A 56,453-nucleotide genomic window follows, 5' to 3' on the forward strand; every position below is an offset into this window, starting at 1 on the left:
CCTCGCGAAGGCGGGCTTCCGCACGCCCCCGGCCGACCTGTCGTGGAACCCGAAGGACGGCGGCACGTACCTCCACTTCCTCAAGCAGCTGACCCTCGACCACAAGGGGCGCAACGCGCTGGACTCGTCGTTCGACCCGTCCAACATCGACGTCTACGCGACGGCGATGACCAACGAGTTCCAGGCCATGTACGGCTGCTTCTTCGCGATGAACGGCGGAGCGCTGCTGCCGCACGCCTACGCGACGAAGTCGTCGCTCGACACGACCGCCAACCGCGAGGCCATGAACTTCATGACCGACATGCTCCACGCGGCGCACGTCATCGTGCCGAACGGCGAGACCGGGCCGAACGGCGACTCGACGAACTCCGAGACGATCTTCGCCTCCGGCCGCATGGCGATGTGGCAGGCGGGCGACTGGAACACCGTCTCGCTGGCGCAGCTGTCGCAGTTCAAGGTCGGCGTCATGCCGATGCCGGCGGGGCCGAAGGGGCGGATCAGCGTCATCAACGGCCTCATCGACGGCATCGCGAGCAACACTCGCTACCCCGAGCAGGCATGGCGGCTGGTCGAGTGGCTCGGCAGCGCGGACTCTCAGCGGATCCTGGGCAGTGGCGGCTACATCTGGCCCGCGATCGAGAGCCTCGACCCGCTGTTCGAGGCGTACTGGAAGAAGCAGGGGATCGACGTGTCGCCGTTCCTGGCCGAGGCGAAGGGGAAGACGGTCAACTTCCCGGTCGGCACGGGCATGAACGAGGCGCTCACGAACCTCACGACGGCGCTCGGCCCGACCTTCCTCGGCGAGAAGTCGGTGTCGGCGGGGATGTCGTCCGCCCAGAGCATCTTCGACTACCGCATCTCGTACGCCACCTCCTGACGTCGTCCGACCAGCATCCCCTTCCCGACCTACCATCCCAGACCCCACCCGGCGCTGCCGGGCCCACCCCAGAAAGGACCCCCATGGTCTCCATCGGCATGATCGGCGCCGGCCAGTTCGCCGGCTCGTTCGCCAAGCTGTTCAAGATCCACCCCGACGTCTCGCGGGTGCTCGTGACGGATCTGCTGCCCGAGAGGGCCGCCGAGCTGAACGAGCGCGAGCACCTCGACGGGACCGTCGCCGACTTCGACGCCATGCTCGCGTCGGACGTCGACGCGGTCGCGATCTTCACGCAGCGCTGGACTCACGGGCCCCTCGTCGCCGCGGCTCTCAAGGCCGGCAAGCACGTCTACTCGGCGGTGCCCATGGCCATCGCCGTCGACGAGATCGAGACGATCATCGACCTCGTGCGCGAGACGAAGCTCACCTACATGATGGGCGAGACGAGCTACTACAACCCGGCCACGATCTTCGCCCGCGAGAAGGTCAAGGAGGGCGCCTTCGGCCGCATCTTCTACGCCGAGGGCGACTACGTGCACGACATGGACCTCGGCTTCTACGCCGCCTACCAGTACTCGGGCGGCGAGGACTGGAAGAAGACGGCGTCGTACCCGCCCATGCTCTACCCGACGCACGCGATCGGCGGCGTGCTCGGCGCGATCCCGGGCCACGCGGTGTCGGTGTCGTGCATCGGCGTGCAGGACCAGCGCGGCGACGGCGTCTTCGACAAGGAGGTCAGCCAGTTCGGCAACGACTTCTCGAACGCGACGGCGCTCTTCGAGCTCAACGACGGCGGCGTCATGCGCACCAACGAGATGCGCCGCGTCGGCTACCCGTCGCAGATCCGCGAGTCGCGGTTCCGGTTCTTCGGCACCGAGGCGAGCTTCGAGCAGCTGGCGGAGGTGAGCGTGTGGCAGGACAAGCACGAGGTGCACGACATCTCGGACAAGATCACCACGAAGCCGACGCTGGCCCACGACGATCCTGCGCTCGCCAATGTCGACCCCGCACTGCGCGACGCGTTCGTGTCGGGCTACGCCGAGGTGCACGACACGTCGCGCCTGCCGGAGGAGTACCGCGGCGTGCCGTCGGGCCACGAGGGGAGCCACCACTTCCTGGTCGACGACTTCGTGCGCGCCGTGGTCGACGGCACTCTGCCGCCGGTGAACGCCTGGGTCGCGGCGCGGTACACGCTGCCCGGCATCATCGCCCACGAGTCGGCGAAGCAGCACGGCGAGCGGCTGCCGATCCCGGACTTCGGCGACCCGGTGCAGTAGCCCTGCGCCTCCTGCTGCCTCCGGGGCTCCCAAAAACGACTCTGCACACGTGATTTCGCGTGTGCAGAGTCGTTTTCGGGAGGGCTACCGCGACACAACGCGACACCTGCGACGCCTTGCCGCGTCGCAGGTGTCGCGTTGTGTCGCAGGGGCTGGGTGGAACCGGTTCCATTTGTTACCATCGAGGAGTGACGAACGAGCTCCCGGCCAAAGCGGCGACGATCAAAGACGTCGCGCGCGCCGCCGGCGTCAGCGTCTCCGTCGTCAGCCGGGTGCTCAACGACGGCTCGGGCCCCGTCGCCCCCGACACCCGCGAGCGCGTCCTCGCCGTGATGGAGCAGCTCGCCTATCGTCCGCGCTCCGCAGCCCGCGACCTCAACCGCGCCACCGGCTTCTCCGTCGCGCTGGTCGTCCCCGACCTCACCAACCCGCTGTTCGCCCGCCTCGCCGACCGCATCGTGTGGGAGGCCCGGGCTCGCGGCGTGCACGTGGTGCTCATGACGACGCAGGAGGACCCGTATCTCGAGCGCGAGCTCCTGGTCTCGCTTCTCGACCGGTCCGTCGGCGGCGTCATCGCGATCCCCACCGGCGAGAATGCCGATCACTGGCAGGCTCTCCGCACCCACGGCATCCACGTGGTCTTCGTCAGCCGCTCGATCGAGAGCCTGCGGGGTATCGACAGCGTCAGCATCCGGAACACCGAGGCGGCCGCCGCGGCGACCACGTACCTCCTCGACCGAGGCCATCGCCGCATCGGGTTGCTCTCCGGGCCCTCGCAGACCACCACGGGGTCGCGTCGCCTCGGGGGCTATCGCGGCGCACTCGGGGCGGTCGGCATTGCCGACGATCCTGCGCTGCACCGCCATGTGCCCTTTCTCGGCCAGGCCGGCGCCGACGCCGCGGCCGCGATCGTGTCGCTGCCCGATCCGCCGACCGCCCTCATCGTGGCGAACACCGCCCAGGTCCAGGGCATCCTGGTGCGCCTGCGCGCCCTCGGCGTGCGCGTACCCGACGACCTCTCGGTGATCGTCTTCGACGACGCGCCCTGGATGGAGCTCGTCGACCCGCCCCTCACCTCCGTCCGGCAGCCCACCGACCTCATGGCCATGCACGCCATCGAGATCCTCGTGGCGCGGATGCAGGGGAGAGCAGGATCCGAGACCCGCACGGTGGAGGTCTCCGCCGAGCTGATCGAGCGCGGCAGCGTGGCCACGCGTCCCGTCGCCGCCGTCGCGGCCACCCGGAGAGGAGACGGCCCGCAGTGACCGCCACGCACGAGTCCGCCGTCCTGCCCGCGAGGGAGGTCGGCACCGCCACCTTCGACATCTCGCCCCTGATGCGCACGCTCGCGCTCCTCGGGCTCCTGCTGTCGATGCTCATGACCAACATCGACGCGTCGATCGTCAACGTGGCGCTGCCCACGATCGCGCGCGACCTGCACGTGGAGGCCGCCGACACCGTGTGGGTGACGACCGCGTTCCTCCTGGCGGTGTCGGCCTGCCTGCCGGTCGCCATCGGGCTCGCCACGAAGATCGGCCGGAAGCGCCAGTTCCTCATCGGCACGCCGGTGTTCACCCTTGCGTCGCTGCTTTGCGCGCTGTCGCCGACGCTGACCGACCTGGTGGCGTCGCGCATCCTGCAGGGAGCGGCCGGAGCCCTCGTCTTCGCCGTGGTGATCCCGACCTACCGGCAGATCTTCCCGCCGGCGCGGCTCGGCTTCGTGCTCGGGCTCAACGCGATGATCGTCGCGCTGGGGCTCTGCGCCGGGCCGACGCTCGGCGGCGTGATCCTGGCACACGCGTCGTGGCCCTGGCTGTTCCTCATCAACCTGCCGATCGGCGTCATCTCGTCGGTGCTCATCGTGATCGGCCTTCCGATGCGCACCCGTGAGCAGGCCGCGGCGGTCAATGTGCGGGGTTCGCTCGATCTCGTCGGTGCCGTGGTCGCGGGGCTCGCCATCGCGTCGTTCCTGCTCGGCGTGCACCAGCTCGCCGACCCGTCGGTGATCTGGCAGGCGGTCGTGCTGCTGGTCGCGTGCGGAGTGCTCGGCGTCGTGTTCGTGCGCATCGAGCGCCGCGCCGCCGTGCCGGTCCTGCCGCCGGCGATGTTCACCGGGCGGTTCCTGCTGGCGCTGCTGGCCGCGTTCTGGTCGTTCTTCGGGCAGGGCGTCGCGTTCGTGGCGCTGCCGTTCCTGTTCCAGACCGCGTATCACGCGACGCCGCTCGAGTCGGCGCTGCTCTTCACGCCGTGGCCTCTGATCATCGTGATCGTCGCTCCGATCTCGGGGCGGCTCGCCGACTCGCACTCGCCGGCGTTCCTCGCGGCGCTCGGCCTCACCGTCTTCACCGTCGGGCTGCTGTCGCTCGCCCTGCTCGGCTCGGCGCCGCCGGTGTGGCAGGTGCTGGTCTGCACGGGCTTCACGGGGCTCGGCTTCGCGATCTTCCAGTCGCCGAACAACCGCGACATGATGGCGTCGGCGCCGCCGCGGTTGTCCGGGTCGGCCGCGGGCATGCTCAACATCAACCGCACCCTCTCGCAGTCCGCGGGGGCCGGCGCGGTCAGCATGGCCCTCGTGATCACGGGCGCGTCAGCGGCCTCGCTGTCGTCGCAGGCGCACGCGGCGAACGTGGTGATGTACGTCGCGGTCGCAGGAGCAGCGATCGCCGCCGGCGTCTCGTTCGTCCGCCTCGCCGCCCTCCGTCGCGCTGCCCGCGCCGCCTGAGTCGTTCCTGGCTAGGTCTCGCGCCTCAAGCGTGTCGCCCTACGCGGTTCACATTGGGGGCATGCCAGGCTGGCTGAGTGGATACGCGACATTCTGGACTTCACGCGTGGGCTGACGAGAGCATGCGCACGGTGCGCGTCGCCGAACCGGCCTATCTCTTGGGCGCTGCTCTCACCGACACGGGAGCGGCCGAGCTCGCTCGAGACCGATTACGTGCCCTGTCGCCGTCGCGGCCAAAGCTTCATTGGCGTGATCTCGACAGTCGGCATCGTGAGCGGTCGATCGAGGTGATCGCGTCTCTTGGCGTCGACCTCGTCATAGTCTCCGCGGCGCCTCTCGACGGCCGCAAGCAGGAGCGCGCTCGCGCCCTCTGCCTCGAACGCCTGACCTGGGAAGTCGGTCAACGCGGTGTCCGCGACCTCATTCTCGAAGCTCGAACGCTGTCGCTGAATGCGCGCGATCGGCGGACGATCGCAAGCCTGTTCGGTCGAAACGTGATCCCCGCCCACATGAGAGTCGTTCACGGCGATCCGTCGAAGAGCCGATGCTCTGGATCGCCGATCAGGTGCTCGGTGCGTATGGGGAAGCGCTTGCCGGTCAGGGGCGATGGATGCAAGCGATCGCTGCAATGACCGAGGTCGTCGAAATACGTCTGTGAACGCGCGAAAGCCGGGTCCCATCAAAGGACGGGGTCCCGGCTTCAACTTTTCTCGCCCCCGAAGGAACAGAACATGGTCAATATATCATGCCGACCGCGGGGCTACCAGTCGGCGGCGGTCCGCACGGTGTGCACGAGCGGCACTCCGGGGCGGTAGCCGAGGTGCACGTAGGAGGGCGCGTCGAGCTCCACCACGTCGGCGCGGGCGCCGATCCTGAGCCACCCGATGTCGTCGCGCCGTAGGGCGCGCGCGCCCCCGCGCGTCGCCGACCAGAGGGCCTCGGCCGGGGTCATGCCCATCTCGCGAATGGCGAGCGCGATGCAGAATGGCATCGACGATGTGAAGCAGGAGCCCGGATTGCAGTCCGTGGCGATCGCCACCGCCGCCCCCGCGTCGATCAGCCGCCGCCCCGACGGGTACGGCTGCCGGGTCGAGAACTCGACGCCCGGCAGAAGCGTCGCGAAGGTCGACGACCCTGCGAGCAGCGCGACGTCGTCGTCGGTGAGGAACGTGCAGTGGTCGATGCTCGCGGCCCCGAGCGACACCCCGAGCGCGACGCCTTCTCCGGGCTGCAGCTGGGCCGCGTGCAGGCGTGGCAGAAGGCCACGCGAGATTCCGGCCTGCAGGATCCGACGCGTCTGCTCGACATCGAACGCACCCCGCTCGCAGAACACGTCGATCCACTTCGCGTGCTCCGCCACCGCGTCGAGCATGGGCCCGGTCACGAGCGAGACGTACTCGTCGGCGTCGGCGCCCGCAGGCACGACGTGCGCGCCGAGGAAGGTCACCTCGTCGGTGAGCTGTGCGGCCAGCCGGACCAGGCGCGCCTCGTCGTCGACGGTGAGCCCGTAGCCGCTCTTGATCTCGACCGTGGTGGTGCCCTGCGACCGCATCTCGGCGATGAGGCTGCGGGCCCGGCCGAGCAGCTCGTCGTCGGTCGCGGCCCTCGTGGCAGCGACGGTCGAGCGTATGCCGCCGGCGGCATACGTGCCGCCGCTCATGCGCGCCTCGTACTCGGCCGAGCGATCGCCGCCGAAGACGATGTGCGAGTGCGAGTCGACGAAGCCGGGGATCACGGTGCGACCCTCCGCGTCGAGCGCGCGGTCGGCGGCGGGCGCCTCGGCCGCGGGGCCGACCCAGGCGACGAGGCCGTCTTCGACGACCAGGGCGGCCTCGCGGATCTCGCCGAGCCGGGCTCCGGGTGCCGAGCCGGACGGGCCGCCGAACGCCGGGTCGTTCGTCACGAGCAGGCCGATGTTCCGCAGGACGGTGCTGGTCATGACGCAGAGCCTTCCACGAGCGCGGCGATGGAGGAGGCGAGCTCGCGGCCGACGTCGGACGCGGTGCGCGATCCCGCGGCGACCACGCGGTCGCGCACGACGTGCGACCCCGCGACGACGACGTCGGTCACGTCGGCGGAGGTCGCCACGAGGGGGAGCTGGAGGCTCTCGCCTCCTGCGGTCCGCACCGACGAGTCGTCGACGACGACGAAGTCGGCCAGGGAGCCGGCTGCGAGCGTGCCCCCGTCGGACCACCCGAGCGAGGCGTAGCCGGCGGCGCTCGCCGAGTGCAGCAGCTCGGCCGGCGTGAAGCGGCCGCGCTGGCCGGTGACGAGACGCTCGTCGAGCTCGAGGCCTCGGACCTCCTCGAACGGGTCGACGACGGCGTTCTGATCGCTGCCCAGGCAGAGCGAGGCTCCCGCGGCGAGCAGGGCCGAGCCGGGCCCGACGCCGTCGGCGAGGTCGCGCTCAGTGGTGGGGCAGAAGGAGACGTTCGAGCGGGAGGCACCGAGCATGCGAACTTCGCGGTCGGTGAGGTGCGTCGCGTGGACGGCGGTGAAGAGGGGACCCAGGATCTCGAAGTCGTCGAGCAGATCGACCGGCCGTCTGCCCTCCGCCGCCTCGACCTGCCGATTCTCGAGCGGCTGTTCAGAGACGTGCGCGTGCATGACCTCGTGCGGGAACTCGGTGCGCATGGCGTAGGCCGTCAACGCGTCGAGCGCACGCAGCGAGTGGGCGGCCATGCCGAGTCGGATCGAGTCGCCCGCGGTCGAGGCGACGCCGGGCGCGGAGTCGGCGAAGGCGTAATCGTCCGACACCTCGACCATGTCGTCGAGCGCGAGACGCAGTGCTCGGTGGCGCACGACCCACGCCTCGAACGTCCCGTCGCTGAAGCGCTCCTGCTCGGCCGACAGCGGCAGCGGCGCTCCGTCGTCGGACAACCCGCCCCGCAGGTACGCCGTGTCGAGCAGCGTCAGCCGGATCCCGACCTCTCGCGCGGCGGCGATCAGCGCCAGCCCCATCGCGTTCGGGTCGTCGTAGGGCCGCCCGCCCGGCCGGTGGTGCAGGTAGTGGAACTCGCCCACGGTCGTGTACCCGGCGAGTAGCATCTCGCTGAAGAGGGCGCGTGCCAGCTTGAAGTACGACGCGGGCTCGAGCGCCGCCGACACCTCGTACATCCGCTCGCGCCAGGTCCAGAACGTGCCGCCGCCGTCGTGCGTGCGACCGCGGAGGGCGCGGTGGAAGGCGTGGGAGTGGGCCGAGACGAGGCCCGGCAGGGCTGTGCCGCGCAGCACGACGTCGTCGGGGTGGGGAGACTCCGCCCCCGTCGTGACGCTCCCGATCCTGCCGCCTGAGACCTCGATGCGGACGCCGGATGCCGCGCCGCCCGGGAGGACGGCGCGCGGCACCCAGAACGTCGGCATCAGCCCTCGTTCATCGGGATGCGGATCCCGACTCGCGAAGCGGCGGCCTCGGCCTCCTCGTAGCCGGCGTCGACGTGGCGGATGACGCCCATCGCCGGGTCGTTCGTCAGCACCCGCGACAGCTTCTCGGCGGCGAGGGCAGTGCCGTCGGCGACCGTGACCTGGCCGGCGTGGATCGAGCGGCCCATGCCAACGCCGCCTCCGTGGTGGATCGAGACCCAGGTCGCGCCCGACGAGGTGTTGATCAGGGCGTTGAGCAGCGGCCAGTCGGCGATGGCGTCGGAGCCGTCTTTCATCGCCTCTGTCTCGCGATACGGCGAAGCGACGCTGCCCGAGTCGAGGTGGTCGCGGCCGATCACGATCGGCGCCGAGATCTCTCCCGACGCGACAAGCTCGTTGAACTTGAGGCCGGCGAGGTGACGCTCGCCCGCGCCCAGCCAGCAGATGCGGGCCGGCAGACCCTGGAAGGCCACGCGCTCGCCGGCCATCGTGATCCACTTCTTCAGGGACTCGTTCTCGGGGAACAGCTCCAGGATCGCGCGATCCGTCCGCGCGATGTCGGCCGGGTCGCCCGAGAGCGCCGCCCAGCGGAACGGCCCCTTGCCCTCGGCGAAGAGCGGCCGGATGTACGCGGGCACGAACCCGGGGAACGCGAAGGCGTTCTCGAATCCGGCGGTCTTCGCCTCGGTGCGGATGTTGTTGCCGTAGTCGAAGACCTCGGCTCCTGCCTCCTGGAACCCGACCATCGCCTCGACCTGTGCCCGCATCGAGAGCCGCGACTTCTCGATGAACGACGCGGAGTCGCTCTCGCGCGCCGACTGCCAGTCGTCGAACGCGACCTCGATCGGAAGGTAGGCGAGCGGGTCGTGCGCGCTGGTCTGGTCGGTGACGATGTCGATCTCAGCGCCGCGCGCGAGCAGCTCGGGGAACACCGAGGCGGCGTTGCCGAGCAGGCCGATCGAGAGGGCGCGCTTCTCGTCGCGGGCGGCGTAGGCGAGCTCGAGGGCCTCGTCGATCGAGGCCGCCTGCACGTCGAGGTAGCGGTGCTCGATGCGACGCGTGATGCGCGACTCGTCGACGTCGACGCAGATCGCGACGCCGTCGTTCATCGTCACGGCGAGGGGCTGGGCGCCGCCCATGCCGCCGAGGCCGCCGGTGAGGGTGATCGTTCCGGCGAGTGAGCCGCCGAAGCGCTTCTTCGCGACGGCCGAGAACGTCTCGTAGGTGCCCTGCAGGATTCCCTGCGTGCCGATGTAGATCCACGACCCGGCGGTCATCTGGCCGTACATGGTGAGCCCGAGGCGTTCCAGTTCACGGAACGAGTCCCAGTTCGCCCAGTCGCCCACGAGGTTCGAGTTGGCGATGATCACGCGCGGCGCCCACTCGTGGGTCCGCATGACGCCGACAGGCTTGCCCGACTGCACCAGCAGCGTCTCGTCGGCCTTCAGCGTCTCCAGCGTGCGCACGATCGCGTCGAACGCGTCCCAGCTGCGGGCGGCCTTGCCCGTGCCGCCGTAGACGACGAGCTCGTCGGGGTGCTCGGCGACCTCGGGGTCGAGGTTGTTCATGAGCATGCGCAGAGCGGCCTCCTGCGGCCAGCCAAGCGTGGTGAGCGTGGTGCCGCGCGAAGCGCGCACGGGGCGGGGACCGGACATGGGCGGTGTTCCTTTCGATGTGTGACGGCGACTGGCCCGAAATGTACGTGGCGGGCGGCGAGAGCGTGCGTTTCGGGCCACTCGACGACCGGGTGAGGTCAGGCGAGGGGCGCAGGAGCAGCGGCAGACGCCACCCGGGCGACGTCTCCGGCGCTCACGAGCTGCACCGCCGCCTCGATCTCGGGCGCGAGGAAGCGGTCGGGGCCGGGGCCCTCCACACGCGAGCGCAGCGCCGCGAGCACCGCAGCGCCCACGGGCCCGGCCGACAGCGGCGCACGCATGTCGATGGCGCGGCAGGCCGTGAGCACCTCGACGGCGACGACGCGCGTGGCGCCGTCGACCGCACGGCGCAGCTTGCGAGCGGCAGCCCAGCCCATCGAGACGTGGTCCTCCTGCATGGCCGACGACGGGATCGAGTCGACCGACGCGGGCACGGCGAGGCGCTTGAGCTCGGAGACGATGCCCGCCTGCGTGTACTGGGCGATCATGTGGCCCGAGTCGACGCCGGGGTCGTCGGCGAGGAACGGGTTGAGCCCGTGGCTGCGCGCCGGGTCGAGCATGCGGTCGGTGCGGCGCTCGGAGATCGAGGCGAGGTCGGCCGTCGCGATGGCGAGGAAGTCGAGCACGTAGGCGACCGGCGCCCCGTGGAAGTTGCCGTTCGACTCGACCCGGCCGTCGAGCGTGACGACGGGGTTGTCGACGGCGCTGGCGAGCTCGCGCGACGCGACGAGAGCCGCGTGGTCCATCGTGTCGCGGACGGCGCCGTGCACCTGCGGGGCGCAACGCAGCGAATACGCGTCCTGCACCCGCGTGAAGCCGGTGGTCTTCGTCGCGGCGATGAGCGGCGAGCCGGCGAGGGCGGAGAGCATGTTGGCGGCCGAGGCCTTCTGGCCGGGGTGGGGGCGCAGCTCCTGCAGGTCTCGCTGGAACACCGCGTCGTTGCCCATGAGGGCCTCGATGCTGAGCGCCGCAGCGACGTCGGCGGTGGTGACGAGGGTGCGCAGGTCGTCGAGGGCGAGCAGCAGCATGCCGAGCATCCCGTCGGTGCCGTTGACGAGGGCGAGGCCCTCCTTCTCGCGCAGCAGGATCGGCGAGATGCCCGCGGCGGCGAGAGCATCGCCCGCCGGCATCGCCACCCCGTGGCGGTCGCGCACGGTGCCCTCGCCGAGCAGCGCGAGCGCGCAGTGCGACAGCGGCGCGAGGTCGCCGGAGCAGCCGAGGCTGCCGTACTCGCCGATGATCGGGGTGATACCGGCGTTCAGGACGTCGACATAGGTCTGCGCGACGATCGGTCGCACGCCGGTGCGCCCCGTCGCGAGCGTCGAGATGCGCAGCAGCATGAGGGCGCGGACGACCTCGCGCTCGACCTCGGGGCCGTTCGACGCGGCGTGGCTGCGGATCAACGATGCCTGCAGCTGAGCGCGCTGCTCGGGCGGAATGCGCTTGGAGGCGAGGGCCCCGAATCCTGTGCTCACGCCGTAGTGCGGCTGGGGGTCTTCGGCCAGGGCCTCGATAACGGCGCGGCTCTCGGCCATCGCGGCGAGGCTGGCGTCGCTCAGCTCGACGCGGGCGTCGCGCCGGGCGACGGCTGCGACGTCGGCGGGCGACAGGGCTCCGACCGAGACGACGACGGGCGGGGTGAGGGGAGGGGCGCTGGTGGTCACGCGACCATTGGACTCCACCGCGGGCCGTCGCGGGCCGCTCGGCCCGCGTATGCTGTCTCGGATACGAGACGCAGCGCCCGGCTGTGTCGAGCGTGTGACAGGAGCCCCATGCCCTCGGTGCCCGCCGCGCGCCACGTGCTGCGCGTGATCCGGTTCCTCGCCGAGCAGGCCCGCCCGACCCACGCGGCCGTCGTCGCCCGCGAGCTCGACCTGCCGCGATCGACGGTGTACCACCTCCTGCGGGCGCTGCTCGACGAGGGCTTCGTCGTGCACTTCCCCGAGGAGAGCACGTACGCCCTCTCGACCGCCCTCGCTCAGCTCGGCACCTCGGCCGACCGCGCGACGAGGCTACGGCGACTCGGCACCCCGCTGCTCTCGCGCCTGCTCGCCGATGTGGGCCTGCCGGTCGTCGCCCAGCTCGGCATGCTGCACGGCCAGGAGATCGTCTACCTGGCGCAGGAGTCGGCACCCCGCGCGCCCTCGCTGGTGAGCGCGATCGGCGTGCACCTGCCTGCGCACCTCACGGCGACCGGTCGCGTGATCCTGGCCCACCTCGAGCACGCGCAGGTGCGAGCCCTCTTCCCCGACCGCGACAGCCTCGTCGACCGGCGCGGGGCCGGGCCGCAGACGCTGCGGCAGCTCGACGAGCTGCTCCGCGAGACCCGGCGGCGCGGCTGGGGCCTCGAGAACGGCGAGATCACCGACGGCTACGCCTCGGTCGCGGCGGTCGTGCTCGACCACAACGACTATCCGACGGCGGCGATCGGCGTCACGTATCGCACCGTGGCGGTCGACCACACGGTGCTGCCGGAGGTCGTCGCGGCGGTGCGGGGCGCTGCCGGCGCGCTCGGCGCGCGCCTCCGCGGCCGCTAGCCGGGCCAGCGCTCCGCGCTGAGGGCGTGGATGACCGCCAGCAGCTCTGCCCGGAACGCGTCGGGGTCGGCGGATCGCGGGAACACCTCGGTCTCGAGCGTGCGCGCGGCAGCCCAGGCCGTGGTGCCGGCCGGAGTGGAGGCGACGAGGGTTCGGCGGCGGTCCGCGGGATCCTGCGCCCTCGACACCAGACCGTCGCGCTCGAGGCGCTCGAGCGTGCGCGACATCGTCTGCTCCTGCACGCGGGCGCGCGTGGCGAGGTCGCGCTGCGAGGCGGGGCCGGGCTGCAGCAGGTCGAGGGCGATGAGGCCGGCGTGCGTGAGGCCGGCCTCGGCGAGGCGCTCGATCCAGGTGTGCTCGACGAGTCGCGAGGCCATCGAGAGCAGGCGGCCGGTCGGCCAGGTCGTCATGTCGGGCCCGGGGCCAGCGTCTGCCATCGCCCCAGCGTAGCCTCGATCGCTGAACACTCAGCCTGCTGAGCAAATCCACAGCCGACTGAGTATCGTCGGAGACATGACGACAGCACCCGCGCCTGACGACTCGACCACCAAGGGCGCGAGCACGCGCGCCCAGCGCCACCGCTGGGCCGGCCTCGTCTTCATCAGCGTCGCCGTCTCGATCATCATCGTCGACTCGACGATCGTGAACGTCGCCATCCCCTCGATCATCGGCGACCTCCACATCTCGACGAGCCAGGTGCAGTGGGTGCAGGAGTCGTACACGCTCGTCTTCGCCAGCCTCCTGCTCGTCTTCGGGTCGCTGGCCGACCGGCTGGGGCGGCGCCGGATCCTGCTGATCGGGGTGGTCGTCTTCGCGCTGTCGAGCATTCTCGCGGCGAGCACCGACAGTGGCGGGTGGCTGATCGCAGCGCGGCTCGTGCAGGGCGTGGGCGGCGCGATGATCCTGCCGACGACGCTCTCGCTCATCAACGCGACGTTCTCGGGGCGCGAGCGCGGCATCGCCTTCGCGATCTGGGGGTCGACGATCGGCGGCATGACGGCCCTCGGACCGCTGCTCGGCGGCTGGCTCACCACCGACTTCACCTGGCGCTACGCGTTCGGCATCAACGTGCCGATCGGAATCGCCGTCGTGATCGGCGTCGTGCTCTTCGTCGCGGAGTCGCGCGACCCAGGGCACGCCTCGCGCATCGACCCGGGCGGCGCGGTGCTCTCGGTCATCACCTTCGCGAGCCTCGTCTTCGGGCTGATCGAGGGGCGCACCTACGGCTGGTGGCTGCCCGCGACGAGCACCTTCGCCGTCGGCTCCTGGGTCTTCTCGCCCATTCCCGTCGCCTTCGCCGTGGCCCTGGTCGCAGGAGCAGCGTTCGTCACCCGGGGCATCCGCCGCGACCGCCGGGGCCTGCCCTCGATGATCGCCGTCGACCTCTTCCGCATCCCCTCCTTCCGCAACGGCAACGTCGCCGCCCTGATCGTGGCGCTGGGGGAGTTCGGCATCATCCTGTCGCTGCCCCTCTGGATGCAGGAGGTGCTGGGCTACTCGGCCCTCCAGACGGGCTTCGTGCTGCTTGCGCTCGCGGTGGGCTCGTTCGTGGCCTCGGGCTTCGCGGGCGCGACCTCGGGCCGGTTCTCGCCCGTGCGCGTGGTGCGCGTCGGCATCGTGGCCGAGATCGTCGGCGTCGCGGGCACCGGGCTCGTGATCTCGGCGACGACCGAGTGGTGGCAGATCGTGCCGTTCCTGTTCGTCTACGGCTTCGGCGTGGGCCTCGCGACCGCACAGCTCACCGGCGTCGTGCTGGCCGACGTGCCGCAGGAGCAGAGCGGGAGGGCGTCCGGCACGCAGTCGACGTCACGACAGCTCGGCTCGGCGCTCGGCATCGCGGTGCTCGGCACCATCCTGTACTCCGTGGCGGGCACGCCGTCGACGGCGGCGACCTTCTCGGCCGGTGCGCGCGACTCGACCTTCGTCGCCGCCGCGTTCCTCGTGGTCGGCCTGCTCGCGACGCTCCGTCTCGGCCCCGGCGGTCAGGACCGCGCGAGCACGCTCACCTTGAGGTCGGCGCGGGCCTCGAACCCCATCGACTCGTAGAGCCCCCGCGCCGGGTTGCCCTCGGCGACGTGCAGGAAGGCGCGGTCGCCGTCGGCGCGGATGCCGCGGATCACGTCGAGCATCAGCCGTCGGGCGTAGCCCCGCCCGCGCGCCTCGGGGTCGGTGCAGACGGCGCTCACCTCGACCCATCCCTCGGGGGCGAGCCGGCGGCCGGCCATGGCGAGCAGTCGCCCGTCGGCCCCGACGACGCCGCGGTAGCCGCCGAACTCGATCGTGCGTCGCTCGAACGGGCCGGGGGCGGTGAGGGTGGTCAGGCGGAGCATCTCGGGCACGTGCTGCTCTCCGAGATCCTGCGCCTCGTCGAAGGCCTCGTCGGGCGGGGTGACGCCGGTGTCGACCATCTGCGTGAGGCCGATCTCCTGCAGCGTCTCCCAGCCGGGCGCGGGGTGGAAGCCCTTCTCGACGAACATCGCCACGGCGCCCGTGGGGGCGAGGCGGCCGAGGGCCTCCCAGTCGTCAGCGGTCGGCGAGAGGCCGAGGGACGCGAACGGGGCGACGTCGGTCGGGTAGCGGGCGGCGCCGCCGTCGACCAGGGCGAGCGAGGAGTGACGCGTGCGCAGGGCAGCGCCGATGGCGTCGTCGAGCAGGTGCATGCTCAGGGCAACGGCGCGCGCCCCGCCCGTCATTCCCGAGGGCATGACGAGCAGGGCGCAGGAGCCGGCGTCAGCGCGTCGGAACGACGACCGCGCGCCCCTGAACCTTGCCCGCGTGCAGTCGCTCGTACGCGGCCGGCGCTTCGCTCATCGAGTACTCCTCCACGTGGATCGAGATCGCCCCACGCTTCGCCAACTCGACGACCTCCATGAGCTCGATGCGCGAGCCCCAGTTGATCGCGCGACCGGTGACGTCGAGCGGCACCGTGGTCTGGCCGATCGGCACGGCGCCCGAGGCGACGCCGACCACGACGATGTCGCCGGCCGTGCGGATCATCTTCGCAGCGAGGTCGGCGGTGGGCTGGATGCCGACGAAGTCGAACACCGCGTCGGCACCGAGGCCGCGGGTGAGGCCCTTGACGGACTCGATCGCGTCGGGGTTCGAGAGGAACGTGTGGTCGGCACCGACCTCGCGGGCGAACGCCAGCTTGTCGTCCGAGACGTCGAGCACCACGACGGTCGACTGCGTGAGCGCCTTGAGCAGCTGGATCGCGACGTGGCCGAGGCCGCCGGAGCCGATGACGACCGCGGTGGTGCCGGGCGTGAGCTTCGGCAGCGCCGACTTCACGGCGCGGTAGGGCGTGAGGGCGGCGTCGGTGAGCGACACGTTCTTCACGGGGTCGAGGTCGCCGAGCGGCACGAGGTGGCGGGCGTCGTCGACGATCATGTACTCGGCCATACCGCCGTCCGTGAAGATGCCGGGCGCGCGCATGCCCTTCTCGCAGTTGTTCTCCTCGCCCTTGGCGCAGGAGTAGCAGCGCCCGCAGCCCCACGGGCCGTAGACGAGCACCGACTCGCCGATCTCCACGTCGCGCACGCCCTCGCCGATCGCCTCGACGGTGCCGGCCACCTCGTGGCCGAGCGTGAGCGGCAGGGGTTTGAAGGAGTAGTCCTCGGCCGACGCGCCCATGATGAACTCGTCCGAGTGGCACGCTCCGGCGGCGGTCACGCGGAGGAGGATCTCGCCGGGCGCGGGGGTGGGGGTGTCGATCTCGACCAGCTCCGGGCGGGATCCGATGGTGCGGTACTGAAGAGCTCTCATGTCGTGCATCGTACGCCGGAAAAAGCAACGGTTGTCGTCTATTCCTCGCCGTCGAGCGACGCGCGCTACCCTGCTGGCATGGTGCAGTCGACCGCGGTGAAGCTCGGGGTGAAGCAGGGGTCATGGGTGGCCGCGTGGGGCATCGAGCAGGAGCAGCTGCTCACGCTGCTCGGCCCTCTGCCCGACCAGGTCGAAGTCTCGGCCGTCCTCGCCGACGAGGCCCCCGACGAGTCGGCGCAGATCGTCCTCCTCTTCGCCGACACGGTCGACGACGTCCACGCGCGCATCGAGGCCGCGTGGCAGTCGACGGCCGCGCTCGGACGCCTCTGGGTCGCGTACCGGAAGGGCGCGAGGCCGCTGCACCGCGACACCCTGCAGGAGGCGCTGGCCGTGCACGGCCTGAACGGCGTCACGCTCGTCGCCCTCGACGGCGAGTGGTCGGCCATGCGGGTGCGCCCGGCCTGACTCCCTTGTCCCGGTGGAGGCGCCGCCGGTAGGGTGGTTCCGTCGCGACCTGTACATCTTTTGTCTGATCGTCAACAGAAGTCGCCGACCGTCACTCACCCCCACAGGAGTCAACGATGACCAAGCCCCTCTCCGTCCAGCTCTACAGCGTCCGCGACGCCGTGGCGGCCGATCTGCCGGGCGCGGTGGCGCGCCTGGCCGAGATCGGCTTCACCACCGTCGAGCCCTACGGCTTCGCCGAGCGCCCCGACGAGTTCGCCTCGGCGCTCTCGGCGGCGGGCCTCACCGCTCCCTCGGGCCACGCGCCCGCGATCGACTCGGCCGACGCGGCCCAGATCTTCGAGGCGGCCAAGACGGTCGGCATCGAGACCGTGATCGACCCGTTCATCCCGGGCGACCGCTGGCAGACCGCGGCGCAGATCGACGAGACGGCGGCCCGCGTCAACGAGCTGACCGCGCAGGCGGCCGGGTACGGCCTCGCCTTCGGCTACCACAACCACAACTGGGAGCTCGAGACCTCGATCGACGGCGCCACCGCGCTCGAGTACTTCGCGTCGAAGCTCGACCCCGCCGTCGTGCTCGAGGTCGACACCTACTGGGCCACGCTCGGCGGCGCCGACGCCGCGGCCCTCCTCGGCCGCCTCGGCGACCGCGTGAAGCTCATCCACGTGAAGGACGGCTCGATCGCCGGCGGCAAGGAAGACCAGCGTCCCGCCGGCCAGGGCGAGATCCCGATCCCCGCGATCCTCGCCGCGGCGCCCAGCGCCCGCCGGGTCATCGAGTTCGACCAGTACTCCGGCGACCTGTTCGAGGCTCTCGCGGCCTCGTTCGCCTGGCTCACCGAGAACGACACGGCGGCCGCCGAATGAGCGCCGTCGGCATCGGCTTCATCGGGGCCGGCAACATCTCGACCCAGTACCTCGAGAACCTCACGAAGTTCCCCGACGTCGAGGTCCGCTTCATCGCCGACATCGACCTCGGCCGCGCCGAAGAGCAGGCGACGAAGTACGGCATCGCCGGCTTCGGCACCGTCGACGAGCTCCTCGCCCACGACGACACCGAGATCGTGATCAACCTCACCATCCCGGCCGTCCACGCCGAGGTCGGCCGCCAGGTCATCGCCGCCGGCAAGAACGTCTGGAGCGAGAAGCCCCTCGCGCTCGAGGCCGACGACGCCGCGTCGCTCCTCGCGGCGGCTCAGGGCGCAGGATTGCGGGTCGCCTGCGCTCCCGACACCGTCCTGGGCGCCGGCATCCAGACCGCCCTCCGTGCCATCGCGCGCGGCGACATCGGCGAGCCCCTCACGGCGACGACGATGTTCCAGGTGCCCGGCCCCGAGTCGTGGCACCCGCGCCCCGAGTTCCTCTTCGCCAAGGGCGGCGGGCCGCTCTTCGACATGGGCGCGTACTACATCACGACCCTCGTGCACGCCTTCGGCTCGGCCTCGCGCGTGCAGGCGGTCTCGTCGAAGTCGCACGAGACCCGCACCATCGGCTCGGGCCCGGCCGCGGGCACCGTGTTCCCGGTCGAGGTGCCGACGCACCACGCCGCGCTCATCTCGTTCGCGGGCGGCCAGTCGTCGCAGTCGACGTTCTCGTTCCAGCAGGCCCTGCCGCGCATGGGCTTCGTCGAGATCACCGGCACCGAGGGAACCCTCGTGCTGCCCGACCCGAACACCTTCGTCGGCGACTCGACGCTGTGGCGGTTCGGCAGCGACGAGCCCACGACGATCACGGCCGAGGGCTCCGAGTGGGGTCGCGGCACCGGCGTCGTCGACCTCGCCCGCTCGATCCGCGCGGGCGTGCCCGAGAAGGCCTCGGGAGCCCTGGCCTCGCACGTCCTCGACGTGATGCTCGGCATCCGCGACGCCGCCGAGTCCGGCGACGCCGTCACGATCGCCTCGCGGGTCGAGAAGCCGTCGCCGCTCGACGTCTCGTTCGACCCGGCCGCCTCGACGCTGTAGCGGCGTCGCGGGCTCGGGTCGCCGCTCCTGCGCCCCTTGCCCCTCCCAAAAACGACTCTGCGCACCGTACATACGGTGCGCAGAGTCGTTTTTGGGAGGGGGCAATGCCACGAAGGGGGGAGCACCGACGCGTGACATAGGAGTACCGTGTTGAGACACCAGCAGTGTCGAAGGGGATCAGCATGCCCGTGCCCGTGACGTCCGATGCGAAAGAGACCCGCCTGCTCCTGCGCGATCGCGTCCGCGGGCAGATCCAGGAGGCCATCCTCGACGGCACGCTCCTCGCGGGCGAACGCCTCAACGACGACGAGCTGGTGGCGTGGCTGGGGGTGTCGCGCACGCCGATCCGTGAGGCCCTCGTCGACCTCGAGCACATGGGCCTCGTGGTCATCGAGCCGAACCGCTTCACGGCGGTCGCCGACCCCGACCCCGCGATGGTGGTGCCGATCCTGCAGACCCTGGGGGTCCTGTACGGCGGGGTGCTCCGCCTCGCCGTGCCCCTGCTGACCAAAGCCGAGGCGAAGCGTCTCGCAGCTCAGGTCGACAGCTGTGTCGAGGCTCTCGACGAAGGAGACTTCCTCTCCGTCAACGTGCACACCGTGGCGTTGTTCGACGCGTTCGTCGGGCTGTGCGGCAACGCGCCGCTCATCAAGGCGACGCGCGACATCGAGTTCGGCCTCGCCTATCGGCTGCGCGTGCCGAACATCGTCGACCTGCTGCCCTGGGGCGAGATGCGCCAGCAGTACCTCGAGCTCAAGGCGGCGACGCTCGCGGGCGACGGCATCGCGGCCGAGCTGGCGGGCGAGGCCCTGCACCAGCTGCCGGTCACGCCACGGGGGTAGCGACCCGCTTCTCTCGGGGTGCCTCGACCGTCGACGCGGCGGGGCCGGCCGCAGCCAGCGCCTCGCGCTCGGCGAGCAGGTTCGCCACGGCCGGGGTCAGTGCTTTGGCCCAGAGCTTGTGCATCGTCGCCCACGACAGCGAGTCGCGGACGAAGAGCTGGTCCTGCTCGACGGTCGGGAACGGCACCGTGACGGCTCCGCGGGTGTCGGCGACGACCGCGCGGGTGACGGCGTTGAGCTCCTCGATTCCCGTGGTGATCAGCTCGGCGGCGGCGCCCGTGACCTCCTGGAATTTCCACATCGGCGGGATCTCGGCGACCACGACGACGGTCTCGGCCGAGGCCTCGTGCCGGATGCGCGCGATGATCCGCTGCAGCGACCTGCGCCACTCGTCGGGCTCGGTGCCGAGCAGCACGTCGGTGATGCCGATGATCAGCACGGCCGCGTCGGCGTCGTCCGAGACCAGGAAGGGCAGGTCGGCGGCGCCCGAGATGCTCAGCGTCGGCGACGTCGCCTCCGTCCACACGCAGCCGCGCTCGCGAGTCGCGGCGAGCTGCTGAGCGGTGCGGCTCGACGTCTTCATGCCGTGATGCAGCACGCCGTAGCCCGAGACCGCGATGCTGCCGACGAACGAGAGGCGGTCGGGGTTCTCGCCCGGCATGCTGAAGTCGGGCTCATCGGCCGGGAACGGGGCCGCGGTCAGCGCACGCTGGTACAGCCTCAACTGCACCCGCAGAAGGGGTTTGGCGAGGCGGAGGACGAGGGGGTGCGTGCGGTGGTTCATGACGGGGCGAGTCTGTCATGTCCTCCACAGTGCGGACACGACCCCCGAAAGGGTTTTGTCCGCAAAGCGCACCGGTCACATCCGTCACACGGGTCTCGTCAGCCCCAGGGCGCAGGAGCAGCCGCCCCGCCGCCCGTCACACCGCGTCGAGGGCTCGCATCGCCTCCTCGTCGAGAGTCACGCCGCCCGCGGCCACGTTCTCCTCGAGGTGCTCGATGCTCGTGGTGCCGGGGATCAGCATGACGTTCGGCGAGTGCGCGAGGAGCCAGGCGAGGCCCACCTGCGCGGGCGTCGCGCCCAGCCGGGCCGCCTGCTCCTGCACCGCAGGTTGGTCGGTGACCTTGGCCGCACCGGGGAAGCCGGAGCCGAGCGGGAAGAACGGCACCCAGGCGACGCCGTTGTCGCGGCAGACCGCGAGGGCGTCGTCGTCGCGCGTCACGAGATTGAAGAGGTTCTGCACGCAGGCGATGCCCGCCGGCAGCGCCTGCTCGATCTGCTCTGCCGAGACGCTCGACAGGCCGATCCCGTCGATCTTGCCCTCGTCGCGCAGGGCGATCATCTCGGCGAGCTGGTCGTCGAGCGGCACGATCTGGTCGCCCTCGGCGACGATGCCGGGAGGGCCGTCGACGCGGCGGAGGTTCACCACGGCGAGACGCTCGGCGCCGAGGGTGCGGAGGTTCTGCTCGACCTGCGCGCGCAGCTCGGCAGGCTTCTGGGCGGGCACGAGCGGCGGGTTCGCGCCCTCGACGTGCACGGCGCCGACCTTCGAGACGAGCACGACGTCGTCGGAATAGGGCGCGAACGCGGCGCGGAGGCGGCGGTTCGCCTCGCCGCCGCCGTAGAACTCGGCGGTGTCGAAGTGTGTGACGCCGAGCTCGAGGGCGCGGCGGAGGAGGCGCGTGGAGGCGTCGACCGCGAGGGGCTCCCTGACTCTGCTCTCGGCCAACTGCATCGCGCCGTAGCCGATGCGGGGCGTGTCGCGGCCGGCCAGAGGGTAGGTGCCGCCGGGTCGTGGGGTCTCGGGCATGGTGCTCTCTCGTCTCATCGGGGATACTGGAGTGCGAAGCGGAGGAGCCTCCGCCGCGACCGACGATAGCAAAACGGAGGAGCCTCCGCTAGTGGCGACCGACACTCCCGCACCCCGCGTGCGCTCCGACGCGGCCCGAAATCGCGACCGGCTGCGCGCCGCCGCCGCGGCGGCGTTCGAGGCGAGCGCCGGGTCGACCGCGGTCTCGCTCGAGGGCATCGCCCGCGACGCCGGGGTCGGCATCGGCACGCTGTACCGGCACTTCCCGACGCGCGAGGCGCTCGTCGAGGAGGTCTACCGGGCCGAACTGGGCGCGGTGTGCGACACGGCTTCGACCCTGCTCGCGACGCTGCCGCCGGCCGAGGCGCTGCGCGCGTGGATGGACCGCTACGGCGCGTTCGTCGCCGCCAAGCGCGGCATGGCCGAGACCCTGCGGGCACTCCTGAGCGCCGGGGTGGCATCGGCGCCCGGCGAGACTCGGCAGCGGATCCGCGCCGCCGTGGGCGAGATGCTGGCCGCAGGAGCAGCGGAAGGCACCCTCAGGGCCGACGTCGCGGCCGACGATGTCGTCGTCTCGCTGATCGGAGTGTTCCTCGCCACGGCCGAGGCACCCGACCGGGATCAGGCCGGTCGAATGCTCGACCTCCTCGTGGCGGGGCTGCGAGCCCGGGCCTGAGAGGCGACGTCGCACCGCCGCGTCGTCAGGGGAACGCCGCGGCGGTGGGGAAGGGAGCGGACGCGATCACAGCGTCCGCCCCCTGGAGAGCGGGCCAGGGAACCCGCAGCAGGGGTTCGGCACCCCGCCGGAACCGGTTGGTCCCCAGTGCGGGTGCCGCCCGTGAGGGTGACGCGTGCTCATCCGTCAGGCCGATAGCCGATTCGGCCAAACGGCGGTAATTTCTGCTGACAGGGGGTATTCACATGGCGAGAGTGCGCAGGCGGGCGAGCGTCGTGGTCGGCTGTGTCGCGGCCTGTGCTCTCGTGGTGAGCGCTACCGGGTGCACGTCTGTCGAAGTGCGGCCCGCAGACGTCATCGGCACGTGGCATGGTCCGAACGGTGGTGCGATCACGGTCTTCTCGGACGGGCGTGCAATATTCTCCGACTTCCCGCGAGTCGCTGCGGGTGGGGACGGTGCGGGCGTCGTCAGCGGCGCGGCGAAATGGTACATCGACCCGGAGGTACCTCACGAATACATCGAGTTCGTCGGCACGAAGATGACGTCGTCGGCCTTCAATCACAAAGGCTGGACGGGCAACGTGGTTTTCGGCAGGTCTCAGATGTACTTCTGGACGGCCGACCCGTCCGAGAACAAGAAGTACACCGTGACCCGCAGCAGTCGCTGATGGGCCGCGCCCGTTGCCAGTGGACGATGCTTGCTGCGGCTGGGGCGGCCCCGTCAGGTTTCAAGCCGCGACGTGAGCACGTTCGACGCGATACTGAAGCGCGTCTCCCGGCAGAGCGCGGTCTGGCGCAACATGAGGAAGCATCGATGGTCGTTGCGATGTCCAGGTTCCTCTCGCGACTGACTTCCTCCTTCGAATGACTGCGTCGGTTACTCGCCACACCCGCGGGATTTGAGATGATTTGAGATGAAAGTCGAGTTTCATCCCAAATAATCCGAGGAGCGTCATGCAGCCGAGCCCCTACACGCCGGGTGAGGTCGCCCGTACCGTCCCTGGTCGGGCGTCGCAACTCGCGGACATCGACGAGCGCCTGTCTGCGATGGTCGACCTCGGTCGACTGGTCGGGCGCATCCGAGTCGACCACGCACCCCGCGGGTTCGGCAAGACGTCGTTACTGCGCGAGTACCAGCGTCGTGCCGTTGCCCGCGGTGCCATCACGGCGTGGGTGACAGCTGGAGAGAGTCAAGGGCTCATTGCACAGATCGGAGCAGCGATCGCCTCTGCCACGGCCTCCCTGGGCGATGAAGCGAGTACACGTCTCCTCGACCGCATCGAATCTCTGAAGCTGACCATCGGTGCGCCCGGCATAGCGCAGGCGTCCGCGACCTTGAACGGCGAAAAGGTGCAGGAGCCCGTCGGTGTTCGCGGATTCGAGGCCGTCATTCGAGAGGCTGCGTCTTACGGTGCCGGCATCGTGATTCTCATCGACGAAGTCCAGGCCGCCGATGAGGCCGGCATTCGCACACTGGTCTATGCCTGGCAGCACCTGCAGGCGGAAGGCGCCGACATTCCCGCCGCAGTGTTTGCCGCCGGGCTTCCCAACGCGCCGGAGGTGATCGCCTCGGTCGTCACCTTCAGTGAACGCATTGCCTATCGTCGACTCGGACCGCTGGAGCAAGAAGCCGAGGAGATCGCCCTGGTTGGCCCAGCGCGTGCGCTCGGCGTCACGTGGACCCGGGAAGCGGTAGCAAATGCGCTCTCGGTAGCGCAGGGCTACCCGTACACCGTGCAACTGATCGGCGACGCCACCTGGGCCGCGGCGGGGCGCCCAGATCCAGGTCGAACGGTCGGTGTGGATGATGTCGAGCGCGGTCGGATCGCTATGCGCGACGACCTCGAGGCGCTTTTTCGAGCACGCTGGGCGCAGAGTGCGGCACTCGAGAGGCGGATGCTCTCGGCAATGGCCGCACGCGGCGACGATCCTGTGTCACGCGCCGACATCTCCGCCGACTTGCAGATACCCACCAATCACCTCTCGTCCCCGCGCGGACGCCTCATCGACAAGGGGCTCATTCAGTCGGCCGACCGCGGCATGCTGGAGTTCACCATTCCGGGCTTCGCCGAGTTCGTCCGCGATCAAGAAGGCGGTTGACACCATGACGTAGCGGCGAGGAGGCGGGCACCTGCCGTCGGCGGACCTCTGCGGGTGAAGCGCTACGCCGCGGGCCGCGACGGCACGATCCGCACCTCGTCGGCGGGCACCTGGCGGCCGGCCTCGTCGACGAATCCGACCCCGATCGGCCCTCCGGTGCGGCCGCGACGCAGCATCGTGGGGCCGTCCGTGCGCGGCAGGTGCTCGTCGCCCCACTGCTGCAGGGCGGCGAGCACGACGCGGAGGTCGGCACCGGCCGGGGTGGGCTCGTACCTCTCACGTCGGCGTGCGCCCGGCTCCTGGTAGTCGACCCTGGTCAGGATGCCGGCGTCGACGAGCGCGTCGAGCCGCGACGAGAGCACGTTCGACGCGATGCCGAGGCTCTTCTGGATCTCGCCGAAGCGGGTCTGCCCGTAGTGGATCGTGTTGCGGAGCACGAGGAAGCTCCACCGGTCGCTCAGCACGTCGACGCTGCGCTCGATCGAGCAGAGCGGGGTGTTCTCGGTGACGGCGGGGACTCGCGGGGACATGTGAGCAGGGTAGCTGTCTTGCGCAACGGAAGGGAGCCCTGGCCGGGCTCCCTTCGCGCTGCGATCGAGTGGCGTGACCGTCACCGGGTGGCGACGGGCGCCGTGGGGCAGGGCGTGTGGGCGGAGCGCACCGTGGTCCGCCGGGCCCTCGTGTGGACGCCGACCGCGAGCAGCATGCCCACCAGGCCGAGGATCGCGAGGACCGCCGTGAACCCGATCGCGACCGCCTCGACCCCGACGGCCGTGGCGACGAATCCGGCGGCGATCGCCGCGACGCCGAGCGTGACGTAGGCGATCACGAAGATCCCGGCGAAGAGGCCCGCCCGCTCGTGGGCGGCGACCTCGGGCACGAGGCTGCGCGTGCTGGCCGAGAACGTGCCGCCGAGCCCGGCTCCGGCGAACACCGTGCTCCCCCAGACCAGCGCGAGGTCGCCCGAGGCGAAGGCCGCGAGCAGGCCGATCGCTCCGACGACGATGGCCGCATCGCCCAGGATCTTGAGCAGGTGCGCCGGGATCGCGCTGGTCGTCACCGAGGCGGTCGCCGCGACGCCGAACATGACGAACGTGAGCACACCGCCGACGATCGGCGACGTGATGCCGAACACGGCGCCGAGCACGGTCGGCAGCAGCCCGAGGAAGAAGGTGGCGGTGAGGAACGTCGCGACGATGCTCGGCGCGGTGGCGACGAACAGGGGCCGCACCTTCGCCGGGATCGTGAAGCGGGGGGCCAGGGACGCGAGGGCACCGGGTCGCCGGGTCGAGGTCTCCGGAGTGAGGAGTGCGAAGACCGTCCCGGCCGCCATGACGACCGCGAGAGCGGCCCAGACGATGACGGCCGCCGACGCCGGGATCGCGAGGGCGACGAGTCCCGCGAAGAGGGCGCCGACCCCGAGACCGGCGGTGGACGCGAGGCTGGTCATGAGCGCGCCCAGCTTCTTGCGGTTCTCACTGGCGAGCTCGACGGCCGCGGCGCCGAAGCTGCTCGACGCGGCGCCCGTGGCGATGCCCTGCAGGATCCGGGCGACGATCAGCCAGCCGATCGACTGCGCCCCGAAGAACACCAGCACGGCCACCAGTTCGAGCGCGAGCGACCCGATGAGCAGAGGGCGCCGGCCGATGTGGTCGGAGAGCGAGCCGACGACGAGGAGGGCTGCGACCATCGCGATCGCGTAGACGCCGAAGGCGAGCGTGAGCATCGACGGTGCGAAGCCCCAGCTTGCCTCGTAGAGGGGCAGGAGCGGCGTCGGGGCGCCGGCGGCGAGGAAGAACGCGATCAGGGACGCCGAGGTGGCGGCGAATCCGACGCTCCGGGGAATCCGGATCCGGGAGGTGTTTGTGTCAGCCATGCCGCAAGTATGCACATCATTGATTGAACTCGCAAGCATCAATCAATGAATTTAGTGATATTCTCGGAGCATGCCACTCGGAACCGACTACGCGACGCAGCACTGCGCGATCTCCCGCACTCTCGAGGTCGTGGGCGAGCGCTGGACCCTGCTCATCGTGCGCGACCTCTTCTACGGGATCCGCCGCTACAGCGACATGAAGAAGCACATCGGACTCCCGCCGGCGACGCTCACGTCGCGCCTCAACGGCCTGGTGGAGGAGGGGCTGGTCGAGCGCGTGCCCGCGGCGAGCGGTCGCGACGAGTACGCCCTCACCGAGAAGGGCGCGTCACTCTGGCCGATCGTGTCGAGCCTCGCCCAGTGGGGCAGCGAGAACTACGTCGACGCCGACTGCCGGATGAGCTACACGCACCGCGGCTGCGGTCCGATCGGCCGCACGGGCGCGTGCGAGAACTGCGGCATGTTCCCCGCCGCGTCGCGAATCGACGTGCAGCGCGGCGACGGCGTCACGGAGGACGTCTTCGCCCAGGCCCTGCGGCGCGAGCCGCACCCGCTCATGGAGCCGCTGCGGGTGTAGTGAGTGCCCAATACCTCCCAAAAACGACTCTGCACACCCGGATTCGCGTGTGCAGAGTCGTTTTTGGGAGGAAGAACGTCAGGCGCCGATGGGGTCGGTCTCCTGGTTGTGCTCCTCGGCCAGCGCGCGACCCTCGTCGGCCGCACGGTCGGCTGCGAGGCCGTCGTCGTCGGCGATGTGGCTGAACGACGCCATGCCCGAGCTGCGCCCGCCGGAGAAGAAGTCGGCGTACGTGGCGGCCGTGTCGCTGGTCAGTCGCAGCGGCCTCTCGGCCGGAATCGTCCGCAGCCCCGGGGGCAGGTCGGAGAGCTTCCGCTTCGGGTACACCTGGATCCTGACGGGGGAGACACCGGGCTGGCGGTGGTAGTGGCTGTCCTCGACCAACGATCGCCCCCTTCCGGCATCGTGCGGACTCAGTGGAGGCGCGTCGAATCGCGCTCACGGTCCGTCAGGCGATCCAACCATCCCGGGCGCGTTCAGGCAAAGGAGGGGCCGACCCCCTTGACGGGGCATGCTCCGAGCCGCTAGAGGGCGATTCGCGGGCCGCAATGCGCAGGATCAGGGGGACATCCGGCGAGCGTCTGCCCTGAAATCGGACACTCGTCAGGCTATCGGCGTAGCCAGAGAGACATGGAACGCATCCACTACGCCGACGAGTCCGTCCTCACCGGGTCGGAGATCGCCCAAGGCCTGCTGCACTATGCCGCGGCGCTGGCGCGGCGGGGGACGTCGGCCACGGTCGACATCCCGATCCGGAAGCCCGACGGGACCCTCGGCCGGGCGAGCTTCCTGCTGGGCCCGGCGAGCCAAATGGTCTCCGAGAGCGAGGACAGCCCCTACGAGGAGATCGTCGACCCTGGCCTCCTCGAGTCGTTCGCCTCCGAGGAGTCTCGCCTGGCGAACCCGCAGGCGGTCGCGGCCGAGCAGCCCCGCGCCGGTGAACTGCCCGACGTCGAGATCGACCTCTAGACCGACCGCGTCAGGCCGGCTGCGGCGCGACGGCGACCTTCAGCGGCAGTCGCGCCTCGACCTCGCCGTCGATGACGATCACCCACGAGTAGCCGCCCGGCGCGGGGAACGTGAGGTCGTTGACGTTCAGCGAGAACGGGACGATCTGCTCTGACCCCGGCGACAGAGCCGGCGGGCGGCCGACTCGAAACGTCGTGCCCCACTCGGCGGTGACGCGCTGCTCGGGCTCGCGCGGGTCGGGCTGGGTCATCGGGATCACGACGCCGTCCTCCGTCTCGAGGTGCACGCGCAGCTCGTGGTCGACGTCGGTCTCGGTCCACTCGACGTGGATCATCACGCCGAGCGCCACCCGCGGGAAGGCGAACGGGAAGGTCGGCGACACCAGGAGGTCCCAGCCGATGCCCATCGCGTAGATCTTGCCGTTGACGGTCTCGGCCGAGTCGGCGAGGAAGGCGGTGACGTTCATGGGTTCCCCTCGGATCGTGGGGCTGGCACCCCCGGCGGGCCTGCGGCTCACGCCCTAGGCCGAAGCTACTGCGGGCCCCTGGAATTCCCTCGGACACCACCCGAGCCGAAGCGCAGGATCCGATCCGGCAGCGCCAGAAAGGCCCCCTCGTCGTCGCGCCCCACCCTCGGCTCGACGTCCGGCAGAACTCTCGACGGCGCGAGCCCCGGCGCCGGCGCCCCGTCGGCCGCGAGCTCGGCGAGCGTGTAGTACTGCGGCGGAAGCATGTCGACGAGCCCTGCGTCGGCGTCGTCGACCGCTCGTGACACGGGCGTCCACGACGCCGTGACCGACTCGGTCGACACTGCCGCCGCCCGCTGCCCGTCGGGCAGGTGCGCCGCGAAGAACCACACACGGTAGCGCCGCTTGTCGAAACGGGGCGTGGTCCAGCGCGCCCAGGGCGAGAGCAGGTCGGTGCGGAGGGCGAGTGAGTGCTCGGCGAGCACGTCGCTGAACGCCACCTCGTGCGCCTCCAGGGCGCTCCTTGTCTCGCGCCACGTCGGCTCCTGCGTGTCGACGAAGCCGTCGGCGGACGACGCGAGCAGCACGCCGGTCTCCTCGAAGGTCTCGCGGACCGCTGCGCACAGCAGCGCCAGCGCCAGCGGCTCGTCGACGCCGAGGCGCGCGGCCCACTCGGCCGGGGTCGGGCCCGAGACCTGCGGCGCCCCGTCGAAGTCGCGCGGGTCGACCGAGCCGCCGGGGAACACCGCCATGCCCGGGGCGAAGGCGAGGCTCGGCCGGCGGACGAGCAGGAAGGCCTCGAGGCCTCCGCTCGAGACGCCCGCCGAGCGCAGCAGGATCACCGACGCCGCATCCCGGGGCGACACCGCGACGCGGTCGCCCCGCTCGATCATCGCGTCGGCGCGGGCCACGGCGTCGCTCAGCCGCAGTCGCTCCTCGTCAGGCCGCCGCGTCATCGCGACCCCCGACCTGCTCGAGCATCCACCGCCACGTCGGCGCGAAGACGGGTTCGCCGTCGGGCCGCAGCGGCGTGCGGTCGTTCACGCTCCGCCCGTGCGTCTGAAGCGGCGTGCCCAGCACGCGCGTCGACAGCAGCGCATGCGACCCGGTCGGCACGTCGCCCCTCACCTCGTGGCCGAGGTGCAGACGCCGCCAGGAGCCGACGATCCTCGCGTGGTAGACGTCGTGCACGTCGTCGAACGCGTACAACCGCGACCGCGGCGTCGCCCCCGGGTGGTCGAGCCAGCGCGCCGACACCCGACCGTAGGTCTCGACCGGCGACGAGAACATGAGGACTCCCTGCACCTCGTGCAGGTGGCTGATGAAGCCGGCCTCGCCGCCGCCCTGCGAGTGACCGGCGAGCACGATGCGCGACCAGTCGATCGTCGTGCCGTGCACGTACTGCGACCAGTCCCCGGCGGGATCGTGCTGCTCGAGGTACGTCAGGGAGTCGTGCAGACGGTCGAGGATCGAGTTCTCGGGCCCGATCCTGCTGAAGCGCGACGGGTCGGCGCCCGTGAATCGGTTCTGCTGCACCTCGCCGTAGCAGCGGGCGTCGCCGAGACAGGTGCGGGTGACGCTCGGCCCGATGTTCCAGTAGTCGAGCCCGAGCACCGAGAAGCCCTCGGCCGAGGCGGTGCGGAGGAACTCGCGATAGCCGAGCGGACGCTCGCCCGTCGCCGGCAGGAAGACGAGCAGCGACGTGCCGGGCCCCGGCTCCTGCGCCGCCTTCGCCAGGTTCATCTGGTCGGGCTTCAGCAGGGCCCGCCGGGCGTCGGGCAGCCGGAACGACAGCCAGCCGTCACCGAGAGCGGAGGGCGACGCGGTCGGCTTCGCGGGACTCGACCCGTGGTTCGTGACGACCGCGACGATGCAGAAGAGCAGGATCGCCGACACGCACACGGCGACGAGTGTCGCGGTACGAACCCTCGCCCCCGGTCTCGCCATAGGTGCCACAGTACGATGGACCGGTCCGCCGAGCCCGAAAGACCCGATGAGCAGCGCCTCCCCGCAGACCCCTCACGCCCCCGCGACGCCGTCGGCACCCCGATCCCGCGCACCGCGCCTCCACGAGATCGACGTCGTGCGCATCCTCACCTTCGCCTGCGTGATCGGCGTGCACACCACCAGCCACACGGTCGCCTCGACCGACGTGCCGCTCTACGGCCTGCTCGCCCTGCTGCACTTCACCCGCCAGGTGTTCTTCGCGCTCACCGCGTTCGTGCTCGCCTACGGGTACTTCGCGAAGGCGGCCCCCGCGCCGTTCCTGCGGTCGCTGCCCCGTCGGCTCCTGCTGGTCGGCGTGCCGTACGTCACCTGGTCGGTGATCTACTTCGCGGCCTCGAACCTGCGCTCGCCGCACTACACGTTCGGCGAGGCCCTCGCGGCGCTCGGGCTGCACCTCGTGCAGGGCACCGCCTGGTACCACCTGTACTTCCTCCTCGTGACGATGCAGGTGTACGTGCTGTTCCCCGTCTTCCTCTGGGTGGTGCGGAAGACCGCGCGGTTCCACTGGCTGCTGCTCTCGCTGGCGTTCGCGTACCAGCTCGTCATCACGTGGTTCTACCGCTATTCCGCCCACTCGCTCGGGTTCGTGTCGGCACACTCGAAGAGCCTGTTCGTGTCGTACATCTTCTTCATCCTCGCGGGGACGGTGGCGGCGTACCACGCGAAGGAGTTCCTGGCCTGGGTGCGCTCGCACCGAGGAGTCGTCGCGATCATCACCGCGGCGACCGGAGTCGGCACCCTCGTGTTCTTCGGCGTCTCGATCGCCAACGGGGTGAGCCTCTACCGGGCCGGCACCCCGCTGCAGCCGGTGATCATGGTCTGGGCGGTCGGGGTCGGCCTCGGCTTCCTCGCCTTCGGCACCTGGTGGGCCGACCGCCGCGTCGAGGGCAGCTCGCTGGCGCGCGGAGTGGCCGTCGTGTCGGACCGCTCCTTCGGGATCTTCCTGGCGCACCCGATGATCCTGTGGCTCATGCTGTTCGTCGGCGACGACTGGGTCGAGGGGCACGTGCCGACGCCGTGGCTCACGCTGGTCTGCTACGTGATCGTCGTGCTGCTCGCCTACGGCATCTCGACCGTGGCGCGACGCACTCCGGTCAGTCTGCCGCTCGCGTGGCGCCCATGGCGCGCGCGCCGTCGCGGGCCCGCCGGGCCCGCCGTCGCGAAGCCGGCGGACGCCGCCACGGCGTAACGAGACCTACGACTGCCCGCCGACCGCGGGCTCACCCACGAACGCGTGGCTCTCGCCGGCCAGCTCGAGCCACAGCTCGGGGTCGGCGATCGTCACCCAGTCGCCTCCGTCGGCGTGGCGGGAGGCGATGCCGCGCGACACGAGGTCGTCGGCGCGCGCCTGGGGCAGCTGGATCACGAGCAGCTCGCCCTCGAGGTAGGCGAAGAGGTTGCCGTCGACGGTCAGGCCCTCGTCGGTGACCGTGACGTCGTCGTCTTCGTCCTGGCTCAGTTCGACGGTGACGTCGTCCCACGCGTTCGCGATGCGCTCGTCCATGCTGGTGCTGCCTTTCGTTCGGTGGCACCAGTCTGGCAGGGGTTCGCCCCCGCGTCCCCCCGTGCTGGTGGCACCCGAAGGCGGACTCGTGGCCGAATGCCGGCCGTTCGTACGCTGGGAGCCGAGTCGCAGGATCCTGCGCCCCGCCCCTGCCAGCCCCACCCGTCGCCGGCGCACCGGCCGTACCCCCTGGAGGACCCCGTGAACCCGACCACCGGCCTCGTCCGCGGTCTGCCCGCGTACACCTGGGTGCTCGTCAGCGTCGTCTCGGCCGTGCTCGGCGCGGCCGGCCTCGTCGGCACCGTCATCACGCTGCTCGCCCTCACCGCGCGCGGCATCGGCGGCTTCGACGCCGCGATCGCCCCGATGGTGGCGATGCTGCTCGGTCTCGTGGGCCTGTCGCTGTGCCTCACCGCCCTGCCGCGCGTCTCGCACCGCGAGGCGGAGGCGGGCTACACGACCGTGCCGCTGCTCGCCGGCGACCTCCCGCTGCGCGACCCGCACGACGGCCGCGTGCTCATCCCCGCCGGCACCGTCGTGCCGCTGCCGTACCGCGTCAGCCTGCGGCCCGCTCGTCGCGGGCTCGTCCCCGTCACCGCCGCCGCGTAGCCGCCCGGCGCGGCGAGGCCGGCTCGCGACCGCGGGCGTCGGAGGGGGCCGGTAGGTTCGCCGCATGAGCACTCCCGTCGTCACGCCCGAGCAGCGCCGCGCCCTGATCGTGCGCCGGCACCACCTCGGCGGTGGGGCCGAGAGTGCGGAGCAGGTGGCCGAGAGCCTCGTCGGGCTGCATGCCACGGATCCTGCGACCGTGTACCTCTCGGTGCTCGCCCGCGGCCGCGACCTCACGATCGCCGGGCTGCAGGAGGCGATGTACGAACGCCGCAGTCTCGTGCGCTGGATGGCCATGCGCCGCACTCTGTTCGCGTTCCCCACGGCGACGGTGCCGATCGTGCAGGCGGGCGTCAGCCGACCGCTCGCCGCGACTCTGCGGCGTCAGCTGGTCAGTCGCCTCACCCGCAACGGCACCGAGCCGGCCATCGAGGGCGACGTCGGTGAGTGGATCGAGTCGGTCGAGGAAGGTGCTCACGCGGCACTGCTCGCCCGGGGCAGCGCGACCGGCGTCCAGCTGAGCGCCGACGAGCCGCGGCTCCGCACCACGATCACGCCCCGCGCGCCCTCCGACCTGCCGGCGAACGTCACCAGCTCTCTGCTCGTCGTGATGAGCTGCGACGGCCTCATGGTGCGGGGCACGGCCACGGGGGAGTGGACCACCCGCCAGCACCGGTGGGAGCCGGTCGAGCACTGGTTCCCCGACGGGCTCCCCGCGCTCGAGACCGCCGACGCCCAGGTGTCGCTCGTGCGGTCGTGGCTGGGAGCCTTCGGGCCGGCCCCGGTGTCCGACCTCGAGTGGTGGACGGGCTGGACCAAGACGGCCGTCCGCGCCGCCCTCTCGCGCCTGCCCGTCGTCGAGGTCTCGCTCGGCGACGCCGGCCCGGGCGTCGCGCTGCCCGAGTCACTCGACGAGATCCGGGCGCAGGATCGCTCTGCCGCCGCTCCCGATCCGTCGATCGCCCTCCTCCCGTGCCTCGACCCCACCCCGATGGGATACAAGACCCGCGACTGGATGTTCCCCGGCGGCCCCGACGGGCACTACGACCGCAACGGCAACCTCGGCCCGACGCTGTGGTGGGGCGGCGAGGTCGTCGGAGTGTGGGGCGTCGCGGCGTCGGGCGAGGTCCGCACGCGGGTGCTCGTCGACCGGGGCGCGTCGGTGGTCGCCGCCGCTGCGGAGGCCGCCGCCACGCTGCAGTCGCGCCTCGGCGGCGCCGTCGTGCGCCCCGTCTTCCCCACGGCGCTCGAGCGCGCCCTCGTCGCCTGACCCGCCTGGTCAGGGGCCCGTGAGCGCCGCGTAGACGAGCGGCCCGAGCAACGCGGCCACCGCGTCGTCGATGTCGTCCGGGTCGTCGCCAGGCGCGGCCCGCAGCGCCTCGCACGCCGCCGCCCGCACCGGATCGCCGCCGCGCATCAGCGTGGCAACCGCCGGGTCGAGCTGCGCCGCTGCGAGGAGCGCGAGGTACGACGCCCCGGCATCGGTCGAGGCGAGGAACCCGGCCACGCGCCGACGGAAGGCGTCGAGGTCGCCTGGGTCGTCGGCTCCTGCGGCCAGATCGCGACCGGCGTCGACGACGCACGCCTCGTAGAGGATCTCGGCCTTCGTCGACCACCAGCGGTACACGGTCTGGCGGCCGACGCCGGCGCGCTCGGCGATGCCCTTCATGGTCATCGCCTCGTAGCCCTCTTCGACGAGCAGGTCGTCGACCGCCATGAGCACGGCGAGACGGACGGTCTCGCTCCGCGGGCGCCCCCGAGCCGCGGCCTCGCCGATCTTGGTCTGCATGCGACCACTATAACGAGACAGTGTGTCTCTGAACTGTGCTACGGTCTATTCGAGACACCATGTAACGAAAAGAAGGCCATGACCACCGCAGCAGCCCCCACCCGGTTCGCCGCCCTGCGCGACCGACACTCACGCCCGTACCTCTTCGCCGCGGGCCTCGCCATGATGGGCGACAACATCGAGCACGTCATCACCTACTGGGTGCTCTGGCAGAAGTTCCACTCGACGGCCCTCACCGGGTTCGAGATCATCAGTCACTGGCTGCCGTTCCTGCTGCTCTCGGTCACGTTCGGCGGGCTGGCGCAGCGCTACGACTGCCGCCGACTGATCCAGATCGCCCAGGTGCTGTTCATGTGCGTCTCGGTCGTCTGGGGCATCCTCTTCGCCACCGACACCCTGCAGGTCTGGATGGCGTGCGTCCTCCTCGTGCTCCACGGCTGCGCGGGCTCGCTCTGGGCGCCCGCCGAGCAGCTGCTGTTGCACGACTTCGCCGAGCCCGCCGACCTGCCGGGCGCGATCCGCCTCAACGCCACGTTCCGCTCGCTCGGCATCCTGTTCGGGCCGGCCGTCGGCTCGGTGCTGCTCCTCGGCCTCGGGCCGCACTTCGGCATCTGGGCAAACGTCGTGTTCTACCTGCCGATGACGATCCTGCTCTTCCGCACGCCCTTCACCGGCCACACGCGCGACGGGGTGGCCATGGGGGCAGGAGCCAAGCCGGTCGGCGGCCCGGGCGCCGCCATCTTCGGTTCCGTCCGAACGATCCGCGAGGTGAGGCTCGCGCCCGCGGTGGTGTCCATGCTCGTGCTCTCCGGCCTCATGGCGCTCTTCGTCGGCGGCGCGATCCAGGTGTCGATGCCCGAGTTCGCCGTGGCGCTCGGGGCGGGCAGCGCCGGGCTCGCCTACGGCGTGCTGCTCTTCGCGAACGGGATCGGGGCGGTGCTCGGCGGGTTCCTGCTCGAGGCGATCGGCGTGCTCAAGCCGAACGTGCTCACGGCGGTGCTCGGGACCATCTTCTTCGGCGGGTTCATCCTGCTCTTCGCGACCACCGGCTCCTACTGGCTCGCGGTCGTCGCGCTCGTCGTCGCGGGCGTCGCGAACATGGCGTCGATGTCGTTCAGCCAGAGCATCGTGCAGCTCATGGCGCCGCCGGGCGAACGCGGGCGGATCGTCGGCCTGTTCAGCACGGTGTCGAGCGGGTTCCGCACCGGGTCGGGCATCATCCTCGCCGTGCTCGGGGCCATCGCAGGGTTGCGCGGGGCGCTCGCGTGGTCGGCGCTGATCCTCTTCGTCGGCGCGATCGTCATCGGGCTCTGGACCTGGTGGGACGTCCGGCGCGATCGAAGGGCGCCGGCGCTACCCTGAGAGCCTCATGGCACTCCGCTTCGTCCGGCTCCGCAACGAGACCGTCGAGCTCTTCCGGTCGTCGCGCGCCCCCGTGCGCCTCGAGATGCGGTGGCAGTTCGGCATCGTGTCGGCGCTGGTCGTGCTGATCTGCTGCCTGGCGCTCGGGCCGACGGCGGGCGCGGTGTCGTCGTTCGGCGCCATGGTGTCCCAGTGGCAGAACGGTCGCCCGCTCCTGCTGCGGATCCGCACGATGCTGCTCGCCACCGCGGCGATGACCGCCTCGACGGCCCTCGGCGTCACCGGTGCGCGGCTGGGCTGGCTCGTCACGCCGCTGCTCGTCGCGATCATCCTCGTCATGGCGACCCTGTACTACACGTTCGTACAGCTGCAGGGCCCCGGCCCGCTCACGCTCTTCTACGGGGCGGCCTTCGGCAGCTACCTGGGGCAGAGCCCAGCGATCGGCTGGCACGTGGTCTGGGTCACGGCGCTCGCGGGCGTCCTCGCCACGATCCTCGCGAGTCTCGCCGCCCTCCGCGACCCGCACTCGCCCGAGAGGCTCGCCATCGCGCAGGCCCGCGAGGCCGTCGACACGTTCGAGAGCGTCCGGCCCTACGGCCAGGTCGTCGACACGAAGATCCTCCGAGCTGCGCGGGCCGAGGCCTACCAAGCGCTCGACCGGGCCTGGATCACGATCCACGCCGCCCGGGCGGGCCGCCGCTCGACCACGATGGACACCGCGATGATGGTCATCAACCGCCGCCTCTCGGCCGCCGTCGCGTCGTCGATGAAGTGGCCGAACCCGTCCAAGGTCGAGTCGCCGCCCGAGCTCCAGAGCCGCCTGACCCTCGGCTTCCGCGCCCGCCACGGCTTCCGGCTGTCGTCGGTGGCCTGGTTCACGGCCTGGCGCATCGGCGCCGCCGGGCTGGTCGCCGGACTCGTCTCGTCGGCGGTCGGCGTCGGCCACCCCTACTGGTCGATCCTCACCTCGACGATCATCGTGCAGGTGTGGATGTCGCGCATCAGCGTCACCCGCCGCGCCATCGCCCGTGCGATCAGCACCGTGATCGGCTCGCTGCTCTTCGCCGGGATCACCCTTCTGGGCGTGCCGCCGTGGGTCGAGGTCGGGCTGCTGATCCTGTTCGTGATCCTCATGAACGTGACGATCCTCGCCAACTACGCCCTCGGCGTCATCTTCCTCACCCCGATGGCGCTGCTCTCGAGCGAGATCGGCAACGGGCTCAGCGGCGCCGCTGGCCTCTCGCTCGCCGGAGACCGGGTCGTGCAGACCTTCATCGGCGCGGCCGTGTCGCTCGTGGTGATCTGGCTGACCGGGCTCAGGATCCCCAAGCGCGTCGCTCTCGACCAGTTCCGCCGCACCGTCGCCGCCATCGAGGCCCTCCTCGACAGCCTCTCGCGCACCGGCCGTTCGGCGACCACCATGGCCCACCGCAGCGAGCTGCAGTACGAGCTGGTGACGAACGGCACCGCCGCCGCCCGGGCGTCGGAGGACGACCCCGCCCTCGCCGACTGGCAGCGCGCCGAACGCGTCATGGCCGACCTCGGGTACGCGGCGCTCGCCGCCTGCTGGCTGCCGAAGCCGGCTCTCGACGCGCCCGTGCCGGAGGCCGCCGACCTGCTCGAGCGGGGGCTCGCCGACGGCGACGGGATCCTGCGCGACCCCGACGACGCCGCCGAGTTCCTCACGCGGGTCCGCGACACGCTCAGCGAGTTCGACGAGGCGCGCACCGGGGCGATCCGCACCGTCCTGCCGAGGCGCAGGCAGCAGGAGCCGCCGGAGCCGTCGGCGGGCTGACGACTCGGCGGCTCTCGGGGCCGGACAAAGCGTGCGGCCGAACGTTGGAGGTGGCCCGACTGCTCGCGGCTCCTGCGGCGGCGTACCGTCGAACCATGACCACCCTTTCAGCGCCCGGCAGCCGCATCATCGGGTTCGGGCACTACCAGCCCGAGCGCGTCCTCACGAACGACGAGCTGTCGACGATGGTCGATACCAGCGACGAGTGGATCCAGACCCGCACCGGCATCAAGACCCGGCACATCGCCGCCGAGACCGACACCGTCTCGAGCATGGCGATCGAGGCCGGCCGGGCGGCGCTCGCCGACGCCGGCATCGATCCCGGCGAGGTCGACCAGGTGCTCGTGGCCTCGACCAGCGCGACCGACCGCACCCCCTACGCGGCCGGCCGTGTCGCCGTCGCGCTCGGCATGAACGGCCCGGCGCCCATCGACATCAACACGGCCTGCTCGGGCTTCGAGTTCGCCTGCGCCATCGCCGACCAGTCGATCCGCACCGGCTCGGCGCGCACCTCGCTCGTGATCGCGTCGGAGAAGATCTCGGGGCTGGTCGACTGGACCGACCGCTCGACCTGCGTGCTCATCGGCGACGGCGCCGGAGCAGCGGTGGTCCAGGCCGCCGACGAGCCCGGCATCGGGCCGGTCACCTGGGGCTCCGTGCCCGAGCTCGTCAACGCCGTGCTCGTCGACGGCGACCCGCAGCGCTTCTCGCAGGAGGGCCGCTCGATCTACCGGTGGGCGATCACCGAGGCGGAGTCGCACGCTCGCGCGGTCGTCGAGAAGGCCGGCTACAGCATGGACGACATCGAGGTGCTCGCGTTCCACCAGGCGAACCTGCGCATCGTCGAGCCGATCGCGAAGGCGCTCGGCGGCGAGTCGAAGTGGGTGCTGCGCGACGTCGTCGAGTCGGGCAACACGTCGGCCGCGAGCGTGCCGCTCGGCCTCTCGAAGGCGTGGCACCGCGGCGAACTGCCCGAGGGCGTGCCCGCGCTGCTCATGGGCTTCGGCGGCGGCTTCGCCTTCGCCGGCCAGGTCGTGACGACTCCCACCCGTCGCGCGTAGCGAGCGGCGGGGTCGTCCGGGGTACGCGATCGGGGTACGGGTCTCGGATCCTGCGGCACTAGAGCACATCGTTCGGAGCGGCTGCGCGAATCGGATGGCCCCAGTGGGAGTGGCACTCCAAAAGGGACTGGGGGAGGGGTCGCCGATTTCGGATCATCGATCCTGAGGTTCACCCGGTTGCTGCTCAGGTCAGAGGTCAGCGCACGTGTGAGGCGGTCTTACCAGCCGCTCGGCTCCCGGCCTCACGATGCCCCGAGGACCACCAGCCATGGCCGATCACAAAGCCAGAATCCCCCTCAAGAAGCGCCTGCTCACCGCGGGCGCCCTCGTGACCAGCGCCCTCCTCATGGGCCTCGGGATCACGCAGGTCGTCGGTGCCACCGCCAACGCGGCCGGCTCCGCGTTCTCCTGCGATGAGAACACCCTCTACGCCATCAACTCGTCCGGCGCGTTCGAGTCGATCGTGGCGAACTCCGGCGCGGCGACGACGCTGCCGTCGCAGAGCCCCTCGAACAACGCCCTCGGCATCTCCCAGAACGGCACCTACGCCTGGTCGACGCTGAACACGACCGCGGCGAACGCCAGCGGCACCATCGTGCGCTACGACCCCGTCGCCGGCACCTCCACGAACTTCTCCGCGTACGTCCCCGCGAACACGTACCGCGGCGCCGTCGACCCGTCGACCGGCATCTACTACTACGCGCAGGGCAACACGACCAGCGCCGCCGTCTACGGCTTCAACACCACCACGAACACCGCGATCGGCCAGGTCGGCGTCCTGTCGCTCAACCAGGCGTCGACCGGTGACTTCGCGTTCTCGACCACGGGAACCCTGTACGTCGTCTCGGGCAACGAGGTCGACCGCGTCAACGCCAAGCTCCCCACCACCTCGTCGACGGCGGCCATAGGAGTCACCAAGATCGCGCAGCTCGGCTCGGTGACCGCGAGCCCCGGCATCGCCTTCTCGACCAACGGCTACCTGTACGTCGCCGTGAACGGCAACGTCCAGCAGATCAACCCGTCGACCGGCACGACCGTCAACACCTACGCGATCAACGACGGCTCGGGAAACACCTTCACCCCGACCGACCTCGCCTCCTGCAACTACGCCGACAGCCTCCAGGCCCAGGCGAGCGTCGACCAGCGCTGGCAGTCCGGCGACCAGTTCACGCTGACGATCCAGGGCGACTCGAACAACACCCTCTCGTACGGCAACCAGGCCACCACGACGGGTTCGGCCACGGGCACGCAGTCGGCGACCGCCGGCTCGAACCTCGTCACGGGCGGCAACACGTACACGGTCAAGGAGACCCCGTCGGGCACGACGAGCCTCGCCAACTACTCGACCACCTACTCCTGCACCGACGCGAAGAACAACGTCGTCACGTCGGGCAACGGAACGACAGCGACGGTGGTGACGCCGACCTCGTCCGACACCGACATCAGCTGCCTCTTCACCAACAAGCTCACCGCCGTGCACACCTTCGCCGGCAACGACAGCTACTCGACGCCGCTCAACACGACCCTGAACGTCGCCTCGCCCGGCGTCCTCGCCAACGACGGCGGCACCGGCAACGCGATCGTCAGCAACACCAGCCCCGCCAACGGCACGGTGACCCTGAACAAGACCGACGGCTCGTTCCAGTACGTCCCGAACACCGGATTCGCGGGCACCGACACCTTCACCTACACCGACCAGGACTCCTCGGGCACCCAGAAGACCGCGACGGTCACCGTCGTCGTCGGCCCGGTCGCGACCGACGACTCCTACACGGCCACGGCCGGCACCGCCGACGTCGTGAACGCGAGGAACGGCGTCCTCGCCAACGACCGCGGCACCGGCCTCACCGCCTCGAACGCCTCGACGCCGGCCCACGGCACCGTCGCGCTGAACGCCGACGGCTCCTTCACCTACACGCCGACCGGCACCTACTCCGGCACCGACACCTGGACCTACACGGTCACCGACAGCGGCGACCACACCGCGACCGGCACCGTCACCATGACGATCAAGCCGAAGGCCGTCGACGACACCCTCCCCTCGACCCTCGCCAACACGGCCGAGACGGTGCCCTCGTCGACCGCGCTCTCCAACGACACCGGCTCGAACCTGACGATCACCGCCGTCGGCACGCCCTCCCACGGCACCGCGACGCTGAACGGCGACGGCACCTCGTTCGTCTACACGCCGACCGACGGCTACTCGGGCACCGACTCGTTCTCGTACACGGTGAGCGACGGCACGTCGACCGGGACGGCGACCGAGCACATCACGGTCACGCCGAAGGCCGTCGACGACCAGGCCTCCTCGGCTCCTGCGGGCCAGGCCGACTCGATCTCGTCGTCGTCGCTGCTCGCCAACGACAAGGGGTCGTCGCTGACGATCACGTCGGTCGGCTCGGCGACCGGCGGCACGGTGTCGCTCTCGGGCGACGGCTCGACCGTCACCTTCACCCCGGCCGCCGGCTTCTCCGGCCAGGCGTCGTTCCAGTACACGGTGACCGACTCGCCGAACGGCACGACCGGCTCGGCGACCGTGACGATCCCGATCACGCCGACCGCCGGCTCCGGCAGCACCACCGCGACCTCGGGCGTCAAGGACTCCGTCGACGCCGCCCACGGCGTGCTCTCGGGCGCATCGGGCACCGGCCTCACCGCGACGGTGAAGGACCAGCCCTCGCACGGCTCGCTCACGCTGAACTCCGACGGCTCGTTCGACTACACGCCGAGCGCCAGCTACTCCGGCTCGGACTCGTTCACCTACACCGTGAAGGACTCCTCGGGCAGCACGACCACGGGCACCGAGACCATCACGGTCCTGCCCAAGGCGAACGCCGACACCCTGCCGCAGACCGTCTCGGGGATCGCTGAGACCGTCGACGGCTCGACCCTCACGGCGAACGACAACGGCTCGAACCTCAGCGTGCAGAGCGTGGGCGCCCCCGCCCACGGCAGCGCCAAGCTGAACGCCGACGGCACCGTCACGTACACGCCGGCGACCGGCTTCTCGGGCACCGACACGTTCCCGTACACGGTCACCGACGGCTCGACCCTCGCGAGCGGCACGGTCACCGTGGTCGTCACGCCGAAGGCCGTCGCCGACACGCTCCCGTCGACGAACGACGTCACCCCGATCACGCTGCCCGCGAGCGACTTCCTGGGCAACGACCTCGGCTCGGGCCTGTCGATCACATCGGTCGGCGCCCCGTCGCTCGGCCAGGTGGTCCTGAACGGCAACGGCACCGTCACCTACACCCCGCAGTCCGGCTTCTCGGGCACCTACGCGTTCACCTACACGGTGACCGACTCCGAGGGCCGCACCAGCTCGGCCACGGCCACCATCACGGTGACGCCGGACGCAGGATCCCCGAGCACCACGGCGACCGCCGGTCAGACCGACCACGTCTCCTCGACCGACGGCCTGCTGTCGCAGGCCACGGGCACCGGCCTCACCGTCGCCCTGACGTCGCAGCCGGCGAACGGCACCGTGACCCTCGGATCGGACGGCGCCTACGACTACACGCCGGCCGCCGGGTTCTCGGGCACCGACACCTTCACCTTCACCGTGACCGACCAGTCGGGCAACACCTCGACCGGCACGGCGACCGTGACCGTGCTGCCGAAGGCCGCCGACGACTCGGCGAACGCCGTCGCGGGCCACGACCTAGACCTGAAGCCGTCCGACCTCCTGTCGAACGACCTCGGCACGGGCCTGTCCGTCACGGGCGTCTCGCAGCCCGCCGACGGCGCCGCGACCCTGAACAACGACGGATCGGTGACCTACACGCCGGCCGCCGGGTTCTCCGGCCCCGACACGTTCACCTACACGGTGACCGACCAGGCCGGCAACACGTCGACCGCCAGCGTCGACGTGACCGTCGCCCCCGTCGCGAAGAACGACACCGCCACCACGGCCGCCGGTCAGAAGCTGACCGTCGCGCAGGCCAGCGGCGTCCTCGCCAACGACGAGGGCACCTCGCTCACGGCGGCCCTGGCGACCCAGGCCGCGCACGGCACCGTGGCGCTCGCCGCGGACGGCTCCTACACCTACACCCCGGCCTCGGGCTTCTCGGGCAAGGACTCCTTCACCTACAGCGCGACCGACCGGTCGGGCCAGGTCGTCACGGCCACGGTCTCGATCGACGTGACGCCGGTGGCGAAGGACGTCACGGCCACCGGGCTCGCCGGGTCTCCGGCCCACCTGGACACCCCGGGCGTTCTGTCGGGCGACATCGGCACGGGCCTCACGGTCACGGCGGTGAACGGTTCCGGAGCTCCTGGTGCCCAGGTCACGACCCCCGCCGGCAACACGGTGACGGTCGGATCGGACGGCACGTTCGACTTCACTCCGGCCCCCGGCTTCTCGGGAGTCGACACGATCCCCGTGACGGTGACCGACGCCTCGGGCCTCTCGACCACCGGCCACGTGATCGTGACCGTGAACCCGAAGGGCGTCAACGACTCGTACTCGACCCCCGCGAACACGGCGCTGCCGATCGCGGTCACCGGCCAGACCGGCCTGCTGGGCAACGACCTCGGAACGGGCCTCACGGTCACCGGCGTCACGAACCCGGCGGTCTCGCACGGCACGCTGACCAAGCAGTCGGACGGCTCATACCTCTACACGCCGAACAACGGCTTCTCGGGCACCGACAGCTTCGGCTACACGGCCACCGTCGCCTCCGGCCTCACGGCGACGGCGACCGTCACGATCATCGTCGGCGACCAGGCGGCGGACTACACCGCGACCGTCCCGGCCGGCTCGCCCTACGGCGTGACCGCGCAGAACGGGCTGCTGAAGAACGCCTCGGGCTCGGGGCTCACCCCGTCGCTCGACCAGGCGCCGCAGCACGGCACCGTGGTGGTGAAGGCCGACGGCTCGTACACCTACACCCCGGCCAAGGGCTTCTCCGGCACGGACTCGTTCACCTACCGGGTGACCGACTCGTCCGGGCAGGTCTCGACCGGTCAGGTGAACATCATGGTCACCCCGACGGCGACGAACGACTCGGAGAAGATCGGCTCGGGCTCGACGCTCACGCTGAAGTCGCCGGGCGTGCTCTCGAACGACAACGGCACCGCGCTGCTCGTCACCGCGGTCGGCACCCCGTCGAAGGGCGGCACCGCCACGATCAGCGGCGCCGGCCAGCTGGTCTACACGCCGAAGCCGGGCTTCTCGGGCACCGAGACGATCCCGTACACGGTCACCGACCAGGACGGCCAGACGGCCGACGCCACGGTCACGGTCGACGTCACCCCGGTGGCGACGAGCGACACCGAGCAGACCATCGCCGGCCACACCGTGACGGTCTCCGCCGCGAACGGCCTGCTGGCGAACGACTCGGGCTCCGGCCTCACCGCCGCGCTCAAGACGGCGCCGAAACACGGCACGGTCACGGTGAACCCCGACGGCTCGTACACCTACACGCCCGACAAGGGCTTCGCCGGCCAGGACTCCTTCGTCTACACGGCGACGGACGCGGACGGCCAGGTGACGACCGCCACCGCCACGATCAACGTGCTCGCCGCGGCGACCGCGAAGAGCGTCACGGTGCACGGCAAGCCGGGCCAGAAGGTCACCATCGCGCCGCTGAACAGCGACACCCCGACGGCGGGCGCGAACTTCGACCCGACGACCCTGCAGCTGATCGACCCGTCGACCGGCACGGCCGTGAACGCGTTCACGATCCCCGGCAAGGGCACCTTCGCGGTGGTCGACGGCCAGGTGACCTTCACCCCCGTGGCGAAGTTCACCGGCTCGGCCTCCATCGGCTACCAGGTGTCCGACTCGGCCGACCAGCTGGTCAGCGCGACGATCACGGTCGTCATCCCGAAGCCCGGAACCCCCGCGGCCGCAGGATCCGACCCCACCCCGGTGGCAGCCTCGGGCGGCGCCGCACCGAAGCCCGGCTCCCTCGCCTTCACGGGAAGCCGTGGCGTGTCGGGAATGCTGATGATCGGCTTCGGCGGGATCCTGCTCGGCTTCGTGCTCGTGCTGATGCGCCGCTTCCGCCGCGAGGCGCCGGGCCCCCGTCGTACCGGGATCTGATCGACTGAACGCCCCCGAACGACCTCACCGCCTCGCGCTGCGAGAGGTGCAGGTCGCTCGGGGGCGTTCATGCGTCGGGGCCGACTACGTGCCGGGGCCGCCGCGCATCGAGATCGCGATCTCGTCCGCATCGAGCGACTCGAGCACGTAGCCGAGCATGTCGGCCGAGAAGGTGCCGTCGTCGCGGGCGTCGAGCAGGGCCGCGCGCTGGGCGTGCAGGATCTTCAGCCGCCCGTCGCGGTCCAGCGTGTTCGGATCGGCGCCGTCGAGCACGTCGTTCGCGGTCGACCGCATCATCTCGAAGAGCTTCGTGCGTTCGTCGAGTGCCAGCGCCGGATCCTGCTTCGCCGGCTTGAGCAGGCCGACCAGCCAGCCGATGGTGCCGCCCTGCAGCAGGAGCGACCCGACCGCCACGACGAACGCGAGAAACACCAGCAGAGCCTGGTGTGGCGCCGATGCCCCGAGTGTCTCGGCGGCGGCCAGCGTCACGGCGCCGCGCATGCCGGCCCAGACGAGGATCGTGCCCTCCTTCCAGCCGAGCGGCGCCTGCAGGAAGTACTCGATGTCGGCGAGGCCGCGACGGAGGCGGGCGTTGAACTGCGCCATCCGCGAGGGGCTCGGCATGCGCGCCTCGCCCCGCTGCGTGCGGTCGGTGCGGGCCCGGCGCTCGGGGCGGGCGGCGCGGGAGGGGAGGAGCGACTCGTCGGCGGGGGTGTCGCCCGGCTCCTGCGACCCGGTCGTGCCCGCCGTGGCCGACGTCTGCGCGGCCGCGATCGACGGCTGCGGGGGCGTCGCGCTCGCCGGCGCCTCGATCGCCTTCTGCTCGCCGGCGGCGAGGCTCTTGCGGGTGATGCGGTCGTCTGCGGTGATCGCGCCGCCGGAGGCGATCTTGGCCTGCATGCTGGTGATGCGCTCCTTGAGCGCCTCGCCGCGCTGCGCGTTCTTGCGCAGCAGGAAGAGCAGCGGGCCGACGTACGCGGCCCGGATCAGGATCGTGAGCACCAGCGCCCCCGCCGCGATGCCGATGGCCGCCGCGACGCCGGTCGACTCGCCCGACAGCTTCGCCGCGAGCCCCGTCATCTGCAGCCCCGTCACGAGGAAGAGCGCGCCCTCGAGCACGAGCTCGATCGTGCGCCAGTTCTGCGCGTCGGAGAGCCGGTGCTGCGGGGAGAGCAGACGCGGCGCGAGGGTGCCCGTCACGAGCCCGGCGACGACGGCCGCCACGAGACCGGACGCCTGCAGCATCTCTGCGGGGATCGAGGCCACGAAGGGCGCCGCGATCGAGATCGCCGTGTTGACCGTCGCATCCTGCACCCGACGCCGCGTGTAGAGGTTGAGGAGGCCGACGGCCCACCCGATCGCCACGGCCACGGCGACGGAGTACGCGAACGTGCCGATCGCGCCGCCGAACTGGAAACCGGCGGCCACGGCGGCGATCGCCGACTTCAGGGTGACCAGCGCGGTCGCGTCGTTGAGCAGGCTCTCGCCCTCGAGGATCGCCGTGACACGCGACGAGACCCCGACCTTCTTGATGATGCCGGTCGCCACCGCGTCGGTCGGGCTGATGATCGCCCCCAGAGCGATCGCCCACGCCAGCGGCAGCCCCGGGATCACGAGGTGGAAGAACAGGCCCAGGAGCACGGCCGACACGATCACGAGCGCCACGCTCAGCCCGCCGATGGCACCGAACTCGCGCCGGAAGTTCATCGTCGGCATCGCCACTGACGACGAGTACAGCAGCGGGGGCAGGACCCCTGCCAGGATCCACTCCGGGTCGATCCGGTCGACGTGCAGGCCCTGCGAGATCGGCAGGAGGCTCACGCCGATGCCGAGCAGGGTCAGCAGCAGCGGCGTGGCGATGCCTATCCGGGGCTCGAACGCCGTCGCGGCGGCGATGGCGACGAGGCCGAGGACGCCGATGATGAGCAGTTCCATGCCCCTAGGGTGGCATGTCGCTCGCGCCCCGGTTCGCGGTCAGCCGCCGCCGTGCCCCGAAGCGGCCTCGTCCGCCTCGATGCTGCGGAGAGCGCGATTCCACCGCGTCGACTCGATGCGCGAGCCGACGGTCAGGAGAACCACGAGCGCACCGAGCACGACGAACCATTCCCAGCCGAGCACGAGGGCGAGCGCGCAATACCAGAGTCCCATGGAGAAAAGCGTGGGCCAGGCGGCGCGATTGGTCGCCCTGCTGAAGGCGATGCTGAGACGGACGAGCTCGCGCCACTCGGCGTCCACGGACTCGCGACCGCGGATCTGACGGGTCAATCGGCGTCGCTCGTCCGGTGACAGGAAGGCCCAGAGGGTCTCCGAGCGCGGTCGCGGCACCTGAGGCTGGAGTCGATGCTCGCGCCGGGCCCTCGCCCACGACGCGAGTCCCACGACGACCGAGGCGGCGACCAGAGCAGCATCGACGACGACCAGCCGGACGTGCCGCGAGCCGAGGCTCAGGGTGATCGAGAGCGATCCCATCAGCGCCCCCAGGATCACGGCCAGCATCTGGACAGAGATGATCCTCACCCGGACGCCGTCGGTCAGCGCGTCGTGGATGCGATCAACCGTGGCCTGCGTCCGCGCGGCAGCGGTCCGCGGATCGGCCGGACCGGCACCCGGCACGGCCGACAGCGAATGAGAGTCGCTCATGCACGCAGGCTATTCGGTCGGCGCACGGCGCACTCAGGCGGTGCGACCCCAGGCCCGCAGGGCGGCGACGGTCGCGGCGACCAGCCGCTCGAAGCTGCGATCGATGTCGAGCGGCATGCCGTACCCGCCGCCGGTCTCGAGCGACACGAATCCGTGCAGCGTCGCCCGGAAGAACCTGATCGCGTCGAGAGCATCGTCGCCCGAGAGGTCGTAGGCGCCGAGCATCGCCACGATCAGGGTCAGCACCCGCTCGCTCGCCTCGAGGTTCGCTTCGTCGGCAGGATCCCCGGCCGCCCACGTGAACGAGTACTGCCCGGGGTGCTCCGCCGCCCACCCCCGGTAGGCGTGAGCGACCGCGGCCACCGCGTCGTCGCCCGACCGGCCCACCGCGGCGCTCCGCATGGCGTCTCCCAGAGAGAGCTTCGCCCGCAGCATGAGGCCGCGCTGCAGGGCCGGGAGGCCGGCCACGTGCTTGTAGAGTGACGGGATCTTCACGCCGAGGCGGTCGGCCACGGCGGCGAGGGTGAGCGCCTCTGCTCCTGCGCCCGATCGCGCGAGCTCGTCGACGAGGTCGGCCGCTGTGGCTGTCACCACGTCGGCGCTGAGGCCCGCCCTAGGCACCGAGGTGCAGCCCGTGCAGGAACGAGACGATCGCGGGGTGCACGACCTCGGGCCGCTGCGTGTGCGGGTAGTGGCCGGCGTCGTCGACGATGAGGGTCTCGGCGCCGAGCTGCCCGGCGACCCACGCGGCCTCGGCGGGTGCGTCGGGCCAGTCGGGGTCGAGCGCGCCCATGACGACGAGAGCGGGCTTGTGGACGCTCGCGATGAGTTCACCGGACAGCGTGTGCGTCGTGTGAGTCGTCTGCGAGAACGCCTTCGCGTGGCCCGGGCGCTTGAGGGCGGCCGAGAGGTCGGTGCGGTACGCGTCGAAGTCGACCGGCTTGGTGCCCTTGTAGAGGCTCGGCAGGTAGGAGTTCCAGACCGGGCGAGCCCACGCGGGGGCGAGCATCGCACGGAACAGGAGCAGGGCGAGACCCGACCGGTTCTGCGGGTCGCGGGCCCACGGCCCGATCATCGCGAGACCCTGGACCAGCTCGGGGCGACGTGCGGCGACGATGACCGACACCGCGGCGCCCATGGAGTTGCCGACGAGCACGGCCGGGCGGCCGAGGTGTTCGAGCAGGGCGATCGTGTCGTCGGCTGTCGCCTCGTCGCCGTAACTCGTGAAGCTGGTGTCGCTGTCGCCGTGCCCGCGGAGGTCGGCGGTGACGGCGGTGAAGCCGGCCTCGGCGACGGCCGGCGCGAGGAAGCGGAAGGTCGAGCGGATGTCGCCCATGCCGGGGATCATCAGGACGACAGGGCCGGTGCCCTGCGTCTCGTAGGCGATGCGCCCCTCGGGGCGCTGGAGGAAGCGGGTGGTGCTTCGGTTCTCTGTCGCGTTCATGATGGCTAATGTAGTTAGCCATACGGCTACTGTCAATAGCTTTTTTTGGGGTTTGTTTCGTATTGGTTAATATGTGAATATTGGTTCGCAATCCGAGTCACGCGACCGGCGATGGTGCCGGAAAGGACACGAACCGTCATGAAGACCAGCTCCCGGGCATGGAGAATCACGAGTGTCGGGGGCAAGGCGTCCTATCTCGTCGCAGCGGGTCTGACCATGTTCCTCGTCGTCCTGCTCCTGCAATTCGGACTCGGAGACGACTGGGGTCTCGTCGGCAGCGCCCTGTCGACTCTCCTTGTCGTCGGGCTCGGCACCCGCCTGTTCCGCGCCTCTGCCGAGCCGGTCGAGGCGCCACGAGTCTGGTGGCGCATGACGGGCAGGGCCACTGCGGGGTGGGTGCTGGGTGCCCTGTTCGGGATCTCGGCGCTGATGGGCGCCGTGAGTCTCGCAAGAGCATCGTCGACCGCCGTCACGATCGTCGCCGATGGCCTCGTCGCGCTCGCGTACCTCAACTCCTCCTGGCGCCTGTCCAGGGGATTTCGGGGGCGGGCGGCACAGGACTAGGTTGGAGGCGGCCTGCGCGATCCGCGGGCCGTTCGGGCAACGACGACGAACCGGGACGGTCCGCCGACGAAGCGAGCCCGCGCCCGGTTCCGCGAGAGAACGGGAATCGGGAATGACGCCACAGGCCGGCAGCGAACTGCGAGACAGCGCGACGCAGGGGTCCCCGGGCGACACCCGTCCGCACGTCGTCATCGTCGGGGGCGGCTTCGCCGGCATCGCCACTCTCAAGGCGCTGAAGCACGCACCGGTCCGTGTGACGCTTATCGACCGCCACGTCTACAACATGTTCCAGCCGCTCATGTACCAGGTCGCCACGGGCGGCCTCAACGCCGGCGATGTCACGTACTTCCTCCGCAGTCTGCGCAACCGTCAGCCGAACGCGAACTTCCAGCACGGCCTCCTCAAGCGGATCGACACCGAGAACCGCGTCATCACGCTGGCCGACGGCGAGGAGATCTCGTTCGACGCCCTCGTGCTCGCCAACGGCGTCAACACCAACTACTTCGGCACGCCGGGCGCCAAGCAGTACGCGAAGTCGATGTACTCCAGGTCGCAGGCGCTCCGGATCCGCGACGAGCTCTTCACCCAGCTCGAGAAGGCCGCCGTACGCGAGGGCAACACGACCGAGGTCCGCGTCGTCATCGTCGGCGGCGGCTCGACCGGCGTCGAGATGGCCGGCGCTCTCGCCGAGCTCCGCGACCAGGCCCTCGTCACGGCCTACCCCGAGATCGACCGCAAGAGCATCACGATCACCCTCGTGCACCGCAGCGCCGAGCTGCTCAAGCCGTTCGCACCGCGCCTGCGCCGGTACGCGGCGGAGAGCCTGCGGCGCCGTGGTGTCGAGCTCCGGCTGAACACCGGTGTCGCCGAGGTGCTCGCCGACGGGGTGAAGACGACGGACGGCGAGGTGATCCCGGGCGAGCTGGTCATCTGGGCGACCGGCGTCACCGCCCACGGCGAGGTCAACGAGTGGGGTCTCGAGCAGGGGCAGGGCGGCCGGATCCTGGTCGGCTCCGACCTGCGCGTGAAGGGCCACGACCGGATCTTCGCCGTCGGCGACATCGCGCTCACGCCGAAGCCGCTCGACCAGCTCGCGCAGCCGGCGCTGCAGGGCGGCGTGCACGTGGCCGAGCAGATCCAGCGGATCCTGGAGGGTAAGCCGACGCGCACCTTCCGCTACCACGACCGCGGCACCATGGCGACGATCGGGCGGCACGCGGCCGTCGCCCAGCTGCGCGGCGGCATCACGCTGACCGGCGTGCCGGCGTGGTACACGTGGATCCTGATCCACATCTACAGCCTCCTCGGCAACAGCAACCGCATCACGACGATGGCGCACTTCGTCTCGCGCTACGCCTGGTTCGCCTACCGCAAGGCCGTGCCGATCGTGGGTGACGTGCGGCCGGTCAAGAAGCACGGCGACCGCGTCGAAGAGGTCTTCGCGGCCACCGAGTCGCGCGCCTAGAACAGCGTCGGTGCCGCGGCCCTGGGCGCAGGAGCCTCGGAACCCTTGCCGCGCCGACCGTGCAACGCGAACAGATCGTGCACCTCGGGCCCCGGCAGCCGGAAACCGTGGCGGAGCATCGCCGGCCTCAGTCTCGCGTGGAACTCGCCCGCGTACTCGCGTGACGCTCGAGTGCCGTCGCGGTAGATGCGCCGGTAGCCCGCCGACAGGTGCGGGTGCTCGCGGTCGACCCAGGCGAGGTAGAGCTCTTTGACGCCCGGCTGGAGGTAGAGGAGCGTCGGCAGGACGTTGGTGGCGCCGGCGCCCTCGATCGCGGCGAGCAGCTCGTCGATCTGCTCGGCCGAGTCGGTGAGGCCGGGAAGGAAGGGCGCGGCGAACACAGTGCAGTCGAGCCCCGCGTCGCGGATCGCCCGCACGGTCGCGAGCCGGGCCGAAGCGCTCGGCGTGCCCGGCTCCATGAGGTGCTGCAGCTCGTCGTCGACGACCGCGATCGAGAGCCCCAGTTGCACGTCGACCTTCCGGCTCGCCTGCACCAGCAGGTCGAGGTCGCGACGGATCAGCGACCCCTTGGTCAGGATCGAGAAGTCGACACCGGCCCCCGCCAGGGCCTCGATGATCCCCGGCATGAGGCGGTAGCGCCCCTCGGCCCGCTGGTAGGGGTCGGTGTTGGTGCCGAGTGCGACGCGGTCGGGCAGCGTGCGCTTCTTCGCCAGCTCGGTGCGGAGCACCTCGGCGACGTTCGTCTTGACGACGATCTGCGTCTCGAAGTCGGTGCCGAGACCCATGCCGAGGTGCTCGTGCGTCGGTCTGGCGTAGCAGTAGATGCAGGCGTGAGAGCAGCCGCGGTAGGGGTTGATGGTCCACTCGCCGGGCAGCATCCTCGCGGTGTCGGGCACGTGGTTGAGGGCGGACTTCGCGAGCACCTCGTGGAAGGTGATGCCGGCGAACTCGGGCGTCCGCACGCTGCGCACCAGGCCGCTGACTCGCTCGAGCCCTGGCAGCGCGCCGGCCTCGACGGCGTCGACGCGCTGGCCCGACCAGCGGATGTCGGCGGCGGCGCCGGCGGAGTTCTCGGAGGGATTCACGCGGGCAGGCTACGCGCAGCCACCGACATCGCCGGCGGGCTCCTCCCGCGACACTTCGCGACACCTGCGACGCGGCGTACTGTCGCAGGTGTCGCGTTGTGTCGTACGAAGGAGCCTCGAATGCCCGAACCCGTCGAAGTCGGCTACGTCTCGTACACCCTCTCGGCCGACTACCTGGCCACCATCGGGGCGGACTTCGACTCGGAGGCCGTGGACGACGCGATCCTGCAGGAGGTCAACCGGCTGGCGCCGTATGGCGTGACCATGCACCGGAACGGCAAGGCCTTCGCCGACGAGTCTCAGGCGGAGGCCGCGCGGGGCATCGACTGGGCCGAGATCATGAAGCGGATCGACGTCGACCAGATCCTGGCCGATCACGCCCGCTGACCCCCGCGCGACAGGCCCGCGGGCGGACTACCGTCGACCGGAGCGGAGCGGGCACGGAGCCCGACGCGAATGGAGGCACCGTGTTCGAGGCTGAGAATCTGCGCGATTGGATCGGCGAGAGCGTCCTCGACCAGGACGGCGACAAGGTCGGCACGCTCGAGAGCGTCTACTTCGACACGGCGACCGACACCCCCGCGTTCGCGACGGTGCAGGCGGGCCTCATCGACCGGAAGCTCCTCTTCGTGCCGCTGAACGACGCGGTCGTCGGCCCCAAGTGGCTCAAGGTCAAGTACGGCAAGAAGCTCATCAAGGACGCCCCGTCGATCCCCACCGACGGCGAGCTCGAGGCCGCGGCCGAGCCGGCCGTGTTCGAGCACTACAAGCTGCCCTACCAGACCGGCTCCGGCGGCGAACGCCGCCTCGGCCGCCGCTGAGGCGACAGCGCCGCCGACCGGATCAGCCGGTGTTCTGAAGGCCGGCGGCCACTCCGTTGACGGTGAGCAGCAGCAGCTGGTGGTCCGAGTCCGTCGGGTCCTTCTCGGCCGTGTTCGCCCGGATCCCACGGAGAGCCCGCAGCTGCAGCAGCGACAGCGCGTCGACGTAGGGCGAACGCAGGCGCACCGCGCGCGACAGCACGGGCCGGTCGCCCAGCACGTCGTCGTGGCCCGAGGTCTTCACGACCCAGTCGCGGGTGCGCGCCATCTCGTCCAGGACGAGCTCGGCGAGGTCGTCCCGGCCGGCGAGCGCGAGGTACTGACGGGCGATCGCGTCGTCGGTCTTGGCGAGCGACATCTCGACGTTCTTGATCATGGCGCCGAAGACCGGCCACGAGGCGTAGGCGTCGCGCAGGAGTTCGACGTCGCCCACGGCTTCCAGCGCCGACCCGAGGCCGAACCATCCGGCGAGGTTGATGCGCGCCTGCGACCACGCGAACACCCACGGGATCGCCCGGAGGTCTTCGAGCGACGACACCGACAGGCCGCGGCGCGCGGGGCGGGAGCCGAGCGCGAGGAGCCCGACCTCCTCCATCGGCGTGACCTGGGCGAACCACTGCGCGAAGCCCTCGGCCTTGACCAGGCCGAAGAAGGCGGCGCGCGAGGCTTCGTCCATGGTCGCCGCGAGCGGGGCGAACCGGGTGGCCGCCGACGAGGTGCGCTCCTCGTTCGACGGAGCCGACGACATGAGCGTCGCGGCCGCCATCTGCTCGATGTGGCGGGCGGCGATGGTCTTGTTGCCGTACTGGGCGAAGATGACCTCGCCCTGCTCGGTGATCTTGAAGCGGCCGTCCACCGATCCAGGCGGCTGCGCCATGACGGCCTCGTTGGCCGGTCCGCCGCCGCGGCCCATCGCGCCTCCGCGGCCGTGGAAGAGGGTGAGCTCGATGTCGTTGTCGTCGGCCCATCGGGCGATGCGGCCCTGGGCGTCGTCGAGCGCGAAGGTCGCCGACACCGGGCCGACGTCCTTCGACGAGTCGGAGTAGCCGAGCATGACCTCGAGCTTGCGGCCCGTGGCAGCCAGGCGAGCCTGCACGTCGGCGGTCTCGACGGCCTCCTGCAGGATCCGCGTGGACGCGTTGAGGTCGGCGAACGTCTCGAACAGCGGGATCACGTCGAGCACCGGAGGCTCGCCGTCGCCCGCGGCGATGCGCGCCAGCTCGAAGACCGTGGCGATGTCCTCCGACGACTGAGTGAACGAGATGATGTAGCGCCTCGCGGCCCGGACGCCGTAGCGCTCCTGCAGCCCCTTGATGACCCGGAAGACCGCGAGGACCTCGATGGTCATCGGCTCGAGCGAGACGCCCTCGGCGTCCAGTGAGCCGTGCTCGGCGAGAGCCGCGCGGGCGTCGCGGAGAGCGGCGCGGTGCACCTGCGAGTGCTGGCGCACCTCGAGCTCGGCGAGGTGGAAGCCGAACGTCTCGACCTGCCACACGAGGTTCTGCAGCTCTCCGTTCGCGCTCCGGTGGGCGCCCGCCTCGCGGAGCGACTGCTGCACGATGCGGAGCTCCTCGAGGAGCTGCTCGGGCGCCGAGTAGGCGAGCGCCGAGCCCTTCCGCGTCGCGCGGATGCGCGCGGCGATGAACAGCAGCGCGCGGCGGTGCGTCTCGTTCGGTGAGCGGAGGCCGATGCCGGCGGCGACCTTGGGCGAGAGGGCCTCCTGCTCGGCGGCGAGGGCGGCCAGTGCGGGGGAGGCGGGGGTGTCGGCCTCGTCGAGGGTGAGGGTCGCCCCGATCCTGCTGGTGGCCCGGTGGAGGCCCCGGAGGACGTGCTCGGCCGCGATGCCGGCGGCCTGCTCGGTGATCTCGGCCGTCACGTGCGGGTTGCCGTCGCGGTCGCCGCCGATCCACGAGCCGAGTCGCAGGAACGCGGGCGAGACGGTCGGCTTGAGCCCGGCGTCGCCGTTCTGCAGGCGGTCGTCGAGCAGGCGGTACACGCGAGGTACGACCTCGAAGAGCGTCTGGTCGAAGACGTTCATCGCCGTGCGGACCTCGTCGAGCGGTGTCGGGCGCGTGGTGCGGATGGGCGACGTGCGCCAGAGCGTATCGATGTCTTCGAGGAGGCGACGCTCGATGTCGGCCGACTCGAGCGGATTCGCGGCCTGGTCGCGGGCCGTCATGAGGTCGCTGATCCGCCGGATCGTGGCCGACACCGCGCGGCGTCGGGCCTCGGTCGGATGCGCCGTGAAGACCGGGTGGAAGCGGAGCTCGGCGAGACGACGGTGGGCCTCGTCGGCGCCGACCTCGTCGACGAGCTGCGCGAGGGTCTCCGGCAGCGAGTCGGACGCCGTGCCCGCGGTGGCGCCGCGCTGCTCGAGCACGCGCACGCGGTGGTGCTCCTCGGCGAGGTTCGAGAGGTGGAAGTAGCAGGTGAAGGCGCGGGCGACCTGCTCGGCGCGAGCCTGGTCGAGTGCGTCGACCAGCCGCTGTGCCTCGGCGAGCGACGCGTCGGGCGAGCCCTCGTAGGCGTCGATGACCGCTCGCCGCACGCGCTCGACGTCGTCGAACAGGTCTGCCCCGCCCGATTCGGTGAGGACGCGGCCCAGGAGGTTGCCGAGGAACGAGACGTCTTCGCGGAGGTCGGCGTCGACTGCGTCGCGCACGTCGTCGCGGCTGAACCCGTCGAAGCGCCGGGACCCTTCACTCGTGGTCATACGGATGCGGAATCCCTTCGGGTCAGGCGTACGGTCACTCACACTATCGAACACCCGTGTCGTGCTTGTTACGACAACAGCGGACGACGAGTGAGGGCTAGCGCAGCCGCCCGAGCACCCTCCGCACCACCGAGTCCTTCCGCGCCGTGAACGGCGGATACGCCACCGCGAGGGTGTCGGGGTGCAGCGGCTTCGAGAGCACCGCCTTCTCGTGGCTGAAGACGTCGAGGCTCCGCTCGCCGTGGTACGCGCCGATGCCGCTGGGGCCGACCCCTCCGAACGGCAGGCCGGGCACCGCGAGGTGCGCGCTGGGGGCGTTGAACGCGACTGCTCCCGAGGAGGTGAGGGTGAGGATCCTGCGACGCGACCGGTCGTCCTCGGTGAACGCGTACAGGGCCAGCGGCTTCGGCCGAGAGCGGATCGCCTCGAGGGCGTCGTCCAGCGAGGCGACCGTGACCACGGGCAGGATCGGCCCGAACAGCTCGGCGGCCATCAGCTCGTCGTCGAACGTCACCCCGGTCACCACGGTGGGGGCGAGGTAGCGGGTCGCGGCGTCGGAGTCTCCGCCGAGGGCGAGTCTCGCTGCTCCTGCGCCCTGCTGGATCGGTCGCAGGAGTCCCGACAGCCGCTCGAACGCCTCGTCGCTCACGAGGCGGCCGTAGCTCGTGCTCGCGCGCGGATCGTCGCCGTAGAACCGCCGCACCGCCGCCCCGATCAGCGGCACGAGCCTCGCCGCGACGGACTCGGTGGCGAGCAGGTAGTCGGGCGCCACGCAGGTCTGCCCGGCGTTCATGAACTTCGCCCAGGCGATGCGTCGCGCGGCGACTTCGAGGTCGGTGGTGTCGTCGACCCAGACCGGCGACTTCCCGCCCAGCTCGAGCGTGACCGGGGTGAGCTGCTTCGCCGCGGCGGCGTACACGATCCTGCCGACCCGCTCGGACCCCGTGAAGAAGACGTGGTCGAACCGCTGCTCGAGCAGCGCGGTGGTCTCGTCGACGCCGCCTTCGACGACGCGCACGGCCCGGCCGTCGAGCAGTTCGCCGACCAGGCGTGCGAGAAGCGCCGAGGTCGCAGGAGCCAGCTCGCTCGGCTTCAGCACCACCGCGCAGCCTGCGGCCAGGGCGCCGACGAGCGGGGCGAGCAGCAGCTGCACCGGATAGTTCCACGGCGCGACGATCAGGACGACGCCGAGCGGCTCTCGCACGACCTGGGCCGTCGCCGGGGCGACCAGCAACGGGACCGGCACCCGCGTCGGCCGGAGCCACTCGCGCAGGTGCTTGAGCGTGTGGTCGATCTCGGCGACCACCACGTCGATCTCGGTGAGCCGCGCCTCGTCGCCGTTCTTGTGCAGGTCGAGCCACAGGGTGCGCTCGATCTCGTCGCCCCGGTCGACGAGCAGAGCCCTCAGGGCGCGCAGCTGCGCGACGCGCCAGGCGTACGGCTTCGTGAGGCCCGTGTCGAACGTCTGGCGAAGATCGTCGACGACCGTTGCCATGTAGTCAGCATGCTCTCTCCACTAACGTTGAGTCATGGATTCGCCTGCGCCCGCGCCGTTCTACTTCGACTGCGACACGGGGATCGACGACTCCCTCGCGCTCGCCCTCCTG

General features: G+C 71.0%; 52 protein-coding genes (2 of these 52 cut by a window edge). 28 read left to right on the top strand and 24 right to left on the bottom strand.

Features of this window, described 5'->3' with window-relative positions:
• From C8E83_RS18010 to C8E83_RS19335, 5 genes are all read left to right on the top strand, one after another.
• Positions 1-877, top strand: the 3' portion of a protein-coding gene (locus C8E83_RS18010; protein ID WP_121371452.1) for an ABC transporter substrate-binding protein. It extends 488 nt beyond the left edge of the window; the window shows 877 of its 1,365 coding nt (coding positions 489-1,365); its start codon lies off the left edge, out of view; its stop codon occupies positions 875-877.
• An 83-nt stretch (positions 878-960) separates the two neighbouring features.
• Positions 961-2,154, top strand: a complete 1,194-nt coding sequence (locus C8E83_RS18015) for a Gfo/Idh/MocA family protein (RefSeq protein WP_121371453.1) — start codon at positions 961-963, stop codon at positions 2,152-2,154.
• A gap of 188 nt (positions 2,155-2,342) precedes the next feature.
• On the top strand, positions 2,343-3,419 hold the full coding sequence (locus C8E83_RS18020; protein WP_245981809.1) for a LacI family DNA-binding transcriptional regulator: 1,077 nt from the start codon (positions 2,343-2,345) through the stop codon (positions 3,417-3,419).
• Positions 3,416-4,876: an MFS transporter gene (locus C8E83_RS18025; protein WP_121371454.1), complete on the top strand. Its 1,461-nt coding sequence runs from the start codon at positions 3,416-3,418 to the stop codon at positions 4,874-4,876. The genes C8E83_RS18020 and C8E83_RS18025 overlap by 4 nt, the downstream gene beginning before the upstream one ends.
• 131 nt (positions 4,877-5,007) lie before the next feature.
• Complete coding sequence (locus C8E83_RS19335; protein ID WP_147430241.1) at positions 5,008-5,508, top strand: hypothetical protein; 501 nt, start codon at positions 5,008-5,010, stop codon at positions 5,506-5,508.
• Positions 5,509-5,636: 128 nt separating this feature from the next.
• Here the strand turns inward: C8E83_RS19335 and hutI are convergent, their stop codons facing one another.
• The 4 genes from hutI to hutH all read right to left on the bottom strand — a co-directional run bounded on the left by hutI (position 5,637) and on the right by hutH (position 11,558).
• Complete coding sequence (gene hutI, locus C8E83_RS18035; RefSeq protein WP_121371456.1) at positions 5,637-6,815, bottom strand: imidazolonepropionase; 1,179 nt, start codon at positions 6,813-6,815, stop codon at positions 5,637-5,639.
• Positions 6,812-8,239 carry an amidohydrolase family protein gene (locus C8E83_RS18040; protein WP_121371457.1) on the bottom strand — a complete coding sequence of 476 codons (1,428 nt, stop codon included), beginning with the start codon at positions 8,237-8,239 and terminating at the stop codon, positions 6,812-6,814. Before C8E83_RS18040 ends, hutI begins: the two co-directional genes overlap by 4 nt.
• Positions 8,239-9,894, bottom strand: coding sequence for a urocanate hydratase (gene hutU, locus C8E83_RS18045; protein ID WP_121371458.1), 1,656 nt, complete (start codon positions 9,892-9,894; stop codon positions 8,239-8,241). The genes C8E83_RS18040 and hutU overlap by 1 nt, the downstream gene beginning before the upstream one ends.
• Before the next feature lie 98 nt (positions 9,895-9,992).
• Positions 9,993-11,558 (bottom strand): histidine ammonia-lyase, encoded by a 1,566-nt coding sequence (gene hutH, locus C8E83_RS18050; RefSeq protein ID WP_121371459.1) that lies wholly within the window; start codon positions 11,556-11,558, stop codon positions 9,993-9,995.
• A 108-nt stretch (positions 11,559-11,666) separates the two neighbouring features.
• Between hutH and C8E83_RS18055 the strand changes: the two genes are divergently transcribed.
• Positions 11,667-12,431, top strand: coding sequence for an IclR family transcriptional regulator (locus C8E83_RS18055; protein ID WP_121371460.1), 765 nt, complete (start codon positions 11,667-11,669; stop codon positions 12,429-12,431).
• On the opposite strand, the gene C8E83_RS18060 is transcribed toward C8E83_RS18055, so the two are convergent.
• Positions 12,428-12,868, bottom strand: a complete 441-nt coding sequence (locus C8E83_RS18060) for a MarR family winged helix-turn-helix transcriptional regulator (protein ID WP_211331728.1) — start codon at positions 12,866-12,868, stop codon at positions 12,428-12,430. The two genes, C8E83_RS18055 and C8E83_RS18060, sit on opposite strands and share 4 nt — an antisense overlap.
• A 76-nt stretch (positions 12,869-12,944) precedes the next feature.
• Between C8E83_RS18060 and C8E83_RS18065 the strand changes: the two genes are divergently transcribed.
• Positions 12,945-14,477, top strand: a complete 1,533-nt coding sequence (locus C8E83_RS18065; protein WP_121371461.1) for an MFS transporter — start codon at positions 12,945-12,947, stop codon at positions 14,475-14,477.
• Here C8E83_RS18065 and C8E83_RS18070 read toward each other — a convergent pair.
• The gene (locus tag C8E83_RS18070; RefSeq protein WP_211331729.1) at positions 14,414-15,136 is read right to left on the bottom strand and encodes a GNAT family N-acetyltransferase; all 723 of its coding nucleotides are present in this window, start codon (positions 15,134-15,136) and stop codon (positions 14,414-14,416) included. The genes C8E83_RS18065 and C8E83_RS18070 overlap by 64 nt on opposite strands.
• 25 nt (positions 15,137-15,161) lie before the next feature.
• Positions 15,162-16,193 (bottom strand): NAD(P)-dependent alcohol dehydrogenase, encoded by a 1,032-nt coding sequence (locus C8E83_RS18075; protein WP_121371999.1) that lies wholly within the window; start codon positions 16,191-16,193, stop codon positions 15,162-15,164.
• A gap of 78 nt (positions 16,194-16,271) precedes the next feature.
• On the opposite strand from C8E83_RS18075, the gene C8E83_RS18080 reads away from it, so the two are divergent.
• From C8E83_RS18080 to C8E83_RS18095, 4 genes are all read left to right on the top strand, one after another.
• A complete protein-coding gene (locus C8E83_RS18080; protein ID WP_121371463.1) occupies positions 16,272-16,658 on the top strand; it encodes a DUF3052 family protein in 387 nt (128 codons plus the stop codon).
• 116 nt (positions 16,659-16,774) lie between these two features.
• On the top strand, positions 16,775-17,527 hold the full coding sequence (locus C8E83_RS18085) for a sugar phosphate isomerase/epimerase family protein (RefSeq protein WP_121371464.1): 753 nt from the start codon (positions 16,775-16,777) through the stop codon (positions 17,525-17,527).
• Positions 17,524-18,621, top strand: coding sequence for a Gfo/Idh/MocA family protein (locus C8E83_RS18090; RefSeq protein ID WP_121371465.1), 1,098 nt, complete (start codon positions 17,524-17,526; stop codon positions 18,619-18,621). The genes C8E83_RS18085 and C8E83_RS18090 overlap by 4 nt, the downstream gene beginning before the upstream one ends.
• A gap of 182 nt (positions 18,622-18,803) precedes the next feature.
• Positions 18,804-19,463 carry a GntR family transcriptional regulator gene (locus tag C8E83_RS18095; protein ID WP_121372000.1) on the top strand — a complete coding sequence of 220 codons (660 nt, stop codon included), beginning with the start codon at positions 18,804-18,806 and terminating at the stop codon, positions 19,461-19,463.
• Here C8E83_RS18095 and C8E83_RS18100 read toward each other — a convergent pair.
• Entirely contained in the window at positions 19,447-20,247 is an 801-nt protein-coding gene (locus C8E83_RS18100; protein ID WP_121371466.1) for a GDSL-type esterase/lipase family protein, read from the bottom strand. The genes C8E83_RS18095 and C8E83_RS18100 overlap by 17 nt on opposite strands.
• A gap of 136 nt (positions 20,248-20,383) precedes the next feature.
• Positions 20,384-21,292, bottom strand: coding sequence for an aldo/keto reductase (locus tag C8E83_RS18105; RefSeq protein WP_245981811.1), 909 nt, complete (start codon positions 21,290-21,292; stop codon positions 20,384-20,386).
• A gap of 73 nt (positions 21,293-21,365) precedes the next feature.
• Between C8E83_RS18105 and C8E83_RS18110 the strand changes: the two genes are divergently transcribed.
• From C8E83_RS18110 to C8E83_RS18120, 3 genes are all read left to right on the top strand, one after another.
• Complete coding sequence (locus C8E83_RS18110; protein WP_245981814.1) at positions 21,366-21,950, top strand: TetR/AcrR family transcriptional regulator; 585 nt, start codon at positions 21,366-21,368, stop codon at positions 21,948-21,950.
• A gap of 245 nt (positions 21,951-22,195) precedes the next feature.
• Positions 22,196-22,618, top strand: a complete 423-nt coding sequence (locus tag C8E83_RS18115; RefSeq protein WP_170160003.1) for a hypothetical protein — start codon at positions 22,196-22,198, stop codon at positions 22,616-22,618.
• Positions 22,619-22,904: 286 nt separating this feature from the next.
• Positions 22,905-24,050: an ATP-binding protein gene (locus C8E83_RS18120; RefSeq protein ID WP_121371470.1), complete on the top strand. Its 1,146-nt coding sequence runs from the start codon at positions 22,905-22,907 to the stop codon at positions 24,048-24,050.
• Between the two features lie 62 nt (positions 24,051-24,112).
• Here C8E83_RS18120 and C8E83_RS18125 read toward each other — a convergent pair whose 3' ends face one another.
• Both C8E83_RS18125 and C8E83_RS18130 read right to left on the bottom strand, forming a co-directional pair.
• Entirely contained in the window at positions 24,113-24,580 is a 468-nt protein-coding gene (locus C8E83_RS18125) for a winged helix-turn-helix transcriptional regulator (RefSeq protein ID WP_121371471.1), read from the bottom strand.
• Positions 24,581-24,660: 80 nt separating this feature from the next.
• Positions 24,661-25,926 (bottom strand): MFS transporter, encoded by a 1,266-nt coding sequence (locus tag C8E83_RS18130; RefSeq protein WP_170160004.1) that lies wholly within the window; start codon positions 25,924-25,926, stop codon positions 24,661-24,663.
• 70 nt (positions 25,927-25,996) lie between these two features.
• Between C8E83_RS18130 and C8E83_RS18135 the strand changes: the two genes are divergently transcribed.
• Positions 25,997-26,503 carry a winged helix-turn-helix transcriptional regulator gene (locus C8E83_RS18135; RefSeq protein ID WP_121371473.1) on the top strand — a complete coding sequence of 169 codons (507 nt, stop codon included), beginning with the start codon at positions 25,997-25,999 and terminating at the stop codon, positions 26,501-26,503.
• 78 nt (positions 26,504-26,581) lie between these two features.
• Here C8E83_RS18135 and C8E83_RS18140 read toward each other — a convergent pair whose 3' ends face one another.
• Positions 26,582-26,887 carry a hypothetical protein gene (locus C8E83_RS18140; protein ID WP_121371474.1) on the bottom strand — a complete coding sequence of 102 codons (306 nt, stop codon included), beginning with the start codon at positions 26,885-26,887 and terminating at the stop codon, positions 26,582-26,584.
• Between the two features lie 246 nt (positions 26,888-27,133).
• Between C8E83_RS18140 and C8E83_RS18145 the strand changes: the two genes are divergently transcribed.
• Positions 27,134-27,472, top strand: coding sequence for a hypothetical protein (locus tag C8E83_RS18145; protein WP_121371475.1), 339 nt, complete (start codon positions 27,134-27,136; stop codon positions 27,470-27,472).
• 10 nt (positions 27,473-27,482) lie between these two features.
• Here C8E83_RS18145 and C8E83_RS18150 read toward each other — a convergent pair whose 3' ends face one another.
• The 3 genes from C8E83_RS18150 to C8E83_RS18160 form a co-directional block, all read right to left on the bottom strand.
• Complete coding sequence (locus C8E83_RS18150) at positions 27,483-27,938, bottom strand: DUF6941 family protein (protein WP_121371476.1); 456 nt, start codon at positions 27,936-27,938, stop codon at positions 27,483-27,485.
• 65 nt (positions 27,939-28,003) lie between these two features.
• The gene (locus C8E83_RS18155) at positions 28,004-28,894 is read right to left on the bottom strand and encodes an NUDIX hydrolase (RefSeq protein WP_121371477.1); all 891 of its coding nucleotides are present in this window, start codon (positions 28,892-28,894) and stop codon (positions 28,004-28,006) included.
• The gene (locus tag C8E83_RS18160; protein ID WP_170160005.1) at positions 28,878-29,885 is read right to left on the bottom strand and encodes a BPSS1187 family protein; all 1,008 of its coding nucleotides are present in this window, start codon (positions 29,883-29,885) and stop codon (positions 28,878-28,880) included. Before C8E83_RS18160 ends, C8E83_RS18155 begins: the two co-directional genes overlap by 17 nt.
• 46 nt (positions 29,886-29,931) lie before the next feature.
• On the opposite strand from C8E83_RS18160, the gene C8E83_RS18165 reads away from it, so the two are divergent.
• A complete protein-coding gene (locus C8E83_RS18165) occupies positions 29,932-31,134 on the top strand; it encodes an acyltransferase (RefSeq protein ID WP_170160006.1) in 1,203 nt (400 codons plus the stop codon).
• A gap of 6 nt (positions 31,135-31,140) precedes the next feature.
• Here the strand turns inward: C8E83_RS18165 and C8E83_RS18170 are convergent, their stop codons facing one another.
• Positions 31,141-31,449 (bottom strand): hypothetical protein, encoded by a 309-nt coding sequence (locus C8E83_RS18170; protein ID WP_121371480.1) that lies wholly within the window; start codon positions 31,447-31,449, stop codon positions 31,141-31,143.
• Positions 31,450-31,545: 96 nt separating this feature from the next.
• On the opposite strand from C8E83_RS18170, the gene C8E83_RS18175 reads away from it, so the two are divergent.
• Both C8E83_RS18175 and C8E83_RS18180 read left to right on the top strand, forming a co-directional pair.
• Positions 31,546-32,058: a hypothetical protein gene (locus C8E83_RS18175; protein WP_147430243.1), complete on the top strand. Its 513-nt coding sequence runs from the start codon at positions 31,546-31,548 to the stop codon at positions 32,056-32,058.
• 64 nt (positions 32,059-32,122) lie between these two features.
• Complete coding sequence (locus C8E83_RS18180) at positions 32,123-33,328, top strand: winged helix DNA-binding domain-containing protein (protein ID WP_121371482.1); 1,206 nt, start codon at positions 32,123-32,125, stop codon at positions 33,326-33,328.
• Between the two features lie 9 nt (positions 33,329-33,337).
• Here the strand turns inward: C8E83_RS18180 and C8E83_RS18185 are convergent, their stop codons facing one another.
• Positions 33,338-33,847: a TetR/AcrR family transcriptional regulator gene (locus C8E83_RS18185; protein WP_211331730.1), complete on the bottom strand. Its 510-nt coding sequence runs from the start codon at positions 33,845-33,847 to the stop codon at positions 33,338-33,340.
• Between the two features lie 78 nt (positions 33,848-33,925).
• Here C8E83_RS18185 and C8E83_RS18190 point away from each other — a divergent pair, with 78 nt between their 5' ends.
• From C8E83_RS18190 to C8E83_RS18205, 4 genes are all read left to right on the top strand, one after another.
• Positions 33,926-35,209, top strand: coding sequence for an MFS transporter (locus C8E83_RS18190; RefSeq protein WP_121371483.1), 1,284 nt, complete (start codon positions 33,926-33,928; stop codon positions 35,207-35,209).
• Positions 35,210-35,216: 7 nt separating this feature from the next.
• A complete protein-coding gene (locus C8E83_RS18195) occupies positions 35,217-37,004 on the top strand; it encodes an FUSC family protein (protein WP_121371484.1) in 1,788 nt (595 codons plus the stop codon).
• A 95-nt stretch (positions 37,005-37,099) separates the two neighbouring features.
• The gene (locus C8E83_RS18200) at positions 37,100-38,065 is read left to right on the top strand and encodes a beta-ketoacyl-ACP synthase 3 (protein WP_121371485.1); all 966 of its coding nucleotides are present in this window, start codon (positions 37,100-37,102) and stop codon (positions 38,063-38,065) included.
• Positions 38,066-38,333: 268 nt separating this feature from the next.
• Positions 38,334-44,114, top strand: a complete 5,781-nt coding sequence (locus C8E83_RS18205) for an Ig-like domain-containing protein (protein ID WP_121371486.1) — start codon at positions 38,334-38,336, stop codon at positions 44,112-44,114.
• A gap of 84 nt (positions 44,115-44,198) precedes the next feature.
• Here C8E83_RS18205 and C8E83_RS18210 read toward each other — a convergent pair whose 3' ends face one another.
• Genes C8E83_RS18210 through C8E83_RS18225 form a run of 4 tightly spaced genes read right to left on the bottom strand, consistent with a single transcriptional unit; the run spans position 44,199 to position 48,198 of the window.
• Entirely contained in the window at positions 44,199-46,049 is a 1,851-nt protein-coding gene (locus tag C8E83_RS18210; RefSeq protein ID WP_121371487.1) for a cation:proton antiporter, read from the bottom strand.
• Positions 46,050-46,088: 39 nt separating this feature from the next.
• Positions 46,089-46,754, bottom strand: coding sequence for a hypothetical protein (locus tag C8E83_RS18215; protein WP_121371488.1), 666 nt, complete (start codon positions 46,752-46,754; stop codon positions 46,089-46,091).
• Between the two features lie 33 nt (positions 46,755-46,787).
• Complete coding sequence (locus C8E83_RS18220; RefSeq protein ID WP_245981816.1) at positions 46,788-47,345, bottom strand: TetR/AcrR family transcriptional regulator; 558 nt, start codon at positions 47,343-47,345, stop codon at positions 46,788-46,790.
• Between the two features lie 22 nt (positions 47,346-47,367).
• Positions 47,368-48,198 (bottom strand): alpha/beta fold hydrolase, encoded by an 831-nt coding sequence (locus tag C8E83_RS18225; protein WP_121371490.1) that lies wholly within the window; start codon positions 48,196-48,198, stop codon positions 47,368-47,370.
• A gap of 138 nt (positions 48,199-48,336) precedes the next feature.
• Between C8E83_RS18225 and C8E83_RS18230 the strand changes: the two genes are divergently transcribed.
• The gene (locus C8E83_RS18230; RefSeq protein ID WP_121371491.1) at positions 48,337-48,762 is read left to right on the top strand and encodes a hypothetical protein; all 426 of its coding nucleotides are present in this window, start codon (positions 48,337-48,339) and stop codon (positions 48,760-48,762) included.
• 112 nt (positions 48,763-48,874) lie between these two features.
• Positions 48,875-50,227, top strand: a complete 1,353-nt coding sequence (locus tag C8E83_RS18235; RefSeq protein ID WP_121371492.1) for an NAD(P)/FAD-dependent oxidoreductase — start codon at positions 48,875-48,877, stop codon at positions 50,225-50,227.
• On the opposite strand, the gene C8E83_RS18240 is transcribed toward C8E83_RS18235, so the two are convergent.
• The gene (locus tag C8E83_RS18240) at positions 50,224-51,273 is read right to left on the bottom strand and encodes an Rv2578c family radical SAM protein (protein WP_121372002.1); all 1,050 of its coding nucleotides are present in this window, start codon (positions 51,271-51,273) and stop codon (positions 50,224-50,226) included. The two genes, C8E83_RS18235 and C8E83_RS18240, sit on opposite strands and share 4 nt — an antisense overlap.
• 159 nt (positions 51,274-51,432) lie before the next feature.
• Here C8E83_RS18240 and C8E83_RS18245 point away from each other — a divergent pair, with 159 nt between their 5' ends.
• Together C8E83_RS18245 and C8E83_RS18250 are read left to right on the top strand one after the other, a co-directional pair.
• Positions 51,433-51,699: a hypothetical protein gene (locus C8E83_RS18245; RefSeq protein WP_121371493.1), complete on the top strand. Its 267-nt coding sequence runs from the start codon at positions 51,433-51,435 to the stop codon at positions 51,697-51,699.
• Between the two features lie 80 nt (positions 51,700-51,779).
• Positions 51,780-52,133, top strand: a complete 354-nt coding sequence (locus C8E83_RS18250) for a PRC-barrel domain-containing protein (RefSeq protein ID WP_121371494.1) — start codon at positions 51,780-51,782, stop codon at positions 52,131-52,133.
• A gap of 22 nt (positions 52,134-52,155) precedes the next feature.
• Here the strand turns inward: C8E83_RS18250 and C8E83_RS18255 are convergent, their stop codons facing one another.
• Positions 52,156-54,846, bottom strand: coding sequence for a phosphoenolpyruvate carboxylase (locus C8E83_RS18255; protein ID WP_121371495.1), 2,691 nt, complete (start codon positions 54,844-54,846; stop codon positions 52,156-52,158).
• A 97-nt stretch (positions 54,847-54,943) separates the two neighbouring features.
• Positions 54,944-56,341 carry an aldehyde dehydrogenase family protein gene (locus C8E83_RS18260; protein ID WP_121371496.1) on the bottom strand — a complete coding sequence of 466 codons (1,398 nt, stop codon included), beginning with the start codon at positions 56,339-56,341 and terminating at the stop codon, positions 54,944-54,946.
• A gap of 34 nt (positions 56,342-56,375) precedes the next feature.
• On the opposite strand from C8E83_RS18260, the gene C8E83_RS18265 reads away from it, so the two are divergent.
• Positions 56,376-56,453 carry the 5' end (the start) of a nucleoside hydrolase gene (locus C8E83_RS18265; RefSeq protein WP_121371497.1) on the top strand. The gene runs 873 nt beyond the window's last position, so the window shows 78 of its 951 coding nt (coding positions 1-78); the start codon lies at positions 56,376-56,378; its stop codon lies off the right edge, out of view.

The organism is Frondihabitans australicus (assembly GCF_003634555.1).
Taxonomy (GTDB): domain Bacteria; phylum Actinomycetota; class Actinomycetes; order Actinomycetales; family Microbacteriaceae; genus Frondihabitans; species Frondihabitans australicus.

Coding starts and splice junctions, on each gene's coding strand:
- C8E83_RS18155 (WP_121371477.1), bottom strand. CDS start 28,894: ATGACGCGGCGGCCTGACGAGGAGCGACTGCGGCTGAGCGACGCCGTG.
- hutU (WP_121371458.1), bottom strand. CDS start 9,894: ATGTCCGGTCCCCGCCCCGTGCGCGCTTCGCGCGGCACCACGCTCACC.
- C8E83_RS18255 (WP_121371495.1), bottom strand. CDS start 54,846: ATGACCACGAGTGAAGGGTCCCGGCGCTTCGACGGGTTCAGCCGCGAC.
- C8E83_RS18235 (WP_121371492.1), top strand. CDS start 48,875: ATGACGCCACAGGCCGGCAGCGAACTGCGAGACAGCGCGACGCAGGGG.
- C8E83_RS18075 (WP_121371999.1), bottom strand. CDS start 16,193: ATGAGAGCTCTTCAGTACCGCACCATCGGATCCCGCCCGGAGCTGGTC.
- C8E83_RS18055 (WP_121371460.1), top strand. CDS start 11,667: ATGCCCTCGGTGCCCGCCGCGCGCCACGTGCTGCGCGTGATCCGGTTC.
- C8E83_RS18170 (WP_121371480.1), bottom strand. CDS start 31,449: ATGGACGAGCGCATCGCGAACGCGTGGGACGACGTCACCGTCGAACTG.
- C8E83_RS18065 (WP_121371461.1), top strand. CDS start 12,945: ATGACGACAGCACCCGCGCCTGACGACTCGACCACCAAGGGCGCGAGC.
- C8E83_RS18085 (WP_121371464.1), top strand. CDS start 16,775: ATGACCAAGCCCCTCTCCGTCCAGCTCTACAGCGTCCGCGACGCCGTG.
- C8E83_RS18160 (WP_170160005.1), bottom strand. CDS start 29,885: ATGGCGAGACCGGGGGCGAGGGTTCGTACCGCGACACTCGTCGCCGTG.
- C8E83_RS18115 (WP_170160003.1), top strand. CDS start 22,196: ATGGCGAGAGTGCGCAGGCGGGCGAGCGTCGTGGTCGGCTGTGTCGCG.
- hutI (WP_121371456.1), bottom strand. CDS start 6,815: ATGACCAGCACCGTCCTGCGGAACATCGGCCTGCTCGTGACGAACGAC.
- C8E83_RS18185 (WP_211331730.1), bottom strand. CDS start 33,847: ATGCAGACCAAGATCGGCGAGGCCGCGGCTCGGGGGCGCCCGCGGAGC.
- C8E83_RS18145 (WP_121371475.1), top strand. CDS start 27,134: ATGGAACGCATCCACTACGCCGACGAGTCCGTCCTCACCGGGTCGGAG.
- C8E83_RS18130 (WP_170160004.1), bottom strand. CDS start 25,926: ATGGCTGACACAAACACCTCCCGGATCCGGATTCCCCGGAGCGTCGGA.
- C8E83_RS18225 (WP_121371490.1), bottom strand. CDS start 48,198: ATGAACGCGACAGAGAACCGAAGCACCACCCGCTTCCTCCAGCGCCCC.
- C8E83_RS18100 (WP_121371466.1), bottom strand. CDS start 20,247: ATGAACCACCGCACGCACCCCCTCGTCCTCCGCCTCGCCAAACCCCTT.
- C8E83_RS18070 (WP_211331729.1), bottom strand. CDS start 15,136: ATGCCCTCGGGAATGACGGGCGGGGCGCGCGCCGTTGCCCTGAGCATG.
- C8E83_RS18175 (WP_147430243.1), top strand. CDS start 31,546: ATGCCGGCCGTTCGTACGCTGGGAGCCGAGTCGCAGGATCCTGCGCCC.
- C8E83_RS18180 (WP_121371482.1), top strand. CDS start 32,123: ATGAGCACTCCCGTCGTCACGCCCGAGCAGCGCCGCGCCCTGATCGTG.
- C8E83_RS18200 (WP_121371485.1), top strand. CDS start 37,100: ATGACCACCCTTTCAGCGCCCGGCAGCCGCATCATCGGGTTCGGGCAC.
- C8E83_RS18230 (WP_121371491.1), top strand. CDS start 48,337: ATGAAGACCAGCTCCCGGGCATGGAGAATCACGAGTGTCGGGGGCAAG.
- C8E83_RS18095 (WP_121372000.1), top strand. CDS start 18,804: ATGCCCGTGCCCGTGACGTCCGATGCGAAAGAGACCCGCCTGCTCCTG.
- C8E83_RS18205 (WP_121371486.1), top strand. CDS start 38,334: ATGGCCGATCACAAAGCCAGAATCCCCCTCAAGAAGCGCCTGCTCACC.
- C8E83_RS18245 (WP_121371493.1), top strand. CDS start 51,433: ATGCCCGAACCCGTCGAAGTCGGCTACGTCTCGTACACCCTCTCGGCC.
- C8E83_RS18260 (WP_121371496.1), bottom strand. CDS start 56,341: ATGGCAACGGTCGTCGACGATCTTCGCCAGACGTTCGACACGGGCCTC.
- C8E83_RS18135 (WP_121371473.1), top strand. CDS start 25,997: ATGCCACTCGGAACCGACTACGCGACGCAGCACTGCGCGATCTCCCGC.
- C8E83_RS18040 (WP_121371457.1), bottom strand. CDS start 8,239: ATGCCGACGTTCTGGGTGCCGCGCGCCGTCCTCCCGGGCGGCGCGGCA.
- C8E83_RS18195 (WP_121371484.1), top strand. CDS start 35,217: ATGGCACTCCGCTTCGTCCGGCTCCGCAACGAGACCGTCGAGCTCTTC.
- C8E83_RS18080 (WP_121371463.1), top strand. CDS start 16,272: ATGGTGCAGTCGACCGCGGTGAAGCTCGGGGTGAAGCAGGGGTCATGG.
- C8E83_RS18165 (WP_170160006.1), top strand. CDS start 29,932: ATGAGCAGCGCCTCCCCGCAGACCCCTCACGCCCCCGCGACGCCGTCG.
- C8E83_RS18190 (WP_121371483.1), top strand. CDS start 33,926: ATGACCACCGCAGCAGCCCCCACCCGGTTCGCCGCCCTGCGCGACCGA.
- C8E83_RS18150 (WP_121371476.1), bottom strand. CDS start 27,938: ATGAACGTCACCGCCTTCCTCGCCGACTCGGCCGAGACCGTCAACGGC.
- C8E83_RS18210 (WP_121371487.1), bottom strand. CDS start 46,049: ATGGAACTGCTCATCATCGGCGTCCTCGGCCTCGTCGCCATCGCCGCC.
- C8E83_RS18215 (WP_121371488.1), bottom strand. CDS start 46,754: ATGAGCGACTCTCATTCGCTGTCGGCCGTGCCGGGTGCCGGTCCGGCC.
- C8E83_RS18015 (WP_121371453.1), top strand. CDS start 961: ATGGTCTCCATCGGCATGATCGGCGCCGGCCAGTTCGCCGGCTCGTTC.
- C8E83_RS18125 (WP_121371471.1), bottom strand. CDS start 24,580: ATGTCCCCGCGAGTCCCCGCCGTCACCGAGAACACCCCGCTCTGCTCG.
- C8E83_RS18090 (WP_121371465.1), top strand. CDS start 17,524: ATGAGCGCCGTCGGCATCGGCTTCATCGGGGCCGGCAACATCTCGACC.
- C8E83_RS18120 (WP_121371470.1), top strand. CDS start 22,905: ATGCAGCCGAGCCCCTACACGCCGGGTGAGGTCGCCCGTACCGTCCCT.
- C8E83_RS18060 (WP_211331728.1), bottom strand. CDS start 12,868: ATGGCAGACGCTGGCCCCGGGCCCGACATGACGACCTGGCCGACCGGC.
- C8E83_RS18105 (WP_245981811.1), bottom strand. CDS start 21,292: ATGAGACGAGAGAGCACCATGCCCGAGACCCCACGACCCGGCGGCACC.